The organism is Neobacillus cucumis (genome assembly GCF_002860255.1).
Classification (GTDB): domain Bacteria; phylum Bacillota; class Bacilli; order Bacillales; family Cytobacillaceae; genus Neobacillus; species Neobacillus cucumis_A.
On sequence record NZ_PGVE01000031.1, the window covers coordinates 1 to 51,057 of the forward strand.

Sequence of the window (51,057 nt, forward strand, 5' to 3'; positions counted from 1 at the left end):
TAAGAGCAAAACAAGCGATGATATCATTCCTCGTAATAAGAAATTACGAGAGTTTTATGATAAGAAACGTGAAGAAGGAAAACCTTTTAAAGTAGCTGTTATCGCCTGTGTAAATAAGCTCTTACATTGGATTTTTGCCTTATTAAAAAGCAAATCGACCTTCCAAGATATAGCTTAGAACCTAAATTAAACTAAAAAGCACAAAACCTTCCAAAAATGAATTAACGGAAGGTTATTTGGCATGCACATTTTTAATATCATGCGATTTTTAAAAATTTTATTGAAAAATATTGACAAACTATTAGCTGGTTTAGTTGAACAAGAAAAAAAGCCGCAAATACGACTCTTTGTATAAACTCAAGCCCCCATTAGTGTAAGTGAGTAAATGCATAAACACTAAAACAAAAACAAATAAAGGCAAATATAAATAACAATGTTTTGGTAACCTGATATGGCAACAGTCTCAATAAGATGACAACGAATAAAGCGACGATGGCACCGATAATTGAATCAGCTCCAGAACCATCTAAACCATCATCTTCGTGTCTTTTTTTATTATAGGCGAATCCACCATATAACGCTATAAAACCAATCAAAACAGACATTGCACCCAATAAATCCATTATCTCACCCTATTAATAGCGATACCTTATTTAATAGCTTAATTATACCTTACATAATGTTTTTTTGTAACTTGGGGAAATTCACCTTTTTCAACTAAACTGCCACGTTAGTCCAATAAAAAAAGCTGCCAAAATTACAGCACTGATCTTCAACTCTTGCACCCAATTTTTGAAAATCTACTACTTATTTCGTGTTGAACTAACGCAGCCGTTCCCGTTAGCAAAAAAAAAAGGGTCGCCTCCTGCAACCCCGTTCTGTAAACTCTTAACCCGTTAGTTTAAGTGCAACATTTCACAATCTTTCTTGTAGGAAAGGAAAAAAGCGACCTTCGTTATAGAAGAATCGCACCTGTTAGTTGAAATATCTCTTTTTATTTTCATAAATGTATTGAAATCCATATAAAAGAAACGCCTTGTAAAAAAAGTATAGGTAGAATTGAAATCCATTTAGACGCACCAATTTAAATAATTTAATCTTTTGAAATAAACTTTTAGCTAGAATAATAAAAATCAACTGAAAAAAAGCGTTAATCATAATAAATTTTTTGAAATTACCGTATGACCATTTTAATGTCCATAAAGCCACTGCTAGCATGGGTCCTATTAAGAAAGGAAATTCATTATAAAAAAATGAATTTGGTTTATTATAGAAAGACCACCATCTACGTTTCTTTCCAATCGGAACATCAATACAATTTATTAAAAATACAAAGATAAAGGCTGGGAAAAATCTTTTTATACTTTGCCAGTTCAAAAAGGGTAATGTTATCCATGAGATTAGTACCATTGCAATATTAAATAACCACTTTTTTTGCACTATAACTCTCCATGTCCTTCGCTACAATCTTAAGCAAATAATCATGGCTTCCTGTCAGTGTATATAGAATAAAATTCACTTTAATTAATTTGTGCTTAAATTAATTATGACTGTAGTTAGTTCGTTAGATATTAGGACAAAGAAAACCCCTACCAATGTTGGTGGGGTCAGTAACTGTGCATATATTTAACTTTTCTGCACCGTTAGTACAAGAAGAAAAAGCCACCACAATGGCAGCTGAATCTATAACTATTGTACCCCAGTTAGTTGATTAAGATTTAAACAATCCTTACTAGTAAACTAGTCGATTAGAAGGGAGCCTTTCTACCTTGCGGTTAATTGTACTCCTCCCCCTTATCTGACAACAGGACTTGAAGTGGTATTAGAAATTCAAAAACAAAACCATAAGCATTCGAAGAATATTTGTGTTAAAATGAGTAGTCTGTTGGATTTATAGAGAGAGGAATAGATATGAACCAAATGCAAACTAAAACACCTAAAAATTTCTTTAAAAACCTAATCAGCCTCATTAAAGGGAAAGTCTTTGTTATCAATGTGCTTCCTGTGCTGGCAGGATATTTTTTATCTTCGCATATCAATCATCTTCCACTTGCTGAACAACTTACCTCTTTCTTTGTTACATTAATAGGAAGTGCCTTTGTCATTGCTGGTGCTTTAATGTTGAATAATTGGTACGAAGCCGATTTAGATAAACTAATGGAGCGAACTAAAAGTAGACCGAGTGCTAATGGAGAGTTTAGCAAGAAGTTTGTTTTAACTTTAGGAATTACTACAAGCATCCTAGGTTTTTTAATATTGCTTTTTACTAATGCCGAAGTGTTCCTATTTTCATTCATTGGTTGGTTTTTTTATGTGGTCTTGTACACATTTTGGAGCAAACAAAAATACTCATGGAACACGATTATTGGTGCCGTATCAGGATGCGTTACACCGTTAATCGGTTGGTCTGTGTTATCCAGCAGTTTTCAACTTATTCCAATGATGATGGCACTCATCATATTCATTTGGCAAATGCCCCATACTTATTCCATCGCCATACGAAGATTTGATGATTACAAACGGGCAGGATTCGCCATGTTACCTGTTGTATCAGGAATTAAGAAAACGAAAATACACCTTCTATTTTATCTTATCTGTTTGATTCCAATGCCATTCTTCATGAAATCTCTTGGTTTGTTTTTCATCGGGTTTATGACACTTTTAAATATCGGATGGATCATTTTATCTATCAGCGGATTTGCTACACAAAATGAACAACATTGGGCGACGCGGATGTTTAGATACTCCGTTATTCATATGATGTTATTTCTTATATCTATTATCGTGATGTCCATTTAAAAAGAACCCTGGCTCAAGGGTTCTTTTTGTTTCATCACTCTACATTTTTCATTTTTAGGTCTTGGAAGATCATTTCACCTTTTCTTCTTAATTCATTCTTTAGCTAACCTCTTCATAGTTCTTGGGCTATAGCAGCTTTAGAAAGTTGTTTTGTAGAAATAAGCATATAGCTTCTTAGTGTATTTACTATCAAAATTAGTATTAATGAAAGGATTCCGACCGAAAGCACCTAACGGCTGAAACATTACATTTAAACAAAGAATAATCTTCCCTTTAGTATGCCTTTTTAAGAGTATCATTACATATTTGATATAGCTTCTCGTGTTGTCCATGTAGCACTACTGAAAGCTCGGTAGTTCGTAACAGCAGCATGAAAATCGTTTTCACTAATTGTGGCAGTTGCATCGTAAACAACAGCTGTCTTGAAGCCATTTTCGATTAAATCTCTCATATGCGATTCAACACATACGTTTGACAATACCCCAGCCAAAATTACTTGTTCTTTTCTTCGTTGTCTTAGTTGATAGACCAGATCATTTGTCTGAGGACTGGCCACCTTGTGAGGTGTTGCAATGACGGTTGTTTTGTCCCAGATATACGGTGCTAAAGTTGGAACATAATCGGCTTCTGAAGTTGGAGGACTATATTGATTTAATTTCTGATAGACACGCAAACTTATCAACATCTCTTGTTCGTTCCCTGTAAACCGCCAATCATAGTCATGTGGATATAAGAAGTGTGGGGAAACAAAGAGTTGATAACCTTTACTACGGGCAGTGCCTAATAGTAGTTCCAAGTTGGCTAAAGTATTATTCTGTTTAATGTTAGCCTTTGTCAAATGATATCCTCTTCCGTCTGGAGACAAAAAGTCATTTTGAGGGTCAGTAATAACAATTGCAGTATTCGCAGGGTTTGGTTTAAACATAGAATGGTTCCCACCTTTTTTATGCTTTCACTTATCGATTATACGAACGACATTGACTTAAAATTCCTTAGGAAAATGAAATTTTGAATTTAATGAGTGACAATATTAAGAGTTTATTAATCTTTGGGATTAGTTTATTCGTTACAGGTACCCTTATAGGGTACAGACGAATGATTTTATCGTTGTGGTCTTGGCTCGTATGATTCAAGCGTCCGGTGGTAGTTCGTTTATTGCATTATCCATGATCCTGACGAATCAGTTTCTCGCCTTACCTAAACGCAATCTGGCTCTAACATTAATAGGTGCCTGTCTATCACTAGGTTCAGGAATAGGATTTTTGCTGGGAGGCTTCTTTACTCATTCTTGGGGCTGGCATTCCCTATTTTTATTAATGAGTATGTCTATTTTCACTTTGCTAGGAATTATTTGGTTTGTCCCTTCGGGGTATGCCAATCAGAAGAAGCTCACCCAACCGTTTGATTTTTAGGCTTCCTTTATGTATTGATTTTTGTCGGGACGTTTATTTTAGGAGTCAAATTAAATGGTTATTTGCTAATCATTACAGTGATATCTGTATTTTTTATGGGGATCCATGGCAAACGTCAAAATGTCGGGATATTTATGGATCTGTCAGTTTTTCGATTCTATGCTTTTATTCGGTTCCTTTTGCTTAGTTTTATTAATAGTGCTGCCACGAAGGACGTAACCCCACTGAACCAGTGCCCTTGGGAAATATTCAGGGAACCACATCGTATATTCAGATGCAGTGGTAAGTGTTGGAATTGCCCTTATTAATATAGGCTTTACAATCCTTACCATTGTCATCAATATTGATATTCCCCACACGATAAAGAAGGAAAAAAGTGCAATGGGGATAGGGATCTATAACTTAATCAACTTTTTAGGAATGTCATTTGGCCCTTCAATAGCGAGCCGAATCCTAAACGTGTCATCAAGTTTCAGCCTGAGCTTTGGATTTTTCGTTAGTCTTTTACTTGTAGCATTGCTATTATCATGCCTGAGCAGCATTCCAGTCTCTTCAAGAAAGATAAAGCAGTCACGTCAACTGTAATCTTAAAAAACTGGTTAGATATTTTCTAACTGGTTCGGTTTTGAAGGACAAAATCGTACATAACATTAAAAAAATACGTCCATTTAGCAATAATTTGGTGTGCAAATTAGCAATGAATTTAGCAGTAATTTAGACATTATTAAAGCACCTTTTCGAAAGGTGCTTTAATTGTTTATTTATTGGCTTTATAACAATTTATATAGGTAATATTCATTTACAAATTCTCCGTTAATTTTTGACGATTGGACCCTTTCTCCTTCTAAACCGAACCCCATCTTGCTATATAAGTTGAATGCCTTTTTGTTATCTTTGATAACCGTAAGCCCTAATCTTAAAATTCCAACTTCCTTTGCCCATTCAAACACTTTGTTGAATAGCTTAGTCGCCATGCCTTGTCCTCGATAGTCTTCAAGAACACTCAAAACAATATTTGCGGAATGTCGATTTCTATTTAAATTGCTTCCTATTACTGCAATAAATCCGACAAGTTTGTTTTCAATTTCGGCAACAAAGAAGATTGAGTTTTGTTCAGACAAACTTCTTTCAATCGATTTTCTTTGTTGTTCAACAGTTGTTTGTCGTTCTCCAGTCAAACAACATAAAACTAGACTCATCAATTTTCTTGCTTAATTCCAAAAAATTTTCGGCATCGCTAACTTCAATAGGGCTTATTATCATTTTTCTCTTCCCCTTTCTTTAAAAATTTTACTATATTTTTCAATATCCCAAAGAAAATTAACGGAAATTAATTATCTCACTCTATATTTGACATGTATTTTAGCACTATTTTTGGAACCCATTTTAGCGTACTTATAGAACGTATGACATCAGCTATTGTCATTCTGTTAATTCATGTGCTAATTTGTTTGTTTATTTATATGTCAATTGTCGATCAACCATATAGAATCAACAAAAGTAAAAGGTCCAAATCATATGAGATTTGAACCTAAAATTGATACGCTAATTAAGTTTTTGTACTCTTAGTCCGAACCCGTTAGCCGCTCTTTTTATCAATTAAGCCTTTTCTTTTTTTAAGTAACCTGCCCCGTTCGTATGATAAGGTTAGCATGAATGCTAAATATTTCTGGTTGACCATTTTTTATTTGGTCTTAGAGTTTTTAGTTAAAGGCAAACCATATCGTGAGGGTTTTAAAGTTTCTCATACTCTAGAAGGTCTTAGTTTACTTGTAGATTGTTAATGACGTTCTATTTTGGCAAGAAATTGACGGAATCATTTGTCCGGATTCTGACGGATAACTTGACTATAAGGAAGGGGAAGCCCATACTTTCTTAGCTTCCCCTTCAACTAAATTCCGAGTTCCATACGGCAAGAAAAATTGTTTTTTATAGCTATGCACCCATTCTTTTAAATATGGGCTTGTAGATCTAGTTATTAAACCAGCCACAAAAAGCAATATTACATAGGTTAAGTCAAACAGTACGTTTTTTAAATGAGGAGAATAAGCTATGCACCATTATTGGTATGTGAATTCTAAGGGGAGCGGGACGCTATATTATAACCGAATTTCAGTACCATTATATTCACAGCCCCAATTACCCAATCTTAGAGGAATAAATGGTCTTGGGATTCCCGAGGGTTTGAGTTGTCGAGTCTATACTGCTGGGTGGAAGAGGCCCGGGGGTTTAAAGGGTTTTGATCGTATGGAACTGCCTGCTAATTGGACTTCTTCCGCCCGCCAGATGAGCTTGACATTACAAGAGCCTTCTTCCAGTTGGACAACACCGGTTGACAATAAGGGCTTTACACCCCATGGACACAACGGAAATTCGGTGCCGTTGGTGGATCATGACGATTGGGAGGCGAAGATGGAGCCAACCAACTGGCCGCAACCGGCTGACCATGAGGGTTCCACGTCTCAAAAACAACTCGGAAATTGGTTGCCTCCGGTCAATCTTGACGATTCGGAGTCACATGAGCAGCCTGACAATTGGCCGCAGCTTCCCGAACATCCGGGTGTTATGTCACAAGAACACAAAGGAAATTGGCTTCTGCCGGTCAATCCTAACGTTTGGGAGTCACATGAGCAGCCGGCCAACTGGCCTCAGCTTCACGACCATCCGGGTTTCATGTCTCAAGGACACAAAGGAAATTTATTGCCGCCGGTCGCTCCTAACGATTGGGAGTCATATGAAGAGCCTACCAACTCGCCGCAGTTTCCCAAACATCCAGGTTTTATGTCTCAAGGACAGTCCACTCCTTGGGCGCAGCCGATAAACCATGCAGGGATGTTCGCACAAGGACAGCCTCTAGGTTGGGCTCCATCAGCCAGCCATGCGGGTTACCATTTCCAAAAACAGCCCTTCTCTTGGGCGCAGCCGGGCAATCATGCGGGGATATTCGCACAAGGGCCTCTCGCCGCTATGCTGCCGCCATCCGTCAATCCTTTTGGCTTTAACGCCAGTGGGCAGCAGGCGAAGTGGGGCGATTTTGGAAACCCTGCAGGCTGGGGAGGACATGTAAATCCCCTGGGATGGGGGAATAACAATGGGAATGGTCAGCCGGGGATATTTGGAAGCTTACTTAAAGTGGGAAAAGGCACCATGAATGGAATAGGAATTATTAGTAGTCTAATCGGTGTGGGAAAGTTCCTATTTTAGTGAATTAGGTCGAGGGTTTAGGTAACGTGGTCCAGACATTTTAACAAAATATTCCCCTTCATAAAAATTTTTAATTTATTGTTCATACTCCTCCTCCATTTTACCCGCTTTTTTATTGGTGTTTTCAAATGCCCGGGGAGCTTTAGTTAATATGGGAAGTTCTTTTTATCATCTCTGTAATTTTATCTTCAACAATCGGGCGCGATTGCGGAAGATTATTCGTCTAATTCCTCGGTAAAAATGCAGAGGAATTAGACTTTTTTTATCTCCGCAAATCCTACGTTACAAATCCTTTTTCCTTAACATTACTCCGTTGGTAAATGTGTTGGCAATGAGTGGTAAATAAAAATAGCTAGTAATAAACATACCCCGTAAAGTTAGACACATTAGGCAACTTGTTGGGCATGAGCTCTGTATTAAACTGGGCACATACCTTTTAATTTTGCCTTGATTCGTTTGTGATTATAGTAATTGATATACTTTTCTAATTCTTGCTTAAAGTGTTCCACACTCTCAAATTCCTTTAGATAAAGAGATTCGGATTTCAATAATGCCAAAGAAATTTTCCATCACGGCGTTATCGTAACAGTTCCCTTTGCGTGACATACTTTGTGTAATGACACGTTTACTGAGGGCTTGACGGGATTGTTTCATTTGATAATGCCAGCCTTGATCAGAATGAATAAGGAGTTTATCCTTGTCTGTTAAATGGTCAAAAGCTTGAGGTTACATTGTTGAAACAAGCGAATAGGTTGGTCTTCTAGGGTGATAATACAGGCTACAAGGTGCGACTTCATTTGGAAAATCGGCTTTTTTCTATTTATTTAGTAAGTTGCTTTATAGAACTAGGCATTTTGAAATCCATATCCCACTATCTCTATAATGTGGGGGTCATTGTGGCATGACCTTGACTGTCCGCAGATCGGGCGCAGGGGCTAATCATCGATCTAAGATATGGGCTGCTACTGTACTTCTTACGATAGGCATTGTCGATGATGTCGTTGGTCGGACCTTCCACCACCAGCTCAAAATTGACATCCTTCGTCATACCGGCAACAGCAATCCTCCCAGCCTTCTGCTTTACTGCAGCCTGGTACCAACGAGAGTCCTGTCCGTAATAGGCACGCACATAAAGGGCTTCGTCAACCTCGACGGACCAGATCCAGGTCGGTTTACCCCATCCTCACGGAACGGTGAAATGTGCAGGTCATCAGCATCAGCAATCTTGAGCAGTTCATCCTTTAACCATGTGGACATTGTGTATCCTCCTTTAACATGTTTGTTCTTAATTTTAAACAGAAACGGAATGCTTGCAATGGTTAGATAACGTCTATTTGTTGATTATTAAACAGATGAAACAAGATTGTTCATTATATGTCACGCCCCTGTGCTTTTTGACAACGAACGGTTAAACCCAAACAAGATGACCGCAAAAGAAGTGTTGCCGCACCAATCCAACAAATTGGGATGATTTAAATAATCCAACCATCTTCGAGTAACACGAAACCAAGAGAATAGACTAACTTTTATCTTCAAATGCTTCCTTCTGGCCTTCCTATATGTGTTTGGAATATCTCATTCAGTTTGAAATTATTGATAAATTAACTTGTCACTTTAGTTGAACAACCACCAACAATTAAAACCTTTATCTTAAATATTTCCTCTATCGAATTGGGCATACTTACCTATGAGGTGAAGTTATGAAACACACATTAGAGAAAAATATATTAAGGGCTTTATTAATTTTTGGAATAATCTCATTCATAAATTTGATTAGAAAACCACCCGCAAAAGATTGGTTACTTATCTTTCTTTTTAAAGGATTTTTATCTTCAATTTTAGATAATTTAGTTGTGAAAAAGGGATACATCAAATATCCAATAAAATTATTTAAATCATTTGATTTTAGCTTTATTTTCGATTATTTACTTTATCCAATAACCTGTGTTTACTATAACCAAGTTACAAAGAAATCTAATATTTTAGGTATATTTGTTAAAACATTTTGTTTTAGTATTCCAATGGCTGCAACAGAGCATTTCTTAGAAAAGAAAACGTCTTTACTTAAATTTAAAAAGGGGTGGAATTCCTTAACTAGCTTCTGGACTTTAAGTATAACTTTTCTTATTTCTCGGGCTTTCATCGCTATAGTCCGAAAAGCAAATAACAGTCCTGTTCCAAAAAATTAATTTTCTTTGGGTACAGGATTTTTTAATGAAAATCGCTTTTAAATTTCTACTATGAATTTATATACATTGAAAAGGGTTCATAATCTTATTTCATTAAACTGCCACGTTAGAATTCCTGTAGAAAGCTAATTATCAACTTTGAAAAAAATTAGATCCCTCAGTAAGATATGAGTATAGACACCACTCTAACTCAAAACCTTAAGGAGGAACCCTAATATGAAGTTTAAGATGCAAGACAAACAAAATCAACTAATCGAAAGAATTTCAGATAAACACCTTGCGGTCGGTGTGGATATTGCCCAAGAATTACACGTAGCTAGAGCTGTAAATTTCCGTGGAATAATAATTGGAGATCCTCTTACATTTGAAAATAATGAAGAGGGTTTTACGAAATTACTACAGTGGATTAACCAGTTAAAAATCTTAGGAGGATTTCATTCAACTATTGTTGGCATGGAGCCTACAGGACATTACTGGATTAACCTATCAAAATGGTTATGTTCAAGAAATAGAAGCAGTAACTGTTAACCCCCATCTTGTAAAAAAGAATAAAGAAAACCGTGATAATACCCAATCCAAAAGCGATAAAAAAGACGCTCTTGTCATTACTGATATGGTCAAGAATGGTTAATACTCCTTTATTCGTCCTACTTCAGAGGCCTTTGAAAAACTAGGAATAATAATGTCAAATCGTGACATAACTGTTAAACGACTTGTTAGTGCGGTTAATCAAATCAATTGTTGGGTAGATATCGTTTTCCCTGAACTTAGACAGGTATTTAAAGACGTTAAAGGAAAAGGTGACAAGAAGCAGTTACTTCTTTCACTATTACCCTGACAAACATTGCTTTTAAAAAATATGCATTTTAGATTCACTTCTAGCATGCCTCACAAAAGCTAGCCTATATAAGTGTACAGGAAATTTGGATTTCAAAAAAATATTGCAAGATTATATTGCTAAAATTAACCAAAAACATAATATATAATAGATTAATAGAAAGGAGCGAAGTAACTTGGGTAAATTGTTCTCTTCTGTATCATCACTTTGGGTTCTATTCATTCCATTAATAACCGTTTCTAAAATTGGAATCGTTGAATTAATTAACGATTCTGAGGAAAATTCCAACGATCATGATCTTGAAGTTATTATGTTGATAAAACAATTAGGAGAGCTTAAACAATCAGGTTTAATTACTGAAGAAGAATTTAAGTCTAAAAAGAGAATATTGTTGGATAAATTGCTATTGTAACTAAATACACAACTAAGGACATCGGATTAAATCTGGTGTTCTTTGTATCATTAAACAGACTTGGTTTTGGAAACACTTATATATATCTCTTCCAGCTATTAAATGAACCTGCCACGTTTGTTCAATCTTCCGTAATTTAAACTTCTTAACCCGCTTTAAATCCAATAGCGACAACAATCTTTTGGAATTACACTCATTCACTTATATTTTAGCTTCACCATAGGATGGGGACAGCTTAACAATAAAGTCCTCTTCTATATAGAGAAACGGTAGGTTGCTTCATTATAATAAAATGGCAAGTCATTTGATGTTGAATCTAATAATATTGGTTCCGTTTCAAATAATGAGAGAAGGCGACTTCATCTGGAAATATTGGCATTTACACATCACCTTTTTAACTTCTATTTTAACATTCTTATTAAGCTAACCTGCCCAGATAGTTCAATACCTAACGTTTTCATTTCTATAATCAAGGTAATAATTCCTCTAATATAACGATTAAGGAGGAATTACTGTGTTATTGTCAAAATCCTGGAGACTTTATGAATCGGATAAAAGGATTGAAGGATTCTCTCCTCAGACCTTAAAAGCGTAAAGCTCCAATCTAAGCTACTTATCCAACACTTAACGATGTACATATTGAATCTATGATAACTGAGAACCTGAAGGAATACTTAGCAAAATCAAGTGAACACTTAAAACCATCAAGTTTAGCTCATCGGATTAGATTCATTAAATCTATATTTCGTTGGTCACACGAGGAAGTGCATATACCCAAAAACCCAGCTGCGAAAATCAAAGAACCCAAACAAGGAAACGAATTCCAAAATTTTTAACAAAGAGAGAAATTGAACATTTGAGGGAAGCGTGTTTTACTCCAATGGAAAAGGCATTATTTGAATTTATGTTTTCAACAGGTTGTAGAATTGGTGAAATTGTTTCTCTTGAAAAGAAAAGCTATTTTCCTCCAAAACAATTGAAGGAAAGGTCATTAATTAATAAAAAACAATAATAATAAATAAAAAATACATTATTATCCTTAATAAAGGCATTTTATAAATATATGACACTGGAGGTTAATCTCTTATGAATTCAGAACATAATATTCGTCTTACTTCTGCTGAAATAGCTCAGCTATGGACTGGATATATGAATAATAGTATGTCTAAGTGTGAATTGATGTATTTTAAAGAAAAGACCCAAGATGAGGAAATACGAAACGTAATAAGTTTTGCAATTTCTATATCAGAAAAAATGTTACAAAATATTAAAGGAATTTATATTAAAGAAAATCATCCCATTCCCGTTGCTTTTAGTGAAAATGAGGATGTTAATATAAATGCACCTGCACTATATTCTGATACCTTTTTTTAAATTTTGTTCACAATATGGCAAGACACGGATTGACCGCATATGGTGCAGCCTTATCCAGTTGTACACGCTCCGATATTTTAGAACTTTTTTCAAGTGCTATTGACCTTACAAGGGAATTATATTTTAAATCCTTAAACATCTCATTAGAAAAAGGCTTATATGCTAGACCTGCTTATATCCCAATTCCAGATAAAGTTGAATTCATTGAGAAAAAAGGATATTTAACAGGTTGGTTTGGAGAACGCCGTCCAATCAATTCTCTAGAAATTATGCACTTTTATGAAAATATGCAAAGAAATTCTGTTGGTAAAGCGTTACTATTAGGCTTTGCCCAAGTTGCTGGATTAAAAGAGGTTCAAAATTATATGATAAGTGGAGCAAATATCGCTAGTAAAGTGGTGGAGGTTTTGGCACATATTCTTTCTGAAGAAAATATTTCTGAATCGCCCACATATGATTCAGAAGTTCTTAAATCTACAACTCCTCCTTTTTCTGATAAGTTAATGATGTTTCAAGTATCAATGCTTACAGGTATGTCTCTTGGCTATTATGGAACTGCAACGGGTACGGTTGCTAGACGTGACTTAGGTTCTAAGTTTATTCGTCTATTCCTTGAGGGTGTTCAATTTGCAGAAGATGGAGCAAACATAATGATCGAACACGGTTGGATGGAAAAACCCCCGTCATCAATAGATGAATTTGAAATAGCTAAATCCAAAAAGAAATAGGGATTATGATTGGATAAGAATGCAATAGAGAAATTATTATGGTCCATTGCTTTTCCTGGTTTTGGACAACTATTAAATCAAAAGTATTTAAAAGGTATACTCTTCATATCCATTGAATTTATTGTAAATATACAAGCTAATTTTAATGAAGCAATCATTTCAAGCTTTCACGGTAATATTGATACTTCTCTTGAGCAGATCGATTTTAAATGGTTAATGTTTTATCCCTGTTTGTATTTTTTTTCGATGTGGGATGCAGTAAAGGATGCAAATGGAGGAGGGGAAAAATCTCCCTTTTTATTTCTCCCTTTTGTTTTTGCAGCATATTTTGTCACTATTGGTTTGATTTATTCCAACGATATTAAAATTTTCGGTATATTATTAGGACCTATCTTTTTACCAATATTATTTGTTATACCAGGATTGATAATAGGATTAGTTGTGAAAAAATTCATTAATTCGTTCATTAAATAAGAATGCTAAGTTGGTTTCATAAGATGAAATCTAAGGCGTTCTTTTTTTATGTTTTTTAACAAAAAGGATCTTCCACTAACCTGCCCAGTTAGCACAACAAGCAAAAAGATGTTGCCGCAGCAACACCTTGTTTAATTCTATCAACTGTTACTTTAATTAGAAATATTACATTATTGATATATGTTGTGCGAAAAGGAATGTTAGCTCAAAATATAAAAAGCACTCATAATTTGAGCACTTTTTTAATAAACAATCGCAAGTATTTTGAATTAGGTTTTGTATAAATCAATTGATAACCATAGATTATTGTAGAATAAATCATTGCAACGATAACATGGTGTATTCGTGAGAACTTAACATATTTGATAAAATTTGCTTTTTCTAAAAAAGGTATTATTCCAATTGCATAAATAAGATTATTTATTAAATTAGCTAATAGATATAACTTAAATTTACCGAAGGTTAAATGGAAAATCCATAAACACCCCACTGGGAAGGGTCCCAATATAATTGATAATAAGTTCCATAATCTTTTTCTTTCACTACCCTTTACTGCCCAAAAACGATAGTGAATTCCTACAAATGTTACTGTTACTGTTATAAGTGAAGTCAAAATAGTAACTGGCATGTATTTTTTAATTGACTTTTTGGGGACAAAAAAAATTGTTGACCAAGACATTAACATACTTAAGCGAATTATGAACGTTAACATAATCTCCCTCTTTCTTTTTTTATCTTTGGCAATTATAAAAAAAAATATGAGGAAGAGGTAGAATTTTTTTACTTATTTGAAGTAAACTGCTTCTTTAGTGGATCAAGAAGCTACGACCCTATATACAACTCAATTATCCCTTGTTGAAGGAAATTTTTTATATAAGTTTAGACATATAGTATTCATCGACAAATTTGCCGTCTATGTAGAGCGACTGTTTTTTTGTTCCTTCAATTTCAAAGCCCATCTTTTTATATAACTGTAATGCTGCTTCATTTTGAGTTACTACGGTTAATTCTAAACGATGCACACTATGTTCTTTTCCCCAATTCTCTAATTGTTCAAATAGTTTTGTTCCTATCCCACGCCCCCGATATTCGGCTAAAATACCAATAACAAGATATACAGAATGTTTGTTTCTTTTGGCATTACCGCCCATCGCAATAAGATACCCAATTAATTGCTTATCCTCTTTTGCGATAAAAATAGTCGAATTGTACGACTTTCTCATTACCTCCAATCTTTTTTTCTGTTCTTCTTCTACCATTTTTCTTTCTCCTGGTTCTAGAAGCATAAATTCGTATTCACTTTCGACCTTCTTAATTAAATTTATAAAACTTCCAGCATCATCAGGTTTTATTTCTCTGATTAACATAAGAGTCCCCCAAAAAATTAATTTATCCAACATAATTCGCTATCTTATGTAAATAACCTGCTGAGTTAATAAGATTTTGTTGAACAAACCTGCCAAGTTAGTTCAATATAAAAAGGCTGCCTTTTTATTAGCAACCTACTCTTTAAATAAGCTTGCCTTAGCCAATTTTTTCTCAAACTATAGATTCTTTTCTGTCTTACATATCAATTTGTAATACCCCAATAACATAAGCAAAAGAATTGGATCAATAATTGCAGAGTACCATAATTTCCACCAACCATTATGGAAATATCCCCAAGGTTCTGGAAGTAACGCAATTGCCTCATATATTACGATAGCTAATGTGAAAAGGACAATGTAAATAGATTGTTTAATGATTTTGTTTTTAAAAGGATACCAATTTAAAAACATCATATTTACTGGTGGAACAATTGCAGTATGTGGAAGAATTCCTTTCCACTCAATGCTCTTATCAAAATACCAATCGGCTCTCAGGATTTTATCCGTTATAGAAGATTAGCTGTTCGTTACAATTTCAGAGCCTTTCTAATTAAAAATTATAGGAAAAGTAAATGTAACGAAAGCTGCCCAAAGTCCGTAGACCGGCAAATACTTAGTAACGGCATCTTGGATCGTTGAAGGTCCGGATTTGTTTTGTAGAAAACGTTTATAGGATAACATAATCCAAATTAAATTTGCCCAGATAAGTATGTTTACTCCTAAAACAGCAAGTCGATTAGGAGTGATCCCATAAGAAGAAAGTCTGAACACGATGGCTGACAAAGCCACACTGTCAATAATAAGCGCAAGTACAATTAAGGCAAAATTTATATAATCTGAAATGTTCTTTTTCTCGTCCGAGTCGCTTTCGGTAATGGAAAATATGGTAACGGCCAATACACCAAGAAGGATTCCATTGAAGGCTATCAGGAAATTGCGGTCTACGAATGGATTTTTTCCGACCCATATAACCGTAATAAGATAGACCAACAGTGTGACCAGGACAAGAGGACTAAAAATTTTAGCTATATAGGGTGTAATATTCTTAGCAAGTTTAAGATTCAATGATACTAGGTATGCAGCCACAATAGCGAGAGCGGCAGCACCAAATAAAACGACATTACTAAAATAGAAGTCTTCTATATCTAAGCCAACAAAGCTAAATAAGTGCATGGTTAATCCTGCTAGCACCATTCCGCTAACTGCCATGCTGACGTAGAGGATACCATATTCCAAATTAAATTTAATATAGGCTAATCTTGTACTGCCTTTTGAATAGTCATTTCCTGTAAATGCAAGCCCTACCAATACCCATAAGAATATGGGAAGGTGTAAATAAGCAAGGAAAATACTGTCTTTATGATTTAATGGCAGCCTATTAAGATAAAACCCGGAAATTAGGAACAATGCTACAAGGGAATAAATTACCCTTTTTTTCGGAGTATTTATGTAAACAAAATAGGCAGCAATAAAGGGAATGATACCAAAGGCCAGGTTAATGGGAGCAATTGCTTCCTGTTCGACAAAATGGAAAATGATCCTGGTACTGATCCCGGCCAGAATAGCTAAAATGCCCATGAATAAGAATCCTTTTTGAAAAATGGAGGATTTTTCTGTATTTGCTGTCTTCTTGAAATGCAATCTTTCATACCAAACGCCAAGGACCTGAGAATCAGGATTTTGTTCCCATGCGTGTGAGAATGACTTTTTAAAAGCATTCGGGTCTTTTCTATACATTTTCTCCAGCTCATGAGGGTTTTCAATATTTTCAATAATCAAATTATTAATGTCCATAATTTTACCTCCCCTAATAATTGCTATATTGAGTTTCCTCCACCATGTTTAACTGTCTTCGTCACTTTTGTATTCTAAAATATCTCCAGGCTGACATTCTAATGCCTTACAAATTGCCTCTAAAGTGGATAATCGAATCGCTTTTGCCTTTCCATTTTTCAATATAGAAAGGTTCGCCATTGTTATTCCAACCTTCTCCGAAAGTTCAGTTACGCTCATTTTCCTTTTTGCTAACATCACATCAATATTGATTATTATTGCCATTGTTATTCACCTCAGACCGTTAGATCATTTTCCGATTTGATATCAATTGCTTCTTGTAAAAGTTTTTGGAGGACAGCCGCAAAGACTGCGATAATCATCGAAGCAAAAGGAACAACCAATCCGACAAAGATCACTCCTGGTGCGTCGTCTACTTCCGCAAAGATATAGAAGAGCGGCCAAACTAGCACATGCAAAATAGTGATTGTGATTGCACAGTTTTTGATTTCCTTTAAAGCTTTCACAGATAAATCAGAAAAGGCTTTATTTTTGTCAATATAGCGTAAGAGTTTGAAAGCTTGATACAAAGCAAAGTAAAAAGGGATCGCCGATGCATCAAAAACGATGAAAACGAGATATTTTATAAAAGCCAACTCGGGAAGCAATTTTGCTGCAAGATTCGCCATCTCAGGCACCAAAAAAATGCACAGAGCAAGAACTGGGACTCCTAAAAGAATAACAGCTATTTTTAAAAATAACGTTGTTACTTTTTCCATAAAAAGCACCTCACTTATTTTTCTGATTTTGATTTTAAACTATTTTTTATCGTTTTACAATAAATTTTTATTAATCTATATAATATTTTTATTGTAAGAGTGTTTTTTAAGCAAAAAATAAAAAGCATTACTCATTCAAAGAAATGCTCTATAACTTTAAACCATTAAATTTTTTCATTTTTTACAAATTCTATTCCTTCTCAATCAACCTGTCACGTTATAAAAAATAAACGGTAAAATTCCGGCTAAATTGGGAAATACCCATATTTCCTTAGAAATAAGAGGAGTTTTTCCGTTAATATGATCAAATCTTTGGATTTTGTCTTATTTAGAGCAGTTAATCGGAATATCTCCGCTAATATCCGCTTCTTAAGCTCCCCTATATACATTAGCAGAAAATTCTCCGCCTATGAATTCTCATACCTACACGAATTCGATACGGAGAAGCGGAATGGTTTGCAAAATTCGCCATCCGAAGAATTAGCAATGAAAAACATTAGAAATAGCAAGAGTATAAACCCTTGCTATTTCTAATGTTTTTTAATCACTCTAGCCTTACAAATTGACGTTATGCGATAGGAAACGGAACCCGTTAATATAATTCTCGACTTCATTTTGCAAAAGTGCTACCCTACCTTAGCACAATGCTCGTCCAGTCTGATTATCTCCTAATATCCCTTTTCTATTTAGCTTCAATCAACCATACAAACTCATTGGATTCTATAATAAATCCACTTCTGTTGGATCTTCTTTTACAAATCGGCGGGAAGTAGTGCCGTATTAGCGGATAAAATTCGTTTTGGCAAGATCAATAAGCTCGTTGCCATGTCCGTTCAGTACCGCTTTCATCATCCAAAGGCTAAATCCACGTGCCTGTTCAAATGTGATTTTCGGTGGAAAAGCCAATTCCTGGCGATTCACAACGACATCAAGCAATACTGGACCGTCATATTTGAGGGCACGCTGAATCGCTTCCTCCAGTTCCCCAGGGTCCTCCACGCGAATTCCTTCCATGCCCACCGCTTGCGCCACCGCTGCAAAGTTTGGGTTATCAAGAGCGGTACCTGTTTCCAGGAAGCCCTGTGCTTTCATTTCAAGCTCGACAAAACTAAGCGCACCGTTGTTAAATACGACCACCTTTACGGGCAATTTATGCTGCCTAAGTGTGAGAAGGTCGCCCATCAGCATGGCAAGCCCTCCGTCACCAGAAAGGGAGATGACCTGGCGGCCTGGCTCGGCAAGCTGTGCTCCAATGGCCTGCGGCAGGGCATTTGCCATCGTTCCGTGATTAAAAGAACCCAATAACCGCCTTTGTCCATTCATTTGCAGATAGCGGGCGGCCCAAAGTGTCGGGGTTCCGACATCGCATGTAAAAACCGCATTCTCACTTGCCAGATCACTGACGGCTTTTGTGAGATATTGAGGATGGATGGGTTTGTGGCCAGGTTTTCCGGTTGTTAGTTCGTCCAGATCATCGCGGATTTTTCGATAGTGGTCGGTAAATTTCTTCAGGTGACCTCCATCATGAGGCTCTGTCAGAAAAGGCATCAGTGCTTCAATTGTTGCCTTCACATCACCGCACAGCCCGTAGGTGAGGTCGGTTCGGCGGCCGAGATGTCCCGGCTCAATATCGACCTGCAAAATGGTGGCCTCTTTTGGATAGAATTGCCTGTATGGAAAATCGGTCCCAAGCATCAGCAGGACATCGCATTCCTTCACCGCATGATAGCCTGATGAATACCCGATCAGGCCTGTTAATCCGACATAGTACGGATTATCATACTCCAGGTGTTCTTTCCCTCTTAAAGCAATGACCATAGGTGATTGCAGTTTTTCGCAAAGCTGCATGAGCTGCGTGTGAGCCCCCGCACAGCCGGCTCCGCATAGCAGGGTGATACGCTTGCCATGGTTCAAGTAGTCCGCCAGCTGCTTTAACTCTGTTTCCGAAGGACGGATGACCGGCTGTGTCACATGAAGAACATGTTCTGGTACAGGGGTCTCGTCTGCTTCATAGCCAGCCACATCCCCAGGCAGAACAAGAACGGACACACCTTTACGTGAAACGGCATTCTGCATGGCAACGAGTACGGAGCGCGGCATTTGGTGAGCGGTCGTCACAACCTCGCAGTAGTAGCTGCAGTCCTTAAATAGATGATCGGGCCGTGTTTCTTGAAAGAAATTGGTCCCGATTTCGTAGCTTGGAATGTGGGCTGCAATGGCAAGCACAGGAACCCGGTTGCGGTGACAGTCGTACAAGCCATTGATGAGGTGCATATTACCGGGACCACTGCTTCCAGCGCACACAGCAATACTTCCGGTCATATCTGCATCAGCACCGGCTGCGAATGCTGCCACCTCTTCATGGCGGACATGAATCCATTCAATTTTCCCTGAACGCCGGATGGAATCGATGACGGCATTCAGTGAGTCTCCGATAATACCATAAACCCTTTTCACACCTGCATTTAACAAGGCTTCAACCAGTGAATCCGCGATGGTTCTCTTCATTCTATTTCTCCTTCGTTATTTTCCTTTGGTATTTTTTTGTATTTTTCCTATTTTATTGGGTTTTATTCTGAACCAATGGAATGCGTGATTGTTCTGTTGTTACCTTGACAAAGTTTGAATCTTTATCTAGTTCTCGCCTCAATCAATAAGGATGAAAGTATAAGGGCCTCTTGCGAATGCATGCAAGAGGCCCTCCTATTATAAAAGTTATTCCCGGGTTCTTTTTTGATTCAATACTCCTCAATAGATTTAATACTCCGATGGTTTCTTTTTAAAAGCTTTTAATCTAGCATATTCTTCCCTCGTAATCGGCAAAATGGTCCCATGTTTATAGCCATACGGGAACTTAAAGGATTGATCCGAACGAATGAAATTTCCTTTTGATAATTGGTCCGCGATAAACGGAACATAGCCTTGTTCTTCTGCGGAAACTCCATAAAAATCCAAGAATAAGCACCATCTGCCATCTTCCAATTTAAAGGCTGTCGGAGCTTCATATTGTCCTTCTTGCAGGGAGTCCATGCTTTTATCAAAGTCTTCAATCTTCTTAAACGGTCCAGTAATATTCTCTGACTCCATAAGAATGATTCTAGCAGGATTCTTTTCACTCTTTAAGAAAAAATAATACTTGCCATCTTCCTCATACATGGCAGAATCAATGACTCCACTGTCTTCTTTCTGATACAAAACTTCCGCTTTTGTAAAATTCACAAAATCCTTTGTTCTAGAATAATAAATTCCCTTTTCTCCATAGTCATTGGAGCTATGGGAGGATGACCAGTGAATGACGTAATCATCATTTCTCTTATCATAAATAATATCCGGTGCCCACAAACAGCCGAAATCGTCATCTCCCAGTTGGATCATTCTCTGGTCTGACCAGTGAATCAAATCGTCAGACTCCCAAAGAACCAGACATTTGCTTCCGTTTCTGCCGATTTCCGCCCATGAATGTTGATACTGATTCAACATGCCGTATGACAAACTTAAGTCTGTTGCTAAAATAACAAATTTGCCTTCTTTGGTTCTAGTAATCGTAAAATCTCTAACACCTTTATCACCATAGTAACTCCATAGAACAGGATTTCCGTCATTCACTTCTTCCCATTGGAAGCCATCCTTACTAACTCCAAAGTAAACCTGTTCTCCATCCGGTGTTCTCTTTTCCTTAAAGTGTACAAATAGGTAAGCCTGCATGAATTCTCACTCCTACAAAGATGACTTTTATTTGTTACCAGATTGGTACGAACCCATTTATTTCTGCCAAAACCGATTCGATCTCATCGAGAATGGTTTCGGGAATTTTGAAGCCAGATGCTTTTATATTTTCCTCCACTTGTTCAGGTCGGCTGGCTCCAATAATCGCCGAGCTTACTCCAGGCTGTCTTAATACCCAGGCAAGTGCTAATTGCGACAATTGGATGCCCAGAGCTTGTGCCATATTTTCAAGTTTTTGAACGCTTGTTAGGACTTCATCATTTAAGTAACTAGTAATCCATCTGTTTGTTTCCTGATTGGCCGCACGGCTGGTTGATGGGATGTCTTGTCCAGCTTTATATTTTCCAGTCAAAATCCCTTGGGCCAACGGAGAAAATACGACTTGCCCCATGCCGTGTTTCTCACTGACAGGCAAAACCTCTTTTTCAATATAACGGACAATCATATTGTAAATGGGCTGATTGGAGATGATCGGCCGTAAATTCTTTTCTTTTGCCACATGGGCTGCATCTGTGATTTGCTCCGCCGTCCATTCACTCACCCCTGCATACAGGATTTTTCCTTGTGAGGTTAAATCATCTAATGCTCTGAGCGTCTCTTCTACCGGTGTGTCAGAATCATAGCGATGACATTGATAGAGGTCAATATAATCGACCCCGAGACGTTTCAAGCTTGCGTCGCATTGTTCGATAATATGTTTTCTCGATAGGCCTTTGTCATTAGGACCGTCTCCCATTGGAAAATAAACCTTTGTTGCTAACACATAACTGGAGCGAGAGTATTCCTTTAACGCTTCGCCTAAAACCACCTCAGCTGCTCCCCTGTTGTAGGCATTGGCTGTATCAAAGAAGTTAATTCCTAGCTCATATGCTTTATGAATACAAGCAATAGATTTCTCTTTTTCTACGGCTGTACCATAGGTTAGCCAGCTGCCTAACCCAATTTCACTGACCTTTAAACCTGAGTTTCCCAGATTACGATATTCCATCCCCTCATCCTCCTGCTTCTATTTGAACTTTGAGACACTTCTTCCGGGTAAAAACCTATTGGCTTTATTCTCTTCCTCTAGTTCGTTGGTTTATAGCGTCCTGATTATATGGATAAGTCACATATAAATCACTTGCTCTGTTTAATCGGTCGAGTTGCTCCATCGTTAATGACCAGCCCGCTGCACCCAGGTTTGCTTCCAGTTGTTCCATCGTACGGGCTCCAATGATGGGAGCTGTTACACCTGGTTGATTTAATAGCCAGTTAATGGCTGCTTGGGCCGGCGTTTTTTCAGCTTCTTTTGCCACAGCATATAACGTCTCTAATACATGCCAAGTAGATTCATTATTATAATTGCTCCAGGACTCGCCCCAGCCTTCTTTTTCCGCTAAAGCCACCCGTGTATTCTCAGGAGGGGTCACCATATCCTTGGTATATTTCCCGCTGAGCCATCCACCGCGTAATGGGCTCCAAGGAATGACACCCAATCCTTCATTTATACAAACATCTAGTAATTCCCATTCAGTGGCCCGGCAGAGAAGATTATATTGCGGCTGCAGGCAGACAAATGCTTCCCAGCCCTTTCGGCGGCTTAGGTCAATCGCCTTTTGCAATTGCCAGCCTTTAAAGTTACTGGCTCCAATATAGCGGACGAGTCCTTCACGAACCAAATCATTTAACGTGCTTAATGTTTCTTCCAAAGGTGTACGGGGGTCCCAAGCGTGAACCTGATAGAGATCGATATAATCGGTACCAAGGCGGCGCAGGCTTTCTTTGACACCAGATAGGATATGTTTTCGGCTTAGACCGATATCATTTGGCCCCTCACCCATAGGAAAACGGACTTTTGTGGCAAGGACCACGTCATCTCTTTTTTGGCCTTGCAGCCATTTGCCAACGATCTCCTCTGAAACGCCTCCGGTATAAACATCGGCTGTATCGACAAAATTGCCACCTTCTGCTACGAAACGATCTAAGATTTTGAAGCTGTCCTGCTCACTTGTTTCACGGCCAAACGTCATTGCACCTAAACAAAGCTCACTCACTCTTAAACCCGTTTTTCCTAAATAACGAAATTCCATCAAGTATCACTCCTTATTTTTTATGTATGAATAATGATTTTCACTGATTATATAGAAATAAAGCATTAAGGGCAGGAATAGAACCTATTCATTTCCGGCTGTAAGTTTAATAGTTTTTAAATTTTTTCATCAAGAACCTCCCCTTGTCATAGTTTGTCGGTTAAATTAACTAAGCGCTTACATACCTATTATACTTATTTTCTAAAAAATATGAAAATAAATTGAATCGCAATATTTAATAATTACTTTTTTAATTCCAATGTAAAAAAAGTAATTAAAATTTTACTATGTTACAAGTTAGTTAGTTTACTGGACAAAGTATGTCTGGTAAACTTTAATAGAAATACGAATACGTTTTCTTTGATGAAATTCATTTTATGAAAATGGAGGGATAGAATGGGCCTGACAAATGAATTTGCACACCGAATGGCGCGTAAGACCATTAAACTCGTGGATGTATCAGGAAATCCTGTTAAAGGAAAGGAAGTATCCCTAAGACTGACAAACCATAAGTTTTTATTTGGTTGCGGTATTTTCGATACGATCGAAGTCGCAAATAAAAGTGTACCAGCAGACAGACTTACTTTTTTGGAAGATAAATTGGATAAGTTCGTAGATGTTTTTAACTTTGCCACCCTGCCCTTCTATTGGGGAGTATTCCCTGACTATTGGGGTGGATTTGAGCCTGAAAAAGGAAAACCACGGACAAATGAATTAAAGGCTGCGGCACAATGGTTAAAAGAAAGAAACGTAACCGTGAAAGGTCATCCCCTTGTCTGGCACACTGCAACGGCTCCATGGCTCTTGGATATGAGCAATGAAGACATCCTGAAAGCACAGTTGACAAGAATTGAACGTGAAGTATCCGACTTCAAAGGATTAATCGATATGTGGGATGTCATCAATGAAGTAGTGATCATGCCAATCTATGATAAGTATGACAACGGGATAACAAGAATTTGTAAAGAACTTGGCCGTGTGGGTATGATCAAAGAAATGTTTGCCAAAACACGGGAATGCAATCCTGGTGCGACTCTATTATTAAATGATTTTAATACATCGATTAACTATGAAATCTTAATTGATGGATGTTTACAAGCAGGTGTTCCAATTGACGCGATTGGGATTCAGTCCCATCAGCATCAGGGTTATTGGGGACGTGAGAAATTGGAAGAAGTACTGGAGCGTTTCTCCCACTTTGGCCTTCCAATTCATTTTACAGAAAACTCATTGTTATCTGGACATCTTATGCCGCCTGAAATTGGAGACCTGAATGATTATCAGATTCCAGATTGGCCATCTACACCAGAAGACGAAGAACGCCAGGCAAAAGAAGTAGAAGAAATGTATTCGATTCTATTTAAACATCCACAGGTAGAAGCCATTTCATCGTGGCAGTTCAGTGATGATGGTGCATGGATTGGTGCTCCTTCCGGATTTATCAGAAAAGATAATAGCTTAAAACCATCTTATAAAGTTCTGCAGAAACTGATCAAAGGGGATTGGACTACAAAAGAGACACTTAAGACAGATGAAAACGGAATGATTTCATTTGAAGGATTCCTTGGTGATTATGATCTTGTTTGTGATGATAAGAAAGTAAGCTTCCAATTAGATAATAAAGAGGATGAAGCATTTCAGATAATAAATCTAATCCACACCGATGTACTGGTGTAAGCTTCGGCCCATTTTCGGCAGGTTTTGAGTATCGGGAAAAGCGTATATCAGAGTGATAAAACCAACGCAAAAAATTAATAGAGGTGATTAGGCAATGGCCTATCCAGAAATTAAGAAAATTGATTACAATCCGTCTTTGAAGGGCTTGGCACACATCTATCCAGATATTGTCTATTCACTTGCCCAAAGGTCCGGTACGAAGATGACCATTATTTCCCCGCAGATTCCTGAAGACTCGCAGGAAAAATACCCATGCATCGTCTTCGTGCAAGGAAGCGGCTGGACTTTTCCAAATATTTATTATCAAATTCCACAGCTCTCCCAGCTTGCTGCAAAAGGTTATGTGATCGCAACCATAACTCACCGTAATAGTTTGGAAGGACACCCGTGGCCTGCCTGCTTTGAGGATGTCAAAACGGCGATCCGATTTATGAGAGCAAAAAGTGAAGAATATCATATCGATTCTGATCGAATTGGTATCTGGGGTACTTCCTCCGGAGGAAATATGGCTTTGCTTGCTGGGCTTACAGCGGATGATCCGAACTATCGAACAGAGGAATATGCCGATTTTTCTGATCGGGTTAAGCTGGTCGTGGACTGCTTTGGGCCCGCAGATTTGCTACAGAGGGAAGCTCGTCTGGAAAATCCTACTCCAGTCGATATCGCACTGGCGGGTGGAAACCCAAAAGAAAATTTGGATGTTGTTAAAGATATGAGTCCCATTTACAAAGTAAAGGAAGGAATGGCCTATCCGCCATTTTTACTGGTGCAAGGAAATAACGATGAGCCAGTACCATATGAGCAGAGTCTAAATATGTTCCATAAATTGTGCGACTGTGGCGCAGATGCCCGTATGATTGAGGTGAATCATGGACCGCATGAGGGTACTTTCTGGAGTCAGGAATTATTGGATCTGATTTTTGGGTTTATCATGGAACGTTTATAAAAAAGGGGAAGAATTCACTTGCCATTGTCCATTTGACCTAAGCTCACCTAATCAGAATACAATTTAACGCCTTTTGGGATACATGCAACCGTTCATCCCAGGACATGATAATTTAGATGATTGTGATGTTTGGGCGTATAGGTATTTATTATGAACCAATTAAAATACGAAATTCAGAGGAGAATAGAACATGAAAAAAATTGTAAAACCAAATGAACCTTTAGTGGAACATATTTATACTGCAGACCCTTCTGCACATGTATTTGAAGGGAAACTTTATATTTATCCTTCCCATGATATTGATCATGATGGACCTACCAATGATAATGGGGATCAATATGCGATGGAAGATTATCATATTTTGTCGATAGATAATTTTAATTCTCCATGTGTAGACAACGGCGAAGCACTTCACCTTCGAGATGTACCTTGGGCTAGTAAACAGATGTGGGCACCAGATGCTGCTTTTAAAAATAACAAGTATTATTTATTTTTCCCAGCAAGAGATAAGGATGATATCTTTCGAATCGGTGTTGCGACTAGCTCGAATCCTGCCGGGCCTTTCCAAGCTGAAGAAAATTACATTCCAGGAAGCTTTAGTATCGACCCTGCCGTTTTAGTGGATGACGATAACCGAGCCTATGTGTATTTTGGCGGACTTTGGGGTGGGCAATTAGAAAAATGGCAGACGGGTACATTTATTCCTGATGCGGAGGGTCCTGCCCCATCAGAACCTGCGTTAGGACCAATGGCAGCAGAATTAACTGAAGACATGCTTAGTTTTAAGGACAAACCGCAAGAAATATCGATTGTAGACGAGGATGGCAAGCCAATTCTTGCCGGCGATGAGGAAAGAAGATATTTTGAGGGCCCTTGGGTACATAAATACAATGGAAAATATTATCTTTCTTACTCTACTGGTACGACCCATAGCATTGTTTATGGAATCAGCGAAAATCCTCTAGGTCCGTACGTTTTCAAAGGGAAAATCCTGTCACCTGTCATCGGCTGGACCACCCATCATTCGATTGTTTCATTCGAGGATAAATGGTATTTATTTTATCATGACTGCTCCCTGTCCGACGGGGTTGACCACAAACGCTGTGTTAAATATACCGAACTAAAATACAATGAAGACGGAACGATTCAAACCATCGATCCTTACTCAAAGTGAACATAGTAAAGTCGATGTTAAAAAAGACCTTGAGAAGGCTTGTAGCCTCCAAGGTCTTTTTCACTAAGATCTTTTATTCATTAAAAATCTTGGAATCCACAAGGAATTTTTTTATCATAAACGAAGCTGCTCCGAGGACGGCAGCATGATTGTTGAGTTGTGAGATGAAAATCTCATTTTTTAGCGGTATAAATCTCGATAGTCTCTTTGAAACCGCCTTCTTAATCGACTTTAAAACGATTGGATTCGCCTCAATCAAATTACTTCTCAAGATCATCGAGTCAGGGTTAAACGTATTGATCAAATTCGCTAACCCAATTCCTAAATAATAGCCGAATTTTTCTATTTCTATCAATATATCCCCATCGTTTTCCATAATCATCTTATTGGCCTTTTCAACTGTCATTTCGCTACCATTTTTTATTCTGGAAAGATTAGTGAAAAAGGCATTTTCCGATGCATACAGTTCCCAGCATCCTTGATTACCGCAGCCGCATTTTTTTCCATTGTATTCAATGGTCATATGTCCCATTTCTCCTGAAACTCCATCGGATCCGCGGTAAAGCTTGTTATTTACTATGATCGCTAGACCAATTCCAGTTCCGATGCTTACATAAATACTGGTATCGGAATTCTTCATGGCACCATACAATTTCTCTCCAAATGCTCCTGCATTTGCTTCATTCTCAATAAAAACAGGAAGGTTAAAATGAGCTTCGAGCAAATTTTTTATGTCAACTTTGTCCCAATTTGAATGAGGAGTATACACTACCGTTTGATTCTCATTAACAAATCCATGTACCCCTACCCCGATCCCAATAATGCCATAGGGAGATTCTGGTGCATGATTCCTCACCAGCCTAATTCTATCAATTAAAATTAATTTAAGCGCTTCCATCGACTCGTATACAAATTCAAAGTAGTCAGAGAAAAGCTTATTCCCCTCTAAATCAATTAAAATCGTAAAAATATAATTGGCAGCAAGTTCCACTCCAATCGAATAGCCGGCATTTTTATTAAAAACTAGCAATATAGGTTTTCGGCCCCCGTTTGATACTCCCACCCCAATTTCGGAAACGAGATGTTTTTCGATTAATGAATTCGTTTGCAAAGAAACGGTTGCTTTGTTCAGGTTCGTAATTTCCGCGAGTTTTGCCCTGGAGATCGGGTAGTGTTTCATAATGGTACTCAGAATAACTTTTTGACTATGCATTTTACTATCGTTTTGTTCTGCTAATTCCACTTATTCTCCTCCTCTCTTTATTTGTTTATCCTATCAAACTAACTACCGATTCCTTTATTTGATTATTTAATTTATTATATCGTAAAAATATATAAATTTGTATGTTGTTCAATTAAAAAAGATGTGGTAGTATAAGTTCATCGCTTAGTTTATCCGATAAACAAACAAAGATTTAAGTAGTTTTGTTTTTTTTACCATGAAGTGTTGACGGTTTCAAAGTGAAATTATTAGTTAAAGAGGTGAAAAACAGCTTTAAAGCAAAAAATACACAACATATTTACCGTTCGCATGATTTAAGTTTTGTTTAGGAGGATTCTTCTTAGTTTATTCATCTAAACAAACTAAACAAGTCTTTATACTGAAAAATTACTAGTTAGTTAGTGAATGCCATCATTCACTTTAAAAAGCATTTACCTATTTTTATGAGCTTTGATTAAAGAGTTTCTAATCTTTGCCATCGATGAAAGCGATTAATCCTAGTAATATGTAATTAAAAGATTAAGTGGCTCATTTTTAAATGTCTATTATTGTAAGCGGATAAATCGATATAAAATTTATCTGAAAAGGAGATCTATGACATGGCTTTAATGGAATCAACAATTAAACAAATGAACAAAAACACACAAAATATTCAACATAACGAGTATCATAAGCTCAGCCTTTCTGAACGGATCGGTTACGGTCTTGGGGATTTTGCCCAAAACCTCGTATTTGGTACTGTCGGAGGATTTCTGGCTCTCTATCTGACTACCGTTAATGCTATTGGGACAGCAGCTGCTGGATTCATCTTCTTGTTTGTCCGAATCGTCAACGTATTCTGGGATCCAATGGTTGGTACCTTCGTTGATAGATATACATTCAAGAAAGGTAAATATCGTCCTTGGCTTTTGATTGCAGGTATTCCAATGATTATCTTAGCTGCGATGCTCTTTGTTCCAATTCCAGCTATTCGTGGTTCAGTGCCAATCGCCTTTATCACTTACTTCCTGCTCGACTTGATTTATTCCGTGGTTAACATTCCTTACGGTTCGCTGAATGCATCACTCACAAGGGATCCTGAATCCGTAGATAAAATCACAACCACTCGTATGATGTTAGCTAACATTGCTAACCTCTTGGTTTACACACTGTTTCCCATGTTTGTCCAAATGGCTGCCCCATTAGACCGTACACCTAAAGACACAGGTTTCTTTGGTCTTAAGCTCAACATGGGTACTTATACAGATGCATCAGCAAGTCACGCTTGGTTTGGGGTTTATATGGTTTACATGGTACTAGGCGCTGTAGCTTTATTCTTCTGCTACCGTCTTACAAAAGAACGCGTTGTTGCAACTGCAGAACAATCTGCAGAAGTGAAGGCTTTCGACCTGTTCGTTGAATTGAAGAACAACAAACCACTTGTTATTCTAGGTTTCTTCTTTATGCTTGCTTTCACTTTCATGTTCTTCATGAACACAGTGAATGGCTTCTTTAACCAATACACGGTCAACCACTCAGACTGGATGGGTGCAGTAGGTCTCATCGCCTCCATCCCTGGTATCGCTTTCCCAGTCTTCTGGCCAAAATTAAAGAAAATCTTTGGTAAAAAGGGATTCTTCCATTTCTTCCTTGGTATGTTTGTTGTTGGTGAAATCCTTACTTGGATATGGTCGTTAGATGGCATGCACGATTCACTTTTCCTTGCTTATCTTTCAACCTTTATCAAACAATGGGGTCTCACATCTGCAACTGGTTTCATGTGGGCACTCGTTCCTGAAGTTGTCTCTTATGGTGAATTGAAGTCTGGCAAACGTAACGCTGCAATCATCAACGCGATCATGGGTCTCTTCTTCAAGATTGGCTTCACTCTTGGTGGTGCTGTTCCGCTCTGGTTCCTTGCGGCTTTCGGCTTCGATGGAAATGCGGCGAAACAAACAGCTAGTGCTCTTTCCGGTATCAATATAACTGCTATCTGGATTCCAGCTGCGCTTGCGGTCGTTTCGATGATTGTTATGGCTCTTTACCCACTTTCAGATAAAGACGTTGTAGACATCAATAAGCAACTCGATGCTTCTCGTGCCAAAGCAAAAGTCAGATAAGAAATTTATGTATCAAAAAAGGCCAGGTAAAGATACCTGGCCTTTTTTGATTGTTCTTTTATTTGAGTTCTAGTATTCTTTTAATCCTCGGGTCTGTAAATAGATCACTATCATCTGTACTTCTTGTCGAGAATTCCGAAACAACCGCCCCTTCACTTCCTGATTTAAACCAATGAAGGGTATTTGGATAAATGGTATATTGCTCTCCTGGCTGTAAAATAATTTCATTGAAAGCCGTATAGTACTCTTCATCCCCTTGCGGCGGGTTCATTCTACGATTTTTTGTTTCTTCTCCTTCTACATATAGATATACTGTTCCGTATCGACATCTAAACGTCTCTTCTTTTCCGTCATCAAAATCTCTTTTTGGATGCTTGTGTTCAGGACAAGTTTGATATGGCAGCAAAGCCAGTTCCTTCGCACAAACCAGATCCGTGTTTACGTATGTAATCAATTGCAAGCCTGTATCCTCGATTTTATTTAGGCCAAAGTCAGCCACCTCTAAATCCTTTTTCTCTTCTTCAGTCAAAATGATATTTGCCTTATCGAACAATATTAAAGACTTGGCTTTTATTTTTTCATAATCTTGCAGATTCATGCTTCACTCCTCCTAAAACATTTTAGGCTTTATTAAGGAAAAGTCAGCCATTTCTGGCCGACCTTGGCTCTATTCATTGATCATCTTTAAGGCACTATTTAATGCGTCAACCACCCTGTCACACCAATGGTCAAATTCCTCATCCGTTTTTTGTAGTTCAGGATGAGCTAATATGTATTCGACCGTTTGCTTAACCCCTTGGTCAAATCGGATCGTAGCCACAAAATCGGGAACCAGTCTTTTTAATTTGGAATTATCGAATACGACGGAATTGGCCTTATCCCCCAATAATCCCCCCCTGTAATCTTCCTTACTGCATGCGTCCAAAAATTCCGATGACACATGGACCGCATGGAGTTTGACTCCGAGTGCGTCCGCGATTGCTTGGTAAATTTGATTCCAGGTAAGACTTTCATCTGAAGTGATCTGAACAGACTCACCGATGGCGTGGATATTGCCCATTAAGCCAATAAAGCCTTTAGCAAAATCACTATTGTGTGTCATCGTCCACAAGGAGGTTCCATCCCCATGAATAATAACCGGTTTATTCTCAAGCATTCGTTTGGCTACCTGCCAGGAACCTTTGCTTCCATGTACTCCAAGTGGAATCGAACGTTCATCATAGGTGTGACTTGGTCTTACAATCGTAATCGGAAAGCCTTCCTCTCGATAAAGTTTCAGCAAATATTCTTCACAGGCAATCTTATTTCTCGAATATTGCCAATATGGATTGGATAATGGCGTTCCTTCTGTAATTCGATAGTCGGACAAAGGAGTTTGATAGGCAGAAGCAGAGCTAATAAAGATAAATTGTTTCGTTTTCCCTTTAAATAAGCGATAATCTCTTTCCAATTGTGCAGGTTCAAACGCGATGAAATCCGCAACGACATCAAACTGTAAATCTTCAATCAGATTGGAAACTTGGTTCTCATCATTAATATCCGCTTGAAGTAGGTTTACCCCTTCTGGCAAGCGATCCTTTCGATTCCCTCTATTAAGAAGGTAAAGCTCACATCCCATGGTTACCAATTGCTTCGTAATGGCAGAACTAATGGTTCCCGTTCCACCGATAAATAACGCTTTCATTTTTCCACCTCCGGCAATTTTAAAGCGATCCATTCTATCAAATAACTATTCTATACTCATACCAAAATTCCTTTTTTCTTCATTCAAAAGGATCATTTATTCTTTTTTTTGAAATAATCATTTCAAGGAAAGGATTGACCGTGTTTTCCTAATCTTAGGAAAATATTTATGTTGTAAGCGCCCTATAAAAAGACTATGATTACTTGGTAGGTAAAATTTACAACTAGGCTTCCTGAGGGCGAGGATATAGTCATGCATTTGTTTGATTTGAGAAGATTGTTGATGATGGTGATTGGAAATTTATGTATAGGAATGGCCGTTTCCCTATTACGTTTAAGTCATTTTGGTACTGACCCTTTTAGCACGATGAATTTAGGGGTAAGTGGATTTTTAGAGGTATCGTTCGGTGTTTATCAATTAATCTTTAATTTATTTATCCTTATTATTCAATTTATTTTTGCTCGGCATGCGATTGGGCTGGGTACGATTGTTAATATGGTTGGAATTGGTTTTATTTCCGATTTTCTTGTATATGGCTACCATGAGCTATTCGGCTCTTCTCCGCTGTTCGTTACAAGAAGTATATTCCTTCTTATTTCTGTCGTCATCGTCGGAATCGGAGTGGCCTTTTATATGACAGCCGACTTGGGCATTTCGCCATGGGATGCTATGCCGCTAGTGATTCAAAAAATATCACATAACAAAATACCGTTTGTGCTGGCTCGAATGATGGCAGATATTTTAGGCGTAGTAATTGGATTTTCCTTCGGTGCGATTGTCGGGGTTGCGACTGTCATCATGGCATTTGGTATCGGTCCACTTGTGCAATATTTTCGGAAACATCTTGCCGAACCATTATTAAGAAATCATCACAAAGCCTTACCGGTTTCCATTCATCTCAATAAGTAATTGTGTTAAACCTCTATTTCAAAATAGAGGTTTTTTTGTGAACGATCATTTTTGAATGCATTCATATACAGTGATGTAATCAAATGAACTGCTCTCCATTAATCGCTCCCCCGAGTTTTCTCCGCCCCTATGTTCCAAGTCCTCATTTCCTAGGCAAGCGCATAATTTGACATTTTCAGCAAAAGCGAAACTAATACTCTTCTCTATTTTATAAACAATCATAAAATGGGACTCTAGAACTTTTCCGTTCTTATGTTCATCGGCATACCATATCGTACCGATTACTTTAATGGAGAGGAGGAGTTGATCTTGAGTAAGAAGAAAAAAAGCAAATCATTTTGGCGCCCTTTATTGGCGGCACCCGCTTTATTTTTTCTTGCCCCTGTTTCCATCGGATTGTATCTAACTCATCCCTTCCCTGCAAAAACCACAAAAACACCGAGGGAATACGGTCTTGAATTCGAAGATATTGAATTTTTCAGCCGACAAGACCAAGTAAAGCTGTCTGGCTGGTGGATTCCAGCCGCTTCAAAGCAAAGCAAGAAAACGGTCATCACTGCACACGGTTATATGAATGAACGTGCCATGGAAGGGATTGATGGACTACAACTTGCCAAAGTTCTCTCAGAACATGGATATAATGTACTGATGTTTGACTTTCGGAATACAGGCAAGTCTAAGGGAAGAACCACAGGGATTGGATATTTTGAAAGGCACGATTTGTATTCAGCGATTGAGTATGGGATACAGGAAAAGAAACAAGAAAAGATTGCTCTCCTTGGCTGGAGTATGGGAGCTGCTGCTGCCCTTATTGCTGGATGCGAACATCCTGCTGTTTCCGTCATTATTGCCGATAGTCCCTTTAGTGAATTAGGACCTTTTTTAAAAGAAAATCTTTCTTATTGGACCAAGCTACCCAAAAGGCCTTTTACTCCGATCATTTATCATTCTATGCGAATACTCCTCAAAATCGACCCCACTGAAGTTTCACCTATTAATCATGTGAAAAATACGAAAGGAAAAGCGTTTTTCTTAATTCATAGTAAAACAGATGAAGCCATTCCTTATATTGAGAGTGAAAAAATTGTTCAATCTATCTCATCAGATAACCATAAAGAATTGTGGCTGACCAACGATTGTCCACACATTCATTCATGTCTTTTAAATAAAAAAGAGTATACACTCCGTGTACTCCGATTTCTAGATATGTACTTAAATCTTGGATAAGGCTGTAAAAAGCCCATACCTCTCATCTGTCGGAGCAACGACTCACTTCCTTCTTCGGGGGATATGGACCCCTCTCATCTGTCGGAGCAACCACTCACTTCTTCCTTCGGGGAATAAGGACCCCTCTCATCTGTCGGAGCAACCACTCACTTCCTCCTTCAGGGGATGAGGACCTTTCTCATCTGTCGAAACACCGACTCGCTTCCTCCTTCGAAAAGGGCGATGACACCCTTGTTTGTCATCGCCCTTTTTTATGCTTATCATCATCCCCATTAAATACAATTCGCGTCTATTACCTGTCCAGATACCGACATAAGTTCATTTATGTTCACCCATCCACCAATATTTTGAGATTGGTCCACACCTTCTATGGTAAAAGCTAGGCTAATATGATTGGGAAGTGACAATGTGGCTCTTTTGCCCATGCAATTCTGTGCTTTTTGCAAAGAATCCACCCTTACCCCTTCACACGAAACCGTATACCTTTGCATCGGTACATAAATTAATATTCCCCTAAAAGGGTCATAGGTCTTTATAAAACCTTCAACCGTTGTTCCATCTCGGAAAGATAATCTGATCCATCTCTTTTGCTGATAACAAGCAAGAATTTTTTGAAAAAGACCTTGTCTGTAGTCATAATAATATGGATAGAAAGGCTGGTAAGGATCATTTGGATACAATGCAGCCTCCCCCCTTTCTTTCATTTGTAAATCTTTTCATGTATATGAGAAAAAAAGGGGTTGGTGCTTGTCATTAATGGATAAGAAAAGCGAATACAAATCGTTAAAGCTTTCAATCAATGGTATGCTGTTATCCAACAAGGATACGTTAGCAGATACACCTTGGCTATGACTTGAAAATATGAAACTAGTAGTTTACCATATATGTAAATATATCCCTTAAATCCCACTGCTCCTTACCATACAGTATTATATCAATACTAGGGTTAAGAGTGAGCACTTTATCACTGGAGGAAACTAATACCGAAGGGCTGTTGTAAATGAGTCAGAACCTTTTAATGCCAGCAGTAATATTAGTCGTATTGGCGGGAGTTATTTATGTTCTTTCTAAGGTGTTTAGAAAGAAATCTTCTAAAGATACATAAATAAGAAGAAAGGCACCTTTTGAGGTGTCTTTCTTCTTATAAAAATATTTGGTTACGAATCTGGCAACTGATATCAATAACTCCTACATCATTTAACTCCTTTTTTATGACCGTTCCTAAGCTTTTTCCCTTCAGGAGGGAATAATTCTTTTTTATTTTGACCGTTGCAGCTCTTTTATTATTTCAAACGTCTTAATTCCCTTTTTTTATGACCGTCCCAAACCTTATTCCCGTCAGAAGGGAATAATTCTTTTTTATTTTGACCGGTGCAACTCTCTTTTCCCCTCAAACGTCGTAATTCCCTTTTTTGTGTCTGTCTCCATAGCTTAATGGAGTTATTTTTCATCTATATAAATAAGGGACGCGAAAAAGCATGAGCCTTTTTCCCTTTTTGCCCCATTTCTGCCTTTAGACGCTTGTTCTAGACGATGGTCAAGTTTCCTTCATCTATCCATGCTGGAATCTGATTTATACTCGTAACCATTACGCTTTTCTCGTCCACCATCGCTTCGGTGAGGAACAAATTGCTTTTATTTTTCAATGTCATATCATATCTTCCAGGAGCAGGGAGTGTATAGTGCGAATAGGGAGTTAACACCGATCCAGTCCGTTCGCATTTTACTTCGTATCAGTGGCTGATAAGATTGGGCAGCTCCTCGACATTCCCAGCTAACAGTTGTTGTCTGATCCGAGTCGAACTGATTTTTTCTCCTTTATACTCCACTTTGTCGACCGTCGTGACCTCTATCTGATCTCCGGAATCTTGTGTCAATGTTTCCATATTCCCTACACCACGGCTGCCATATGAGTCATAGCCCGCGACTGTATGAATAACACCCAGCTTGATCAGGTAGTCGTTAACAAAAGCTTGAGGTGACAACCCGGCAAAGTCCTTATCGAACTCCACAAGATAGAACGTATCTACACCGAGTTCACAAAACCTTTTTTCTTTTTCGGACTGCGGCATTAAATAGTGACAACTCGCCTTCCCCCCGATGACCGTTTTCGGATGTGGAAAGAAACTCATGACAGACAATGAAACGTTTCTTTCCTTTGCTTTTTCGAATGCGGTTCGAATCACTTTTACATGTCCATGATGGAGACCGTCAAAACATCCAAGTGCAATAACATTTGAGCTTGCCCTTTCCTGATAAGCAGCGAAATTCCCTCATTTTTTTTTGGTCGGTCGTCAATGAGCTTGATTTCAGTACGTGCTCCATGAATACCGCAGTTCTTCCATACCATATCCCCTCCTTCATGATCTTTTCACAGGCATATTCCTTCAGCAGGCTATGTTGCTGGTCAAAATTTCTGTTCACTCGTGGAAACTCGGGCATATACACTCATCATAAAAACCTCCTGTACAATATGCTTGTATTATTCAGGAGGCGTATTTTTTAAAGGTATTTGGTAAACTAAAAATCTACTAAATTTTCCGCACCACCGCACGGACCGGACTCCCATCAGCTTCAGCCAGTGAAAGCGGGAGGGCTGCTAGTTCATAGTCGCCGGGATGGATGTTATCTAACACCAAACCTTCAAGGATATGGATTCCATGATTGGCGAGTTCATGGTGTGCCGAAAGCTCTTTACTATCGATGGGGTCGACTGACGGCAAGTCGAGACCAATCAGACGGACTCCAAATTTTGATAAATATGACGCTAATTCGGGTTCAATACTAGGGATAACCGCTGGGAAATACCGCCGATCAATCCATGCATCTGTCCTGATTAACAAACGAGTGATCCCTGTTAGTTCGAAATCAGATAATTCCTTGACTCCGATGGATGACTTATTGGGCAAATGGATCACCCGAGACCTGCCAATGTATAAATTCACATCAAGATCGACCACTTTCTTCCCATCATCATCAAAATGAAAAGGGGCATCTATATGCGTGCCGGTATGGGTACTCATGATGATTTGCCCTACATTGACCGAGCCACTCTCTTCTTTATTCCACGTTCGTTTATAGGAGAAAGGAGTATCACCTGGCCAGACTGCGACCTTTTCATCCAGTCGTTGAGAAATATCCATCCAATCACTCATGCAAACTACCTCCATCTCTTCTATCTATCCTTTTACTTTGTTGTTTTCCTGATTGAATAGGCTGCTCTATTAAAGTTTCGTTCTTAAACTCCACAGTTCCGGGAAAAAGTGCTGATCCAGAGCTCTTTTTAAGTAGCTGACACCTGATGATCCGCCTGTTCCTTGCTTGTGACCAATAATTCTTTCCACCGTACTCATATGATTAAAACGCCATAATGACTGCTGATTGCTGATATCAATTAACTTCTCTGCCAACTCATATAAGTCCCAATATTGCTCAACATTACGGTAAACGGTTAGCCATCCTTTTTCCACGCTGTCATTTGGTTCATAATTTTTTGATACATCTCGATTAAGCACCTCTAGGTCGACAGGTATTCCACGCGCAGCAAGAGCCTTTATTGCCGCATCATAAATACTTGGTTTATTTAGTGCTTCCTGCATTTGTTCATAGAGCTTTGTTTGATGTTGATAGACGGCTAATGTGTGGACATTTTTGTTACCCAATGCAAATTCAATCAATCTGTTCTGATAAGACTGGAATCCTGATGATTGGCCCAACTTATCCCTAAACTCCAAGTACTCTGAAGGTGTCAAAGTAGAAAGAACACTCCACGACTGAATCAATTGCTGTTGAATTCTTGAAACACGCGATAGAATTTTAAATGACGGTTCCAAATCGTTTCGGCTAATATACTCAATTGCTGCTGTCAATTCATGAATAATTAATTTCATCCATAATTCACTTGCTTGATGAATAATGATAAATAACATTTCATCATGGTGACCAGATAAACGATGTTGACTGGATAAAATCTGATCGAGATGAAGGTAATCCCCATATGACATGGCTTCTTGGAAATTGGTTTGAATGCTTCCCTCTAGTTTTGAGTTCGTACCTTTTTCATGTGTATTCATATGACCCGCGCCCCATTCTTTTCCATTAATTCGCCAAAAATAAGCAATCCTTACCATTGAGCAGTTTAGTTTATCTTCTTTTTTATTTCATCATTTGGAATTTGATTCATCGTTCTTTTTTTTAAAATAGGATAGACAGCAGTTAAACACAGTAACCATGGGATACCGAATTGCAGCATGATTTTAAAACCAGTAAACCAGGTAGTGATCATTAAACTCAGGAGAAGTATTGCTCCTGCTATCGTTAAATACGGATAACCAAGCATTTTAACAGGCAATTTTCTGCCACCTGACTTCTCCCACTTTCTTCTAAAAAACAAATGTGATACAAAAACCATAAACCATGTGAAAATAGCACCAAACATAGAAATTCCCATCATAAATGCATAAGATGAATCAGGTAATAAGGCATTTACCATTGCAGCAAGAAAAATTCCTAGAGTAGAAATAGCGAGTGCCCCAAGAGGAACACCTTTTTTGCTTAATTTCCCAAAAACGGCTGGTGCTTGATTTCCTTGGGAAAGTGAAAACATCATTCGGGTAGAAGCATACAATTGACTGTTCATAGATGATAAGGCAGCCGTTAAAATAACAAAATTCATGATTCCTGATGCACCAGGAATATTTAGTAGCTCGATTACTTTCACAAATGGACTTTCTTCCACTCCCGCTGATCTCCAAGGAACAATCATTAACATAATGCCAATCGTCAAGATATAAAAGATTGATAAACGGAACAGTGTTGCCTTCAACGCTTTTGGCACGGCAACATCCGGGTCTTTCGCTTCACCCGCTGTAACCGCTATTAATTCTGTTCCTAAAAAGCTAAAAAGAGAAATAAAAATAGCCACCCACATTCCCCAGAAGCCGAATGGTAAAAAACCCCCGTCATTTACTAAGTTTTTTGGTCCCATATTCGGTTCTGCATGGCCTCCGAAAAAAACATAGGCTCCCAGGAGGATAAAACCAATGATTGCACTTATTTTAATCATGGAGAACCAATACTCAAACGTCCCAAAAGCATTTACACTTGTGGCATTTATATAAATGAGGACTGACGAAAAGATGACGATCCAAACGATTCCAGGCACATGTGGGAACCAATACTTCATATAAACAGCAATGGCACTTACCTCTACTCCAACAGCAAGAACGTTTGCAATCCAATAAGAATATCGCACGAGATAGCCTGTAAATGGATTGATATATTTTTCAGCAATTGTGCCAAAAGATCCGGAAGTAGGGTGAGCAACCGTCATTTCCGATAAACAGCCCATTAAGAGTAGGACAATCAATGCACCAATTGCATAACTGAGTATGACACCAGGTCCTGCCGTACTAATGGCCATACCACTTCCCAGAAAAAGACCTGTTCCTATGGCACACCCCATTGCAATCATCGTAAGCTGATTCGTTTTTAAAGCTCGCTTCAATCCCTTTTCTTGAGCATTTTTGTCCTCCATATAAATCCCCCTCGTTAGGCTACGATTTCGCGCTCATTTTCAAATTTTTCATATTGCTTATCCTTCATAATCCTTTTAAGTATTTGTACCACTGACCAAACTTCCTCGTAGGAAGTATAAAGAGCAACAGGTGCAAAACGAATGATATTCGGTGCTCTGAAATCCGGAATGATCCCGTTTTCCTTTAATGACTTACATATTCGTGCTGCTTCCTCATGCTCAAGGCTTATATGCCCGCCTCGACGCATGTCTTCTCTTGGTGTACCAATGAAAAATCCCATGTCCTTAAGTTCATTTTCAACTAACTCTATTAAATATTGATTTAGTTTAAGAGACTTTTGACGAATATTTTCAATGCCTGCTTCGGTAAAAATTTCTAATGAGCCTATCAAAGGAGCAGCACTTAAAATATGAGGAGTTCCTATTTGGAATGATGCAGCTGAATGAGCAGGTGTGAAGGTATGTTCCATATCAAACTGTTTCTCCTTTTTAGAACCAAACCATCCTGCCAAGCCAGGGATTTTTCCAAAATGTTTACGATTTACAAATAAGCCTCCAACACCTCCAGGCCCGCCATTTAAATGTTTATAATTACACCAAAAAGCAAAATCAACGTCCCACTCACTAAAAGAATGAGGAATCGCTCCTACCGAATGGCATGCATCAAACCCGATTAAAATACCTCTATTATGTGCTTCAGTCGTTAATCGTTTTATATCTAAAATTTGACCGCTGCGGTAAAGGACAGTAGGCAAGATGATCAGAGCAATGTCATCGTTCATCGCTTCAATCATGTCTTCCTCTTCTAAAAATCGGCCATCACGGCTTTTCACTCGAATGAGATGCGTATCGAGATCATATCCATGGAGGCGTAACTGGCTTTGAAGGGCATAAATATCTGTTGGAAAAGTTAGTTCATCTGCTAGAATTTTAGTCCGCAGTCCTTCCGGTTTATAAAATGTAGATACGAGCTGATGCAGATTAACGGTTGTAGAACCCGTGACCATGACTTCTTCAGCAGAGGCTCCAACTAACGGTGCAAGCTTCTTACCTAACTCTTCTGCCATAAAGAACCATGGATGTTTCCCTTGGGTCCAGCCATCAATTCCAAACTCCTTCCAATCCTCTATGGATTCTAATAGAGTCTTTTCCGCTCTTTTTGAAAGAAGTCCTAATGAGTTCCCGTCCATATAAATGGTTCCAGGCTTTATATAAAACTCTTCTCGAAAATGTCTAAGGGAATCTACCTTATCCAATTCTTTCGCGTAATCTAAACCTTCTAGCATCATGATTCTCCCCTTTACAATGAATAAATATTTTTAAAAGCGCTTTCATAATAATATTGACATCATGTCAATATTATTATTGAATGAATATGACACTATGTCAATATTAATTTTTAAAGCTCGATTCGTTTTTATTACATCCCTTTATTTTTTTTAATAATACCTTTATTCTAAAGTAGAGACGCGTGTGTGGAGGAATAAAAATGAAGCAAGGTCATGTAGAGGATAAACGACATTTACGATCGCTCATAACGAGGCAAAAATTATTAGAGGCTGCCAGAGAGGTTTTTCTCGAGGTAGGGTTCCAAAAAGCGACAATCTCACAAATGATTAAGAAAGCGAACATTGGATACGGAACTGCCTATGTTCATTTTGAAGGAAAAGAGGATCTTTTAATTGTATTAATGGAGGATGTCATGCAGCGATTTTATAAAATCGCAGAGACCTCCTTTCGGCCTAAATCAAGACAAGAAGCTGAGGAAATCATTTACACACAAGTCAAATCTTTTTTATTAATGGCAGAAGCTGAACAAGATATGATGCAGATTTTTGAACAGGCCATTGGGATCTCTTCTTTAGTATCTGATAAATGGAAAACCATTCGGGAAAAATTTATTCAGCGAATTTCACAGGACATAGCATATGCACAACAAAGCGGATTGGCTCGAGCAGAATTAGATCATGAGATCGTCGCACGAAGCTGGTTTTTTACGAATGAAATGTATTTATGGGAATTTGTTCGAAAGGAACATCATCGTTCTGTTGAAGAAATTGCTAAAACGATTACATCTATCTATGTAACAGGACTTTATATCTGATTTTCAGATTAATAAATCTTTTTTTACCCATTCCTCTTTTTGTTTCCTAAGGGTCTTGATCTATTTATAACGTATAAAAAGCTAACCAGCAACCTGATCAACATAATAAGAACCCAATCTAATCATCCATAAGATGCAATTAAATTTTTCCATGGTTAGCCAATTCCCTTATTTTAGTTGGGCTGTCTGTAAAGGATTACCGGCTAAAATTGTTTCCACATCTTTTAGCCCGGTAGAAAAGCATAGTTGTATCACCTTTAAGAAACAAACCTTAACATAAATTGTTTTCAAGTATGTAACCATTCTCCCAAGTCCCTATAAGTAATAATCGATCATCGCTGCTGAATTGCCCAAAACAAGCGTATTTAATTTTTTCAACTACTATGGGTTTTAAATCATCGTATCGCAGGATTAAAACTGTCTGACTATATATAAGGATAATATATCGACCATCGTTTGACTGGTGAATGTGTTGAAAATAGCCAAAGTGGTCAGGATAATCCTAAATTTTTTATTAGATTAATGGTTTTGACTAATTGAAACCCACCTGTTTCATAAACACAAATTGTCCCGATTGTCCTTTTTATATATAAGTAATCATCGTTTTGTGAGAACTGAATATAACCAGGATCTTTAGGTTTACTAAGTTCTGCCATTTTTTCCCAAGAACTTGAATCAAACACAATGGTTTTACTACCCATGGTATGGCATAAAAAACGATGGTTGTTTGAAAGCTTAATTTGATATGAAGTTTTCAATTTTTTAATCAGGTTCATTTGAAGCATTCCCTACCGAGCTCCTTGTAAATTCTTTGCCTAGTCATTTATGTATTCTATCCCTTTAATTTGAATAATAAAAAGTTGGTTCGCAACAGATTACCTATTATGTTAGTAATCACCTCCTGCTATCTCTACTCAATGAGCAGCTCGCAGGTCCACCGAGGTCACTATCACTATTTCACCCGTTTTAATATTTAATAAAGAAAGTGATTCTTCAAACTGCATTTCCATTTCCTCAATAATATCTTTTAGATTAACTTTTATACTCATTATTAGATCACCTTTTGATATATTTTACTAAAGCACCCATTAGCTTAAGTACAATGCTTCACAAACTTATATTAGAAAATAAATTACCATAAAACATCTGTTCCTACAAACAATTATTTCCTTGGAACTCCTACCCATTGAGTTTTTCCATTCCAAAAATCATCAAGGTGGTTCCACCATTTAAGTGATTCTGGTTTGAGGTACTTCTTAAAGACATCAGGGTTGATTTCATCTCCTGACATGTTTTGAATGCTTTCTAGTAAACCAATTGTTGCAGATTCTTTAACAAAGTCATCTCCATCAGTATGCAAAAGCTCAATTACTTCAAAGATTTTTGGAAATTCATTTATTTGATTTTGTTTATAAAGTTCAATAAGATGAGCAACAAATTCCATTATATCAATATAAATTAACTGCTCTCCATCATCACCAAGATTTTCTTCATAATATGGTTTATATGAAGGACACGCTTCAAGCAGTAAATTCATTACTTCATGTTTACTTATTTCCCTTTTCAAGCTCAGTCACTTCCTTCAGTAATTACCACCTTTAACAAATGCTCCTGTTTGTTTAAGTACAATCCTTCACAATCTTAATTACAATCGACTATGTTTCTTAAATTATGTTGCCTGTATTGAAATGCATTTTATTGCACTGGTTGCAAAATAGTCATATTGTTTAGATATCTTTGCGAGGTGCTTTTATAACGCTACGGAAATGAATAGTTTTTGTTGAACTATCTTTAACTCCACTGTGAGTTATCATAATAAATATACAAAGTCCTTGTCTTAACATCTAAAAAGTAAGCTTTGCGTTTTGTATACCAATCTCCATCTCCAACTGTTTTTTTAATGTAGGAATAATAATACCCTTCCTTTTTTTCTTTAGGTAATGGATATTTTTTGCTTACCATTAGATCTTGGAAGTCATTAGGTTTTGGATGTCGCATTGAGTTTGGAACAACAGTTCCATATTTCCAACCTTTATCTCTGATTGCCTGGATGAATTGATTCATTTGAGGGTGACTAAACCGAATCACTTCATACTCTGTCTCTGAATCTATCGTACTTTCTTGATAGTCCTCTAAAACATGAACCGACATGGGTATATATACATGTATTCTCTGTGCAATAGTGAATGGTGCCCCGTTAAATATTTTCGAATATCCTAATACAATAATTCCATAAAAACAACATATCCCAACAATAATTCCCCACCATTTTATTGCTTTTTTCTTCTTATAAGATACCAAAAAAACCAATGAAATAATTAACCAAATTAAAAGAGGAATTGTAAATATTAAAATAAGTAAAGTCAAAATACTGCCAAGGGTATCTCCAAAGTTCCCCAAAGCTAATTGAGTGTGTAAATTCAAGTTGATAACCTCTTTTCGCAAAATTGAACTATTCGCAATGGGCTGGAAACCATTGCACCAACTTTTTATGAGGGAGTAGAATGCAGTTCATTCCAGCTTTATATTCTATGGGAGTCTCAACCTGCTTAATTCCTTCTTCACTAACCTGTTCCATTACATCAATAACGTTATGAAAAAAGACTAGATACAGTCCCTATGTTGCGAAAAACGAAAGGATCCATTTGTTTTATTTAAAGATGGTTTGAATGGTTTGAATTATCGTAGGAATTAAACCCAAAATTGTTCCTATCACTTCACAAACAATTATGATAGTAACTCTTTTAACCCATTTATTTGACGTTTCTTCAGATATATTTTGTTCTTTATCCAATATTTTAACTTCCCTTTTGATTTGATATAATTGGAACAACCCAATCAGGATAAAGATAAGCCCAATACATGCAACAATTTGATTCCATTTCATTAAAATCCGTCTCCTAATCCTGCAATATTTTACTGTTAGTTTTCTTTTAGCACTATCCTGCCACGTTATCTGAAAAGTCAAAGTCACCAAATTGCAATGGCAGCTGGATCTTTTATACGCTTTCATTCGATAGCCTTAATCAAGTTAATAGTTATTTTTTTTGATGAAAGGTAAATCAGAAAAAGCTGAACCGAGTGATATAGCGAAAGGCAAAAATAAAACCTGTTGAAAATTTATTTCTGATGGTTTTTTAAAGTAGTAATAAATCAAACCGAGACAACTAATTAGGACAAAGCTAATAATGAATTTATATAATCTTTTTCTTATATCTACCCATTCAATTTTACTTAAATTTAATATCGTTCCAATTACGAAATAAAAAACAAATAAAACAAGAAAAATCAAATAGCCAAGTACAAATTTAGTGGCAAATGAATTATCAATGTTTTTATAAATAATAAATAATGTAAGGATTAACCCGACAATACATAACGTATACATTAAAATTGCAAAAAGGTTTTTCTTCATTGAATAACCGCCTTCATTTTTTGTCTTCCAAACTCCATTTTCTCAAAATTCTACTTACCTTTTCTACTGGGAATTTTTACTTATTTAACTAACCTGCATCTTATCTACAGTATGTTTTTTCACCGTATTTAACGTAAGTATAGATACCAAAAATGCCATTTTTCTATCTTTGTAGACACATTATCTACAGTAGGAAATTATAGTTTTCAACGTAAACAATGATAAAGGAAAACTCATGTTGGCATATCCGAGTGGGAGTAAGATCGTCATTGCTCTGACCTTAATGAATTTATCGGGATTGACATCTACTCTAGTGGAAAAGGCAAGCGTAAGCGGTCCTTGATACTGAGAAGGTGGATATGATAGGCTGTCCAGCTGACAGCCCCCCAGCGACCATCGGGAGCGCCCTTAGGGGGATGACGGCTAGGGCTGCCACATCATATCTGCCGGAGGCTCAGTGTCAAGGATGCCTTTGGAACGGTCGGTAAGGAGGGATTCGCCCCGCCCTTAACGATGACGATTGATTATTTTCAAAGTCAAGTTCTTAAACGCTTATCTATAAATACATGTAAACAGTGATATAAGGTTCATCAGATCAACGTTTTTATTGCTGATACTGTATATAAGCCCCTGTTTGTTCAATAAGAAAAGGAGGTGCCGCAGCAACCTCCTTTGTTAAACTCAAGCCCCCTTTAGTGTAAGTACATTCCTTCACAAACTCACATTTCGTTGAATATGAAAAGGGTACTACCTCTTGACGAAGTTATACCCCTTTGCCTAATGTAGCTTTTTATTAATTAATTCAACTAAAACCTTCACAAAACATCCTAATAAAAGGTATATCGGAAAAGAATATAAATATTTCCACTTGTACAAGGCGTAAATTCCTACCCAGTGAAATATCGGTTCAATTATAAATGATATAAAGGCAGAAAAAACAATAAGAGCTAAAAGGAAGTTGAACCATCGTTGCCCGTATCTTTGATAAATAAGCATATAAAATACTGGTAAATAACTCAAATCGAAAGGTATTAGTGGGGGAATAAAAGCCCAATATAAATGAATGGGATATGCCCATGCACCATGATTGGTGCCAATCACATCAAGTGTAACTGAAAGTCCGCCAATAATTAACCCGAAGTTTAAAAGCAAATGAACTCGCTTTCTATCGACAAATTTTACCCATAATATCCATATTAAAATTGTTGTTATTAATAATATCCACCATTGCCAAGTTAAAAAGGCATTCTCTAACCAAAATTTGTGATATGCTTCTAAAAAATTCATCCTTTTATCTTGTACATCTTTAAATAAAAATTCTGTTTTAATCATAAAAATGATTCAATCCTATTCTTATGGTTTAACTGTTATATTTTCCTAATTCCTCAAAATTATTTTCCAATCCTATTCCACTAAACTACCAGTTATTTCAATAAGAAATGCTTCCGAGGGCGAACTCAAATAAATAGGGGAATCATTAATCAAATGATTCCCTGGGCAAATTAAATATGTTGGAAAGAAAAATTAAAAATAAAATTGAAATTATCCACGCTAACCAAGGTTTACTAACATGAATCTTTAGGACTGTAAACATTATTATATTGAAAAGTAGTGACCAATAAATGTTCCAACCGTAATGATACTCAATCGAATTTAACTTATTGCTAGAAATTTCAATGAAAGTATAAATTAAGACCCACAGCAATATCCAAAAAAGTTGTTTTAATCTTTGATGTGGAAATCTCCCTAGGTATATTAGCAGGGTGGATGTATAAGAAAAAAACATTACAAAAAGGCTAATAATAAGATGACCGTGTAGTATATCTTCCCCGATTATACCTTTGGTAAAATTCCAAAATCTATGGTTTCGAAGTAAGGCATTATAAAAAAAATCGCCACCTATCAAAAATAAGAAAGTGGGATAATATTTGCGCCAATTTTTCCAATCACCCCACTTATAAGCAGCAAAAATAAAAGCTGAGTATAAAATAATTCGCATTCTTATCTCCTTACAATGATGGAATGGAGTTTAAAAATATTATTAGGATTTATTTAGTGCTTTTTGTATCTTTTTTGATTTGCCAAATAAGATATTCTGTCTGGAGTTGGGACCATACAAATCCACCAATCATTAATTGCAATATACATTTTACGTTCTTGCTTAGTTTCTTTAGAACGGTTTAGAAAAACGAAAATGGCGATGAAACTCGTCGCCCCATGTAATTAATATCACAAACCATGTTCATACCGGTTCTACAGTTTTTAAAAGTATTTGTAAAACTAGAAAGTATAATACACCTTATCAAATTTTAACTATGTAATTGAACAATTCGAACTTATTATGTTTATTAAATTAATTGACTTCAACAAGCATAATTGACCGCCGCAGCGATCATCGCAGGAATATCATCTTGAATTCAAGCTACCCATTAGTTGAACAAGGAAAAGGCAGCCGCAGAAACCCCGATTGTTGAGCATAAGCACCCCGGTAGTTTAACAAGGAGTAATTTTGCCCTCCAACTAAAAAATAAAAATGGATAACCATTCTATATAATTTGGTTATCCATTTTTATTTTTAGCTATTACTTTTTCTTTCTCTTGCCGCTTTTTTCCTAGCCTTTTTACTTTGTCCAATTTCTGCACCGAATTCCGTATCTGCTGCTTTACTTCCTCCAGTATGTGGCTGATTTCTATTGTTATAACGGTTTGTCAACGTTTCTCCACCTTTCAAGGATAGCTTCTTCTATTATGTGTTGAATACAAAGCCACTCACTTAAGAAAAAAGCATTTATGGTAATTTACTACTACTTAAGTATTAAGTGAACCATTTGTATATTGCTTTTTATCTTAGAAAATTATTCCTTAAATACGTCTATTTTGTTCTTAAACTTTTCTTCTCCTATTGTTTAAGTACATCTCTTCCCATTTTAAAATATTCGCTTGTAGCATTCATATATGGGTGTTTTTACTCTTCATTGAAATAAAGGGTTGCGATATTAGTGAATTTTCTGTAAATTATAATTAAAAAGGGTGAGACTTCATGAATATTGCAGAGGTAAATGATCAGATTCGATCTAACAAAGGAATTATCGGGCTTGTAGAAAAGGTTTATGAAAACTCCGTAATGATTAAAATACATATTAATCCTACGGATATTTTTTATGAAAATAATGTAACCGTTATCAATCATAAAAACTACGAAGTCATTAAAAAAGCAGCATTACAATTATAAAAAAAGCCAATCTAAATATAAAAGCCTTTATCGATAATAATTAAGTTTTTACCGGTAAAGGCTTTTTATTTATTGAAATAACGCCCCTTTTACTTTAAGTACAAATGTTCACAAACTTACATTTACTATTTATAAAAACTGTAACAGACGAACATTTTTGGTAAGTAGCTTTTCTCCTGCTAAATTTCCAACTAGACTGGCTATACCTAATATAAATAAAGCCAAAGTTAATGTGGAGAGTGGGAGTCATTAAAAGTTAATACCCCGCCCAAAAAAAGAACAAGCTGATTTTCATTTGGAAAATCGGCTTGTTCCAAAGCACTGGAAACTGATAACCGCATAATAATCTATTTTTTACATTTCATATTTTTTTAAAGCAATGACTGCATTATGCCCACCAAACCCAAATGAATTGGAGATCCCTATTTTGAGATTTGTTTGTCGGGCTACGTTTGGTACATAATCTAAATCACATAATGGATCGGGGTGTTCTAAGTTGATAGTAGGCGGTATGATTCCTTCTTGGAGACTTTTTGCTAATGCAATAGCTTCAACCCCACCAGCTGCTCCTAATAAATGTCCTGTAATCGACTTATTAGCTGTAACTGGTATCTTGTATGCTTGTTCGCCAAACAATTTTTTTATGGCATTTGTTTCAGATATGTCACCTATCTCTGTACTTGTAGCATGAGCACTAATTACATCTACATCATCAGTAGAAAGGGACGCATCTTTTAAAGCCATTTTCATTGCGAGATAGGCTCCTTTACCTTCTGGATGTGGAGAAACCATGTGATAGGCATCAGAACTAGCACCATATCCAATTACTTCAGCATAAATTCGTGCATTTCTGTGTAAAGCATGTGTTAAAGATTCAAGTATTAAAATTCCTGCACCTTCAGACATGACAAATCCATCTCTATTCGCATCAAAAGGACGACTAGCAGCACTTGGTTCATCATTCCTCGAAGACAACGCTTTTGCATTCCCAAAACTGGCTAGAGACAATTCTGTTATGGCTGCCTCAGCCCCTCCAGCAAATGCTACATCCGCCATACCATACCGAATAATTCTGAAAGCCTCTCCAATAGCTGTATTTCCAATTGCACAAGCGGAAACAGGTGCCATAGAAGGTCCCAAAGCCCCCCATTTGATACTTATTTGTGCTGAAGCTGCATTTGCTATCATCGAAGGCACCATTGTTGGACTTACCCTTTGTGGTCCCCTTTCTCGAAGTACATCAATATTTTGTATCAAAGTCTCAATTCCACCTATTCCCGAACCAATATATACACCAAAACGCTCTAAATCTATTTCCTTTATGTTCAGATTGGAATCGTTCCATGCCTGTTCAGCTGCAACTAGAGCAAATTGACAAAATCTATCCATGCGCCTTGCATCCTTCTGACCAAGCATATCCTCAGCATTGAAATCCCTAACTAATCCAGCAATTTTGGTTTTATGTTTACTTACGTCAAACATATTAATGTAAGAAATTCCAGACTTACCTTCGGTTAAATTCCTCCAAAATGTTTCAACGTTGTTACCCAAGGGTGACACGACTCCCATCCCTGTAATCACAACTCGTTCCATAGTTCTTCCCCCTCTTTATTAGATTATCTATATTTTGGCACTGTATTTATCCTATTACAAGTTGTTGTTTATCATAGTATAATTAGTAATATGATTATCGTTTTAAGACAGGAGTAATTAAACATGAATAGTAAAACAAGATTACAAGCTCTATCAAAGTTTTTAAAGTCAAAACGTGCAAATATACAACCTCAATCAGTGGGATTACCAAAGGGAACTAGGCGGAGAACTCCAGGTCTAAGGAGGGAGGAAGTCGCCCAGTTAGCGGGAGTGAGCACTACCTGGTATACATGGCTAGAACAAGGGCGAGATATTAAGGTTTCATCTTCTGTACTAGATTCTATAGCATCTGCTTTACAGTTAAATAATGATGAACGAAAGTATCTATACGATTTAGCATTAGAAGTTAACACAAATGTGTATAAACATGAAGTTTTACAAACAAAACTTTCCCCTTCTTTAGAAAAAATTTTAACAGAATTAAAATACTGTCCTACTCTGATTACAGACCGACATTTCCAAATCGTTGGGTGGAATCCTGCTGCATCCTATGTTTTTCTGGATTTTGAACAAATACCGATTGAACAGAGAAACTTGATCCGCTTAGTGTTTACGAGGAAAGAGTTGAGGACTCTTGCTGTCAATTGGGAGCATTTTGTGAAAGGATTTCTTTCCATCTTTAGGGTTTATTATGGGCAAAATATGGGGGATGAATGGTACACTCAATTTCTTGAAGAAATGTCGAATCTTAATTCGGATTTTCAATCTTTATGGCAAGAAAATCAAGTAAATATGGCTCCCGAAGTGTTGATTGAATTCAGACATTCCAAGGCAGGTAAAATGATTTTTAATTTAACTTCTTTACAAGTTCATGGAGCTACAGATTTTTGGTGTAGCATTTATACACCTGTCGAGGGTTCATCTACAGAAGAAAAATTGAAGAAGATGATGAAAAAAAGTGTTATTGTTTAAAATCGAATGAAAGAAAAAAGCCGATTTTTCTTCCCCTATGAACTAAGATGAACGGCTTTTTCTGTAACTTTGTGAAGAAATGTACTTAAACTAAACTGCTAGTTAGTAGAGTAGAAAACTGAT

52 protein-coding genes and 4 pseudogenes are annotated in these 51,057 nt (G+C 37.2%); 21 read left to right on the forward strand and 35 right to left on the reverse strand.

Translation table 11 applies throughout. The annotated features are described in order from the left end of the window. Positions 1–178: pseudogene (locus CVD27_RS06955) on the forward strand (IS110 family transposase); the annotation flags it as partial. A gap of 190 nt (positions 179–368) precedes the next feature. Here CVD27_RS06955 and CVD27_RS06960 read toward each other — a convergent pair. The 3 genes and pseudogenes from CVD27_RS06960 to CVD27_RS06970 form a co-directional block, all read right to left on the reverse strand. After that, complete coding sequence (locus tag CVD27_RS06960; RefSeq protein ID WP_101647171.1) at positions 369–623, reverse strand: hypothetical protein; 255 nt, start codon at positions 621–623, stop codon at positions 369–371. 352 nt (positions 624–975) lie between these two features. Beyond that, a complete protein-coding gene (locus tag CVD27_RS06965; RefSeq protein WP_257984289.1) occupies positions 976–1,440 on the reverse strand; it encodes a hypothetical protein in 465 nt (154 codons plus the stop codon). Position 1,441: 1 nt separating this feature from the next. Next, positions 1,442–1,504, reverse strand: a pseudogene (locus tag CVD27_RS06970) (Lrp/AsnC ligand binding domain-containing protein); the annotation flags it as partial. 407 nt (positions 1,505–1,911) lie between these two features. Here CVD27_RS06970 and cyoE point away from each other — a divergent pair. After that, a complete protein-coding gene (cyoE, locus tag CVD27_RS06975; protein WP_101647172.1) occupies positions 1,912–2,799 on the forward strand; it encodes a heme o synthase in 888 nt (295 codons plus the stop codon). 298 nt (positions 2,800–3,097) lie between these two features. On the opposite strand, the gene CVD27_RS06980 is transcribed toward cyoE, so the two are convergent. Next, positions 3,098–3,724 carry an isochorismatase family cysteine hydrolase gene (locus CVD27_RS06980; RefSeq protein WP_101647173.1) on the reverse strand — a complete coding sequence of 209 codons (627 nt, stop codon included), beginning with the start codon at positions 3,722–3,724 and terminating at the stop codon, positions 3,098–3,100. 178 nt (positions 3,725–3,902) lie between these two features. On the opposite strand from CVD27_RS06980, the gene CVD27_RS06985 reads away from it, so the two are divergent. After that, positions 3,903–4,211, forward strand: coding sequence for an MFS transporter (locus CVD27_RS06985; protein WP_257984296.1), 309 nt, complete (start codon positions 3,903–3,905; stop codon positions 4,209–4,211). Between the two features lie 279 nt (positions 4,212–4,490). Further along, positions 4,491–4,796 (forward strand): hypothetical protein, encoded by a 306-nt coding sequence (locus CVD27_RS27980; protein WP_180960189.1) that lies wholly within the window; start codon positions 4,491–4,493, stop codon positions 4,794–4,796. Between the two features lie 185 nt (positions 4,797–4,981). On the opposite strand, the gene CVD27_RS06995 is transcribed toward CVD27_RS27980, so the two are convergent. Beyond that, positions 4,982–5,389, reverse strand: a complete 408-nt coding sequence (locus CVD27_RS06995; protein ID WP_257984290.1) for a GNAT family N-acetyltransferase — start codon at positions 5,387–5,389, stop codon at positions 4,982–4,984. Between the two features lie 1,306 nt (positions 5,390–6,695). Between CVD27_RS06995 and CVD27_RS27750 the strand changes: the two genes are divergently transcribed. Continuing rightward, the gene (locus CVD27_RS27750; RefSeq protein WP_180960190.1) at positions 6,696–7,415 is read left to right on the forward strand and encodes a hypothetical protein; all 720 of its coding nucleotides are present in this window, start codon (positions 6,696–6,698) and stop codon (positions 7,413–7,415) included. 416 nt (positions 7,416–7,831) lie between these two features. Here CVD27_RS27750 and CVD27_RS07005 read toward each other — a convergent pair. After that, a pseudogene (locus CVD27_RS07005) lies at positions 7,832–8,174 on the reverse strand (IS3 family transposase); the annotation flags it as partial. A gap of 118 nt (positions 8,175–8,292) precedes the next feature. Then, positions 8,293–8,544, reverse strand: coding sequence for a DUF2255 family protein (locus CVD27_RS07010; protein ID WP_257984291.1), 252 nt, complete (start codon positions 8,542–8,544; stop codon positions 8,293–8,295). Positions 8,545–9,115: 571 nt separating this feature from the next. Between CVD27_RS07010 and CVD27_RS07015 the strand changes: the two genes are divergently transcribed. The 7 genes and pseudogenes from CVD27_RS07015 to CVD27_RS07045 all read left to right on the forward strand — a co-directional run bounded on the left by CVD27_RS07015 (position 9,116) and on the right by CVD27_RS07045 (position 13,430). Next, positions 9,116–9,604 carry a CBO0543 family protein gene (locus CVD27_RS07015; RefSeq protein WP_101647177.1) on the forward strand — a complete coding sequence of 163 codons (489 nt, stop codon included), beginning with the start codon at positions 9,116–9,118 and terminating at the stop codon, positions 9,602–9,604. Between the two features lie 216 nt (positions 9,605–9,820). After that, positions 9,821–10,406 (forward strand): annotated as a pseudogene (locus CVD27_RS07020) (IS110 family transposase); the annotation flags it as partial. 211 nt (positions 10,407–10,617) lie between these two features. Further along, a complete protein-coding gene (locus tag CVD27_RS28475) occupies positions 10,618–10,854 on the forward strand; it encodes an SHOCT domain-containing protein (RefSeq protein ID WP_219621286.1) in 237 nt (78 codons plus the stop codon). An 880-nt stretch (positions 10,855–11,734) separates the two neighbouring features. After that, positions 11,735–11,866: a hypothetical protein gene (locus tag CVD27_RS28680; RefSeq protein ID WP_257984292.1), complete on the forward strand. Its 132-nt coding sequence runs from the start codon at positions 11,735–11,737 to the stop codon at positions 11,864–11,866. A gap of 74 nt (positions 11,867–11,940) precedes the next feature. After that, the gene (locus tag CVD27_RS07035) at positions 11,941–12,228 is read left to right on the forward strand and encodes a DUF3231 family protein (protein WP_101647178.1); all 288 of its coding nucleotides are present in this window, start codon (positions 11,941–11,943) and stop codon (positions 12,226–12,228) included. A 14-nt stretch (positions 12,229–12,242) separates the two neighbouring features. Continuing rightward, positions 12,243–12,956: a DUF3231 family protein gene (locus CVD27_RS07040; RefSeq protein WP_101647179.1), complete on the forward strand. Its 714-nt coding sequence runs from the start codon at positions 12,243–12,245 to the stop codon at positions 12,954–12,956. A 9-nt stretch (positions 12,957–12,965) separates the two neighbouring features. Beyond that, entirely contained in the window at positions 12,966–13,430 is a 465-nt protein-coding gene (locus CVD27_RS07045) for a hypothetical protein (protein WP_101647180.1), read from the forward strand. Between the two features lie 869 nt (positions 13,431–14,299). Here CVD27_RS07045 and CVD27_RS07055 read toward each other — a convergent pair. From CVD27_RS07055 to CVD27_RS07095, 8 genes are all read right to left on the reverse strand, one after another. Continuing rightward, positions 14,300–14,797, reverse strand: a complete 498-nt coding sequence (locus CVD27_RS07055) for a GNAT family N-acetyltransferase (protein WP_101647182.1) — start codon at positions 14,795–14,797, stop codon at positions 14,300–14,302. A gap of 546 nt (positions 14,798–15,343) precedes the next feature. Beyond that, positions 15,344–16,591, reverse strand: a complete 1,248-nt coding sequence (locus tag CVD27_RS07065) for a DUF4153 domain-containing protein (protein WP_101647184.1) — start codon at positions 16,589–16,591, stop codon at positions 15,344–15,346. A 48-nt stretch (positions 16,592–16,639) separates the two neighbouring features. After that, positions 16,640–16,855 carry a helix-turn-helix domain-containing protein gene (locus CVD27_RS07070; protein ID WP_017153334.1) on the reverse strand — a complete coding sequence of 72 codons (216 nt, stop codon included), beginning with the start codon at positions 16,853–16,855 and terminating at the stop codon, positions 16,640–16,642. A gap of 11 nt (positions 16,856–16,866) precedes the next feature. Next, on the reverse strand, positions 16,867–17,349 hold the full coding sequence (locus CVD27_RS07075; RefSeq protein ID WP_101647185.1) for a DUF2975 domain-containing protein: 483 nt from the start codon (positions 17,347–17,349) through the stop codon (positions 16,867–16,869). Positions 17,350–18,129: 780 nt separating this feature from the next. Continuing rightward, positions 18,130–19,857, reverse strand: a complete 1,728-nt coding sequence (gene poxB, locus CVD27_RS07080) for a ubiquinone-dependent pyruvate dehydrogenase (protein WP_101647186.1) — start codon at positions 19,855–19,857, stop codon at positions 18,130–18,132. Between the two features lie 249 nt (positions 19,858–20,106). Next, positions 20,107–21,054 carry a glycoside hydrolase family 43 protein gene (locus CVD27_RS07085; RefSeq protein ID WP_101647187.1) on the reverse strand — a complete coding sequence of 316 codons (948 nt, stop codon included), beginning with the start codon at positions 21,052–21,054 and terminating at the stop codon, positions 20,107–20,109. 34 nt (positions 21,055–21,088) lie between these two features. Continuing rightward, on the reverse strand, positions 21,089–22,063 hold the full coding sequence (locus CVD27_RS07090) for an aldo/keto reductase family protein (RefSeq protein WP_101647188.1): 975 nt from the start codon (positions 22,061–22,063) through the stop codon (positions 21,089–21,091). A gap of 64 nt (positions 22,064–22,127) precedes the next feature. Further along, entirely contained in the window at positions 22,128–23,144 is a 1,017-nt protein-coding gene (locus CVD27_RS07095; RefSeq protein ID WP_101647189.1) for an aldo/keto reductase, read from the reverse strand. A 396-nt stretch (positions 23,145–23,540) separates the two neighbouring features. Here CVD27_RS07095 and CVD27_RS07100 point away from each other — a divergent pair, with 396 nt between their 5' ends. The 3 genes from CVD27_RS07100 to CVD27_RS07110 all read left to right on the forward strand — a co-directional run bounded on the left by CVD27_RS07100 (position 23,541) and on the right by CVD27_RS07110 (position 26,941). Next, a complete protein-coding gene (locus CVD27_RS07100) occupies positions 23,541–24,821 on the forward strand; it encodes an endo-1,4-beta-xylanase (RefSeq protein WP_101647190.1) in 1,281 nt (426 codons plus the stop codon). Positions 24,822–24,915: 94 nt separating this feature from the next. After that, positions 24,916–25,767, forward strand: coding sequence for an alpha/beta hydrolase (locus tag CVD27_RS07105; protein ID WP_101647191.1), 852 nt, complete (start codon positions 24,916–24,918; stop codon positions 25,765–25,767). A gap of 190 nt (positions 25,768–25,957) precedes the next feature. After that, complete coding sequence (locus CVD27_RS07110; protein WP_101647192.1) at positions 25,958–26,941, forward strand: glycoside hydrolase family 43 protein; 984 nt, start codon at positions 25,958–25,960, stop codon at positions 26,939–26,941. A gap of 73 nt (positions 26,942–27,014) precedes the next feature. On the opposite strand, the gene CVD27_RS07115 is transcribed toward CVD27_RS07110, so the two are convergent. Next, positions 27,015–28,184 carry an ROK family transcriptional regulator gene (locus CVD27_RS07115; protein WP_101647193.1) on the reverse strand — a complete coding sequence of 390 codons (1,170 nt, stop codon included), beginning with the start codon at positions 28,182–28,184 and terminating at the stop codon, positions 27,015–27,017. A gap of 578 nt (positions 28,185–28,762) precedes the next feature. Here CVD27_RS07115 and CVD27_RS07120 point away from each other — a divergent pair. Further along, on the forward strand, positions 28,763–30,262 hold the full coding sequence (locus CVD27_RS07120) for an MFS transporter (protein ID WP_219621287.1): 1,500 nt from the start codon (positions 28,763–28,765) through the stop codon (positions 30,260–30,262). A 58-nt stretch (positions 30,263–30,320) separates the two neighbouring features. Here CVD27_RS07120 and CVD27_RS07125 read toward each other — a convergent pair whose 3' ends face one another. Together CVD27_RS07125 and CVD27_RS07130 are read right to left on the reverse strand one after the other, a co-directional pair. After that, positions 30,321–30,860 (reverse strand): D-lyxose/D-mannose family sugar isomerase, encoded by a 540-nt coding sequence (locus CVD27_RS07125; RefSeq protein ID WP_101647194.1) that lies wholly within the window; start codon positions 30,858–30,860, stop codon positions 30,321–30,323. Positions 30,861–30,929: 69 nt separating this feature from the next. Next, positions 30,930–31,946 (reverse strand): SDR family oxidoreductase, encoded by a 1,017-nt coding sequence (locus CVD27_RS07130; RefSeq protein ID WP_101647195.1) that lies wholly within the window; start codon positions 31,944–31,946, stop codon positions 30,930–30,932. A gap of 267 nt (positions 31,947–32,213) precedes the next feature. Here CVD27_RS07130 and CVD27_RS07135 point away from each other — a divergent pair, with 267 nt between their 5' ends. Together CVD27_RS07135 and CVD27_RS07140 are read left to right on the forward strand one after the other, a co-directional pair. Then, a complete protein-coding gene (locus tag CVD27_RS07135; RefSeq protein WP_257984293.1) occupies positions 32,214–32,855 on the forward strand; it encodes a YczE/YyaS/YitT family protein in 642 nt (213 codons plus the stop codon). A gap of 309 nt (positions 32,856–33,164) precedes the next feature. Further along, positions 33,165–34,082 carry an alpha/beta hydrolase gene (locus CVD27_RS07140; protein ID WP_180960191.1) on the forward strand — a complete coding sequence of 306 codons (918 nt, stop codon included), beginning with the start codon at positions 33,165–33,167 and terminating at the stop codon, positions 34,080–34,082. A gap of 272 nt (positions 34,083–34,354) precedes the next feature. On the opposite strand, the gene CVD27_RS07145 is transcribed toward CVD27_RS07140, so the two are convergent. From CVD27_RS07145 to kynU, 7 genes are all read right to left on the reverse strand, one after another. Further along, entirely contained in the window at positions 34,355–34,762 is a 408-nt protein-coding gene (locus tag CVD27_RS07145; protein ID WP_101647198.1) for a hypothetical protein, read from the reverse strand. Between the two features lie 1,053 nt (positions 34,763–35,815). Next, positions 35,816–36,313 carry an FAD synthetase family protein gene (locus CVD27_RS07150; RefSeq protein WP_101647199.1) on the reverse strand — a complete coding sequence of 166 codons (498 nt, stop codon included), beginning with the start codon at positions 36,311–36,313 and terminating at the stop codon, positions 35,816–35,818. After that, positions 36,271–36,432, reverse strand: coding sequence for a hypothetical protein (locus tag CVD27_RS27985; RefSeq protein ID WP_180960192.1), 162 nt, complete (start codon positions 36,430–36,432; stop codon positions 36,271–36,273). Before CVD27_RS27985 ends, CVD27_RS07150 begins: the two co-directional genes overlap by 43 nt. Before the next feature lie 181 nt (positions 36,433–36,613). Continuing rightward, a complete protein-coding gene (kynB, locus tag CVD27_RS07155; RefSeq protein WP_101647200.1) occupies positions 36,614–37,237 on the reverse strand; it encodes an arylformamidase in 624 nt (207 codons plus the stop codon). A 69-nt stretch (positions 37,238–37,306) separates the two neighbouring features. Next, a complete protein-coding gene (kynA, locus tag CVD27_RS07160) occupies positions 37,307–38,155 on the reverse strand; it encodes a tryptophan 2,3-dioxygenase (protein WP_101647218.1) in 849 nt (282 codons plus the stop codon). Positions 38,156–38,220: 65 nt separating this feature from the next. Beyond that, complete coding sequence (locus CVD27_RS07165) at positions 38,221–39,618, reverse strand: amino acid permease (RefSeq protein ID WP_101647201.1); 1,398 nt, start codon at positions 39,616–39,618, stop codon at positions 38,221–38,223. A 14-nt stretch (positions 39,619–39,632) separates the two neighbouring features. Continuing rightward, a complete protein-coding gene (gene kynU, locus CVD27_RS07170) occupies positions 39,633–40,904 on the reverse strand; it encodes a kynureninase (RefSeq protein WP_374703053.1) in 1,272 nt (423 codons plus the stop codon). A 203-nt stretch (positions 40,905–41,107) separates the two neighbouring features. Between kynU and CVD27_RS07175 the strand changes: the two genes are divergently transcribed. Then, the gene (locus CVD27_RS07175) at positions 41,108–41,722 is read left to right on the forward strand and encodes a TetR/AcrR family transcriptional regulator (RefSeq protein ID WP_101647203.1); all 615 of its coding nucleotides are present in this window, start codon (positions 41,108–41,110) and stop codon (positions 41,720–41,722) included. A gap of 491 nt (positions 41,723–42,213) precedes the next feature. Here the strand turns inward: CVD27_RS07175 and CVD27_RS07180 are convergent, their stop codons facing one another. The 9 genes from CVD27_RS07180 to CVD27_RS27990 all read right to left on the reverse strand — a co-directional run bounded on the left by CVD27_RS07180 (position 42,214) and on the right by CVD27_RS27990 (position 47,850). Next, on the reverse strand, positions 42,214–42,507 hold the full coding sequence (locus CVD27_RS07180; RefSeq protein WP_101647204.1) for a hypothetical protein: 294 nt from the start codon (positions 42,505–42,507) through the stop codon (positions 42,214–42,216). Between the two features lie 129 nt (positions 42,508–42,636). Next, a complete protein-coding gene (locus CVD27_RS28685) occupies positions 42,637–42,771 on the reverse strand; it encodes a hypothetical protein (RefSeq protein WP_257984294.1) in 135 nt (44 codons plus the stop codon). A 113-nt stretch (positions 42,772–42,884) separates the two neighbouring features. Continuing rightward, entirely contained in the window at positions 42,885–43,289 is a 405-nt protein-coding gene (locus tag CVD27_RS07185; RefSeq protein ID WP_257984295.1) for a DUF7674 family protein, read from the reverse strand. 224 nt (positions 43,290–43,513) lie between these two features. Further along, positions 43,514–44,146 carry a hypothetical protein gene (locus tag CVD27_RS07190; protein WP_101647205.1) on the reverse strand — a complete coding sequence of 211 codons (633 nt, stop codon included), beginning with the start codon at positions 44,144–44,146 and terminating at the stop codon, positions 43,514–43,516. A gap of 226 nt (positions 44,147–44,372) precedes the next feature. Next, positions 44,373–44,609, reverse strand: coding sequence for a hypothetical protein (locus CVD27_RS07195; RefSeq protein WP_101647206.1), 237 nt, complete (start codon positions 44,607–44,609; stop codon positions 44,373–44,375). 144 nt (positions 44,610–44,753) lie between these two features. Then, positions 44,754–45,137, reverse strand: a complete 384-nt coding sequence (locus CVD27_RS07200) for a hypothetical protein (protein ID WP_101647207.1) — start codon at positions 45,135–45,137, stop codon at positions 44,754–44,756. 777 nt (positions 45,138–45,914) lie between these two features. Next, a complete protein-coding gene (locus CVD27_RS07205; RefSeq protein WP_101647208.1) occupies positions 45,915–46,469 on the reverse strand; it encodes a CBO0543 family protein in 555 nt (184 codons plus the stop codon). Between the two features lie 145 nt (positions 46,470–46,614). Next, the gene (locus CVD27_RS29055; protein WP_101647209.1) at positions 46,615–47,136 is read right to left on the reverse strand and encodes a CBO0543 family protein; all 522 of its coding nucleotides are present in this window, start codon (positions 47,134–47,136) and stop codon (positions 46,615–46,617) included. 576 nt (positions 47,137–47,712) lie between these two features. Further along, entirely contained in the window at positions 47,713–47,850 is a 138-nt protein-coding gene (locus tag CVD27_RS27990) for a hypothetical protein (protein WP_180960193.1), read from the reverse strand. Positions 47,851–48,177: 327 nt separating this feature from the next. Here CVD27_RS27990 and CVD27_RS07215 point away from each other — a divergent pair, with 327 nt between their 5' ends. Further along, positions 48,178–48,369 (forward strand): DUF2187 family protein, encoded by a 192-nt coding sequence (locus tag CVD27_RS07215; RefSeq protein ID WP_101647210.1) that lies wholly within the window; start codon positions 48,178–48,180, stop codon positions 48,367–48,369. A gap of 354 nt (positions 48,370–48,723) precedes the next feature. Here CVD27_RS07215 and fabF read toward each other — a convergent pair whose 3' ends face one another. Next, the gene (gene fabF / locus CVD27_RS07220; protein WP_101647211.1) at positions 48,724–49,962 is read right to left on the reverse strand and encodes a beta-ketoacyl-ACP synthase II; all 1,239 of its coding nucleotides are present in this window, start codon (positions 49,960–49,962) and stop codon (positions 48,724–48,726) included. Between the two features lie 123 nt (positions 49,963–50,085). Between fabF and CVD27_RS07225 the strand changes: the two genes are divergently transcribed. After that, positions 50,086–50,934, forward strand: coding sequence for a helix-turn-helix transcriptional regulator (locus tag CVD27_RS07225; protein ID WP_101647212.1), 849 nt, complete (start codon positions 50,086–50,088; stop codon positions 50,932–50,934). Positions 50,935–51,057: the final 123 nt, after the last annotated feature.

What these genes read in the sequence shown, in the direction of transcription:
- CVD27_RS07075 (WP_101647185.1), bottom strand. Translation starts at nt 17,349, where the DNA reads ATGGAAAAAGTAACAACGTTATTTTTAAAAATAGCTGTTATTCTTTTA.
- CVD27_RS07175 (WP_101647203.1), top strand. Translation starts at nt 41,108, where the DNA reads ATGAAGCAAGGTCATGTAGAGGATAAACGACATTTACGATCGCTCATA.
- CVD27_RS07040 (WP_101647179.1), top strand. Translation starts at nt 12,243, where the DNA reads ATGGCAAGACACGGATTGACCGCATATGGTGCAGCCTTATCCAGTTGT.
- CVD27_RS07165 (WP_101647201.1), bottom strand. Translation starts at nt 39,618, where the DNA reads ATGGAGGACAAAAATGCTCAAGAAAAGGGATTGAAGCGAGCTTTAAAA.
- CVD27_RS07205 (WP_101647208.1), bottom strand. Translation starts at nt 46,469, where the DNA reads ATGATTAAAACAGAATTTTTATTTAAAGATGTACAAGATAAAAGGATG.
- CVD27_RS07130 (WP_101647195.1), bottom strand. Translation starts at nt 31,946, where the DNA reads ATGAAAGCGTTATTTATCGGTGGAACGGGAACCATTAGTTCTGCCATT.
- CVD27_RS07120 (WP_219621287.1), top strand. Translation starts at nt 28,763, where the DNA reads ATGGCTTTAATGGAATCAACAATTAAACAAATGAACAAAAACACACAA.
- CVD27_RS07125 (WP_101647194.1), bottom strand. Translation starts at nt 30,860, where the DNA reads ATGAATCTGCAAGATTATGAAAAAATAAAAGCCAAGTCTTTAATATTG.
- CVD27_RS07105 (WP_101647191.1), top strand. Translation starts at nt 24,916, where the DNA reads ATGGCCTATCCAGAAATTAAGAAAATTGATTACAATCCGTCTTTGAAG.
- CVD27_RS07055 (WP_101647182.1), bottom strand. Translation starts at nt 14,797, where the DNA reads ATGTTAATCAGAGAAATAAAACCTGATGATGCTGGAAGTTTTATAAAT.
- CVD27_RS27985 (WP_180960192.1), bottom strand. Translation starts at nt 36,432, where the DNA reads ATGGTATGGAAGAACTGCGGTATTCATGGAGCACGTACTGAAATCAAG.
- CVD27_RS07085 (WP_101647187.1), bottom strand. Translation starts at nt 21,054, where the DNA reads ATGCAGGCTTACCTATTTGTACACTTTAAGGAAAAGAGAACACCGGAT.
- CVD27_RS28680 (WP_257984292.1), top strand. Translation starts at nt 11,735, where the DNA reads ATGGAAAAGGCATTATTTGAATTTATGTTTTCAACAGGTTGTAGAATT.
- fabF (WP_101647211.1), bottom strand. Translation starts at nt 49,962, where the DNA reads ATGGAACGAGTTGTGATTACAGGGATGGGAGTCGTGTCACCCTTGGGT.
- CVD27_RS07065 (WP_101647184.1), bottom strand. Translation starts at nt 16,591, where the DNA reads ATGGACATTAATAATTTGATTATTGAAAATATTGAAAACCCTCATGAG.
- CVD27_RS07015 (WP_101647177.1), top strand. Translation starts at nt 9,116, where the DNA reads ATGAAACACACATTAGAGAAAAATATATTAAGGGCTTTATTAATTTTT.
- CVD27_RS28685 (WP_257984294.1), bottom strand. Translation starts at nt 42,771, where the DNA reads ATGAGTATAAAAGTTAATCTAAAAGATATTATTGAGGAAATGGAAATG.
- CVD27_RS06960 (WP_101647171.1), bottom strand. Translation starts at nt 623, where the DNA reads ATGGATTTATTGGGTGCAATGTCTGTTTTGATTGGTTTTATAGCGTTA.
- CVD27_RS07095 (WP_101647189.1), bottom strand. Translation starts at nt 23,144, where the DNA reads ATGGAATTTCGTTATTTAGGAAAAACGGGTTTAAGAGTGAGTGAGCTT.
- CVD27_RS06980 (WP_101647173.1), bottom strand. Translation starts at nt 3,724, where the DNA reads ATGTTTAAACCAAACCCTGCGAATACTGCAATTGTTATTACTGACCCT.
- CVD27_RS07035 (WP_101647178.1), top strand. Translation starts at nt 11,941, where the DNA reads ATGAATTCAGAACATAATATTCGTCTTACTTCTGCTGAAATAGCTCAG.
- kynA (WP_101647218.1), bottom strand. Translation starts at nt 38,155, where the DNA reads ATGAATACACATGAAAAAGGTACGAACTCAAAACTAGAGGGAAGCATT.
- CVD27_RS07180 (WP_101647204.1), bottom strand. Translation starts at nt 42,507, where the DNA reads ATGCTTCAAATGAACCTGATTAAAAAATTGAAAACTTCATATCAAATT.
- CVD27_RS07195 (WP_101647206.1), bottom strand. Translation starts at nt 44,609, where the DNA reads ATGAAATGGAATCAAATTGTTGCATGTATTGGGCTTATCTTTATCCTG.
- kynU (WP_374703053.1), bottom strand. Translation starts at nt 40,904, where the DNA reads ATGCTAGAAGGTTTAGATTACGCGAAAGAATTGGATAAGGTAGATTCC.
- poxB (WP_101647186.1), bottom strand. Translation starts at nt 19,857, where the DNA reads ATGAAGAGAACCATCGCGGATTCACTGGTTGAAGCCTTGTTAAATGCA.
- kynB (WP_101647200.1), bottom strand. Translation starts at nt 37,237, where the DNA reads ATGAGTGATTGGATGGATATTTCTCAACGACTGGATGAAAAGGTCGCA.
- CVD27_RS29055 (WP_101647209.1), bottom strand. Translation starts at nt 47,136, where the DNA reads ATGCGAATTATTTTATACTCAGCTTTTATTTTTGCTGCTTATAAGTGG.
- CVD27_RS07110 (WP_101647192.1), top strand. Translation starts at nt 25,958, where the DNA reads ATGAAAAAAATTGTAAAACCAAATGAACCTTTAGTGGAACATATTTAT.
- CVD27_RS07215 (WP_101647210.1), top strand. Translation starts at nt 48,178, where the DNA reads ATGAATATTGCAGAGGTAAATGATCAGATTCGATCTAACAAAGGAATT.
- CVD27_RS07100 (WP_101647190.1), top strand. Translation starts at nt 23,541, where the DNA reads ATGGGCCTGACAAATGAATTTGCACACCGAATGGCGCGTAAGACCATT.
- CVD27_RS07225 (WP_101647212.1), top strand. Translation starts at nt 50,086, where the DNA reads ATGAATAGTAAAACAAGATTACAAGCTCTATCAAAGTTTTTAAAGTCA.
- CVD27_RS07070 (WP_017153334.1), bottom strand. Translation starts at nt 16,855, where the DNA reads ATGGCAATAATAATCAATATTGATGTGATGTTAGCAAAAAGGAAAATG.
- cyoE (WP_101647172.1), top strand. Translation starts at nt 1,912, where the DNA reads ATGAACCAAATGCAAACTAAAACACCTAAAAATTTCTTTAAAAACCTA.
- CVD27_RS07200 (WP_101647207.1), bottom strand. Translation starts at nt 45,137, where the DNA reads ATGAAGAAAAACCTTTTTGCAATTTTAATGTATACGTTATGTATTGTC.
- CVD27_RS07090 (WP_101647188.1), bottom strand. Translation starts at nt 22,063, where the DNA reads ATGGAATATCGTAATCTGGGAAACTCAGGTTTAAAGGTCAGTGAAATT.